This window comes from Shewanella chilikensis, from assembly GCF_037953065.1.
Classification (GTDB): Bacteria; Pseudomonadota; Gammaproteobacteria; order Enterobacterales; family Shewanellaceae; genus Shewanella; species Shewanella chilikensis.
On sequence record NZ_CP149966.1, the window covers coordinates 2,119,818 to 2,177,488 of the forward strand.

At 50.4% G+C, this 57,671-nt stretch carries 47 protein-coding genes, 4 tRNA genes and 1 pseudogene (1 of these 52 only partly in view); 28 read left to right on the plus strand and 24 right to left on the minus strand.

Annotated features, from left to right (window positions below; genetic code table 11):
• The 8 genes from kdsB to WKR14_RS09755 form a co-directional block, all read right to left on the minus strand.
• Positions 1 to 636: the 5' portion of an 8-amino-3,8-dideoxy-manno-octulosonate cytidylyltransferase KdsB gene (kdsB, locus tag WKR14_RS09720; protein WP_039035453.1), read on the minus strand. Its footprint begins 102 nt before the window's first position; 636 of the gene's 738 nt are visible here — the first part of the coding sequence; its start codon is at positions 634 to 636; the stop codon falls past the left edge of the window.
• A 68-nt stretch (positions 637 to 704) separates the two neighbouring features.
• Complete coding sequence (gene kdnB, locus WKR14_RS09725) at positions 705 to 1,775, minus strand: 3-deoxy-alpha-D-manno-octulosonate 8-oxidase KdnB (protein WP_101054334.1); 1,071 nt, start codon at positions 1,773 to 1,775, stop codon at positions 705 to 707.
• Positions 1,776 to 1,795: 20 nt separating this feature from the next.
• Positions 1,796 to 2,983, minus strand: a complete 1,188-nt coding sequence (gene kdnA, locus WKR14_RS09730) for an 8-amino-3,8-dideoxy-alpha-D-manno-octulosonate transaminase KdnA (protein WP_165565152.1) — start codon at positions 2,981 to 2,983, stop codon at positions 1,796 to 1,798.
• A 237-nt stretch (positions 2,984 to 3,220) separates the two neighbouring features.
• A complete protein-coding gene (gene can / locus WKR14_RS09735; protein ID WP_101054332.1) occupies positions 3,221 to 3,832 on the minus strand; it encodes a carbonate dehydratase in 612 nt (203 codons plus the stop codon).
• Between the two features lie 101 nt (positions 3,833 to 3,933).
• A complete protein-coding gene (locus tag WKR14_RS09740) occupies positions 3,934 to 4,767 on the minus strand; it encodes an alpha/beta fold hydrolase (RefSeq protein WP_101054329.1) in 834 nt (277 codons plus the stop codon).
• 127 nt (positions 4,768 to 4,894) lie between these two features.
• Positions 4,895 to 5,620, minus strand: coding sequence for a M15 family metallopeptidase (locus WKR14_RS09745; protein ID WP_101054327.1), 726 nt, complete (start codon positions 5,618 to 5,620; stop codon positions 4,895 to 4,897).
• 3 nt (positions 5,621 to 5,623) lie between these two features.
• Positions 5,624 to 6,757, minus strand: a complete 1,134-nt coding sequence (gene dapE / locus WKR14_RS09750; protein WP_101054324.1) for a succinyl-diaminopimelate desuccinylase — start codon at positions 6,755 to 6,757, stop codon at positions 5,624 to 5,626.
• Positions 6,754 to 7,128, minus strand: coding sequence for an arsenate reductase (locus WKR14_RS09755; RefSeq protein WP_286998374.1), 375 nt, complete (start codon positions 7,126 to 7,128; stop codon positions 6,754 to 6,756). The genes dapE and WKR14_RS09755 overlap by 4 nt, the downstream gene beginning before the upstream one ends.
• A gap of 49 nt (positions 7,129 to 7,177) precedes the next feature.
• Between WKR14_RS09755 and WKR14_RS09760 the strand changes: the two genes are divergently transcribed.
• The 9 genes from WKR14_RS09760 (at position 7,178) to WKR14_RS09800 (ending at position 15,368) form a co-directional block, all read left to right on the plus strand.
• A complete protein-coding gene (locus WKR14_RS09760; protein WP_339087681.1) occupies positions 7,178 to 7,696 on the plus strand; it encodes a recombinase family protein in 519 nt (172 codons plus the stop codon).
• A 76-nt stretch (positions 7,697 to 7,772) separates the two neighbouring features.
• Positions 7,773 to 8,045 (plus strand): hypothetical protein, encoded by a 273-nt coding sequence (locus tag WKR14_RS09765; protein ID WP_286998378.1) that lies wholly within the window; start codon positions 7,773 to 7,775, stop codon positions 8,043 to 8,045.
• Between the two features lie 5 nt (positions 8,046 to 8,050).
• Positions 8,051 to 8,878: an immunity 49 family protein gene (locus WKR14_RS09770; protein ID WP_226565789.1), complete on the plus strand. Its 828-nt coding sequence runs from the start codon at positions 8,051 to 8,053 to the stop codon at positions 8,876 to 8,878.
• Positions 8,879 to 9,341: 463 nt separating this feature from the next.
• Positions 9,342 to 9,986 (plus strand): hypothetical protein, encoded by a 645-nt coding sequence (locus WKR14_RS09775; protein WP_339087682.1) that lies wholly within the window; start codon positions 9,342 to 9,344, stop codon positions 9,984 to 9,986.
• 60 nt (positions 9,987 to 10,046) lie between these two features.
• Positions 10,047 to 10,964, plus strand: coding sequence for a tripartite tricarboxylate transporter substrate binding protein (locus WKR14_RS09780; RefSeq protein WP_224866342.1), 918 nt, complete (start codon positions 10,047 to 10,049; stop codon positions 10,962 to 10,964).
• A gap of 13 nt (positions 10,965 to 10,977) precedes the next feature.
• The gene (locus WKR14_RS09785) at positions 10,978 to 11,451 is read left to right on the plus strand and encodes a tripartite tricarboxylate transporter TctB family protein (RefSeq protein WP_101054314.1); all 474 of its coding nucleotides are present in this window, start codon (positions 10,978 to 10,980) and stop codon (positions 11,449 to 11,451) included.
• Between the two features lie 3 nt (positions 11,452 to 11,454).
• A complete protein-coding gene (locus tag WKR14_RS09790; protein WP_101054312.1) occupies positions 11,455 to 12,972 on the plus strand; it encodes a tripartite tricarboxylate transporter permease in 1,518 nt (505 codons plus the stop codon).
• Positions 12,973 to 12,982: 10 nt separating this feature from the next.
• Positions 12,983 to 14,668, plus strand: coding sequence for an ATP-binding protein (locus tag WKR14_RS09795; protein WP_224866326.1), 1,686 nt, complete (start codon positions 12,983 to 12,985; stop codon positions 14,666 to 14,668).
• A complete protein-coding gene (locus tag WKR14_RS09800; protein ID WP_101054309.1) occupies positions 14,643 to 15,368 on the plus strand; it encodes a response regulator in 726 nt (241 codons plus the stop codon). The genes WKR14_RS09795 and WKR14_RS09800 overlap by 26 nt, the downstream gene beginning before the upstream one ends.
• A gap of 140 nt (positions 15,369 to 15,508) precedes the next feature.
• Here WKR14_RS09800 and crr read toward each other — a convergent pair whose 3' ends face one another.
• The 5 genes from crr to WKR14_RS09825 all read right to left on the minus strand — a co-directional run bounded on the left by crr (position 15,509) and on the right by WKR14_RS09825 (position 20,580).
• On the minus strand, positions 15,509 to 16,018 hold the full coding sequence (gene crr, locus WKR14_RS09805; RefSeq protein ID WP_101054306.1) for a PTS glucose transporter subunit IIA: 510 nt from the start codon (positions 16,016 to 16,018) through the stop codon (positions 15,509 to 15,511).
• 103 nt (positions 16,019 to 16,121) lie between these two features.
• Positions 16,122 to 17,825: a phosphoenolpyruvate--protein phosphotransferase gene (ptsP, locus tag WKR14_RS09810; RefSeq protein WP_101054303.1), complete on the minus strand. Its 1,704-nt coding sequence runs from the start codon at positions 17,823 to 17,825 to the stop codon at positions 16,122 to 16,124.
• Positions 17,826 to 17,836: 11 nt separating this feature from the next.
• On the minus strand, positions 17,837 to 18,094 hold the full coding sequence (locus WKR14_RS09815; protein WP_028779985.1) for an HPr family phosphocarrier protein: 258 nt from the start codon (positions 18,092 to 18,094) through the stop codon (positions 17,837 to 17,839).
• A 79-nt stretch (positions 18,095 to 18,173) separates the two neighbouring features.
• Positions 18,174 to 18,563, minus strand: coding sequence for an ACT domain-containing protein (locus WKR14_RS09820; RefSeq protein WP_025010258.1), 390 nt, complete (start codon positions 18,561 to 18,563; stop codon positions 18,174 to 18,176).
• 382 nt (positions 18,564 to 18,945) lie between these two features.
• Positions 18,946 to 20,580, minus strand: coding sequence for a methyl-accepting chemotaxis protein (locus WKR14_RS09825; RefSeq protein ID WP_101055787.1), 1,635 nt, complete (start codon positions 20,578 to 20,580; stop codon positions 18,946 to 18,948).
• 315 nt (positions 20,581 to 20,895) lie between these two features.
• Here WKR14_RS09825 and WKR14_RS09830 point away from each other — a divergent pair, with 315 nt between their 5' ends.
• Positions 20,896 to 21,594, plus strand: a complete 699-nt coding sequence (locus WKR14_RS09830) for a DUF3334 family protein (protein WP_101055786.1) — start codon at positions 20,896 to 20,898, stop codon at positions 21,592 to 21,594.
• 205 nt (positions 21,595 to 21,799) lie between these two features.
• On the opposite strand, the gene WKR14_RS09835 is transcribed toward WKR14_RS09830, so the two are convergent.
• From WKR14_RS09835 to WKR14_RS09850, 4 genes are all read right to left on the minus strand, one after another.
• Positions 21,800 to 21,876 (minus strand) — tRNA-Met (locus WKR14_RS09835).
• Between the two features lie 48 nt (positions 21,877 to 21,924).
• Positions 21,925 to 22,001: transfer RNA gene (locus WKR14_RS09840), tRNA-Met, on the minus strand.
• Positions 22,002 to 22,049: 48 nt separating this feature from the next.
• Positions 22,050 to 22,126: transfer RNA gene (locus WKR14_RS09845), tRNA-Met, on the minus strand.
• Positions 22,127 to 22,174: 48 nt separating this feature from the next.
• Positions 22,175 to 22,251: transfer RNA gene (locus WKR14_RS09850), tRNA-Met, on the minus strand.
• Between the two features lie 370 nt (positions 22,252 to 22,621).
• Between WKR14_RS09850 and rlmKL the strand changes: the two genes are divergently transcribed.
• The 4 genes from rlmKL to WKR14_RS09870 are packed head-to-tail and all read left to right on the plus strand — an operon-like array spanning position 22,622 to position 28,759.
• Positions 22,622 to 24,751, plus strand: a complete 2,130-nt coding sequence (gene rlmKL, locus WKR14_RS09855) for a bifunctional 23S rRNA (guanine(2069)-N(7))-methyltransferase RlmK/23S rRNA (guanine(2445)-N(2))-methyltransferase RlmL (protein WP_101055785.1) — start codon at positions 22,622 to 22,624, stop codon at positions 24,749 to 24,751.
• Complete coding sequence (locus WKR14_RS09860; protein WP_045283761.1) at positions 24,744 to 24,974, plus strand: glutaredoxin family protein; 231 nt, start codon at positions 24,744 to 24,746, stop codon at positions 24,972 to 24,974. The genes rlmKL and WKR14_RS09860 overlap by 8 nt, the downstream gene beginning before the upstream one ends.
• Before the next feature lies 1 nt (position 24,975).
• Positions 24,976 to 26,889, plus strand: coding sequence for an ABC transporter ATP-binding protein (locus WKR14_RS09865; RefSeq protein ID WP_339087683.1), 1,914 nt, complete (start codon positions 24,976 to 24,978; stop codon positions 26,887 to 26,889).
• Positions 26,890 to 26,917: 28 nt separating this feature from the next.
• A complete protein-coding gene (locus WKR14_RS09870; RefSeq protein WP_101055783.1) occupies positions 26,918 to 28,759 on the plus strand; it encodes a DUF3466 family protein in 1,842 nt (613 codons plus the stop codon).
• Here WKR14_RS09870 and WKR14_RS09875 read toward each other — a convergent pair.
• Both WKR14_RS09875 and WKR14_RS09880 read right to left on the minus strand, forming a co-directional pair.
• Positions 28,715 to 28,917 (minus strand): annotated as a pseudogene (locus WKR14_RS09875) (hypothetical protein); the annotation flags it as partial. The gene WKR14_RS09870 and the pseudogene WKR14_RS09875 sit on opposite strands and share 45 nt — an antisense overlap.
• 181 nt (positions 28,918 to 29,098) lie before the next feature.
• On the minus strand, positions 29,099 to 31,690 hold the full coding sequence (locus tag WKR14_RS09880; RefSeq protein ID WP_339087684.1) for a cache domain-containing protein: 2,592 nt from the start codon (positions 31,688 to 31,690) through the stop codon (positions 29,099 to 29,101).
• A 695-nt stretch (positions 31,691 to 32,385) separates the two neighbouring features.
• On the opposite strand from WKR14_RS09880, the gene WKR14_RS09885 reads away from it, so the two are divergent.
• The 3 genes from WKR14_RS09885 to WKR14_RS09895 all read left to right on the plus strand — a co-directional run bounded on the left by WKR14_RS09885 (position 32,386) and on the right by WKR14_RS09895 (position 35,821).
• Entirely contained in the window at positions 32,386 to 33,477 is a 1,092-nt protein-coding gene (locus WKR14_RS09885; protein ID WP_101055781.1) for a PfkB family carbohydrate kinase, read from the plus strand.
• Positions 33,471 to 34,388 carry a pseudouridine-5'-phosphate glycosidase gene (locus WKR14_RS09890; RefSeq protein ID WP_101055780.1) on the plus strand — a complete coding sequence of 306 codons (918 nt, stop codon included), beginning with the start codon at positions 33,471 to 33,473 and terminating at the stop codon, positions 34,386 to 34,388. Before WKR14_RS09885 ends, WKR14_RS09890 begins: the two co-directional genes overlap by 7 nt.
• 218 nt (positions 34,389 to 34,606) lie before the next feature.
• Positions 34,607 to 35,821, plus strand: coding sequence for an RsmB/NOP family class I SAM-dependent RNA methyltransferase (locus WKR14_RS09895; RefSeq protein WP_101055779.1), 1,215 nt, complete (start codon positions 34,607 to 34,609; stop codon positions 35,819 to 35,821).
• Positions 35,822 to 35,937: 116 nt separating this feature from the next.
• Here the strand turns inward: WKR14_RS09895 and WKR14_RS09900 are convergent, their stop codons facing one another.
• Together WKR14_RS09900 and rsmF are read right to left on the minus strand one after the other, a co-directional pair.
• Positions 35,938 to 36,357: a secondary thiamine-phosphate synthase enzyme YjbQ gene (locus tag WKR14_RS09900; protein ID WP_101055778.1), complete on the minus strand. Its 420-nt coding sequence runs from the start codon at positions 36,355 to 36,357 to the stop codon at positions 35,938 to 35,940.
• A 496-nt stretch (positions 36,358 to 36,853) separates the two neighbouring features.
• Positions 36,854 to 38,257 (minus strand): 16S rRNA (cytosine(1407)-C(5))-methyltransferase RsmF, encoded by a 1,404-nt coding sequence (rsmF, locus tag WKR14_RS09905; RefSeq protein ID WP_339087685.1) that lies wholly within the window; start codon positions 38,255 to 38,257, stop codon positions 36,854 to 36,856.
• A gap of 71 nt (positions 38,258 to 38,328) precedes the next feature.
• Between rsmF and WKR14_RS09910 the strand changes: the two genes are divergently transcribed.
• Positions 38,329 to 39,555, plus strand: a complete 1,227-nt coding sequence (locus WKR14_RS09910; protein ID WP_339087686.1) for a nucleoside recognition domain-containing protein — start codon at positions 38,329 to 38,331, stop codon at positions 39,553 to 39,555.
• 62 nt (positions 39,556 to 39,617) lie between these two features.
• On the opposite strand, the gene WKR14_RS09915 is transcribed toward WKR14_RS09910, so the two are convergent.
• From WKR14_RS09915 to WKR14_RS09925, 3 genes are read right to left on the minus strand one after another with little or no spacing between them, the layout of a single operon-like run.
• Positions 39,618 to 42,239, minus strand: a complete 2,622-nt coding sequence (locus tag WKR14_RS09915) for a PqiB family protein (RefSeq protein WP_339087687.1) — start codon at positions 42,237 to 42,239, stop codon at positions 39,618 to 39,620.
• A complete protein-coding gene (locus tag WKR14_RS09920) occupies positions 42,217 to 42,855 on the minus strand; it encodes a paraquat-inducible protein A (RefSeq protein WP_165565141.1) in 639 nt (212 codons plus the stop codon). Before WKR14_RS09920 ends, WKR14_RS09915 begins: the two co-directional genes overlap by 23 nt.
• Complete coding sequence (locus WKR14_RS09925) at positions 42,845 to 43,492, minus strand: paraquat-inducible protein A (protein ID WP_224866318.1); 648 nt, start codon at positions 43,490 to 43,492, stop codon at positions 42,845 to 42,847. Before WKR14_RS09925 ends, WKR14_RS09920 begins: the two co-directional genes overlap by 11 nt.
• Before the next feature lie 196 nt (positions 43,493 to 43,688).
• Between WKR14_RS09925 and WKR14_RS09930 the strand changes: the two genes are divergently transcribed.
• The 10 genes from WKR14_RS09930 to WKR14_RS09975 all read left to right on the plus strand — a co-directional run bounded on the left by WKR14_RS09930 (position 43,689) and on the right by WKR14_RS09975 (position 57,603).
• A complete protein-coding gene (locus WKR14_RS09930) occupies positions 43,689 to 43,976 on the plus strand; it encodes a YebG family protein (RefSeq protein ID WP_165565139.1) in 288 nt (95 codons plus the stop codon).
• Between the two features lie 13 nt (positions 43,977 to 43,989).
• Complete coding sequence (locus WKR14_RS09935; protein WP_101055770.1) at positions 43,990 to 44,448, plus strand: GAF domain-containing protein; 459 nt, start codon at positions 43,990 to 43,992, stop codon at positions 44,446 to 44,448.
• 263 nt (positions 44,449 to 44,711) lie between these two features.
• The gene (gene proQ / locus WKR14_RS09940) at positions 44,712 to 45,371 is read left to right on the plus strand and encodes an RNA chaperone ProQ (RefSeq protein WP_101055769.1); all 660 of its coding nucleotides are present in this window, start codon (positions 44,712 to 44,714) and stop codon (positions 45,369 to 45,371) included.
• Positions 45,372 to 45,401: 30 nt separating this feature from the next.
• Positions 45,402 to 47,465 carry a carboxy terminal-processing peptidase gene (gene prc, locus WKR14_RS09945; RefSeq protein ID WP_224866317.1) on the plus strand — a complete coding sequence of 688 codons (2,064 nt, stop codon included), beginning with the start codon at positions 45,402 to 45,404 and terminating at the stop codon, positions 47,463 to 47,465.
• A gap of 125 nt (positions 47,466 to 47,590) precedes the next feature.
• Positions 47,591 to 50,176 (plus strand): aminopeptidase N, encoded by a 2,586-nt coding sequence (gene pepN, locus WKR14_RS09950; RefSeq protein ID WP_339087688.1) that lies wholly within the window; start codon positions 47,591 to 47,593, stop codon positions 50,174 to 50,176.
• Positions 50,177 to 50,184: 8 nt separating this feature from the next.
• Positions 50,185 to 50,400, plus strand: a complete 216-nt coding sequence (locus WKR14_RS09955) for a DUF2835 domain-containing protein (RefSeq protein WP_224866315.1) — start codon at positions 50,185 to 50,187, stop codon at positions 50,398 to 50,400.
• A 315-nt stretch (positions 50,401 to 50,715) separates the two neighbouring features.
• Positions 50,716 to 52,770 carry a DUF1302 domain-containing protein gene (locus tag WKR14_RS09960; protein WP_101055763.1) on the plus strand — a complete coding sequence of 685 codons (2,055 nt, stop codon included), beginning with the start codon at positions 50,716 to 50,718 and terminating at the stop codon, positions 52,768 to 52,770.
• Positions 52,771 to 52,783: 13 nt separating this feature from the next.
• On the plus strand, positions 52,784 to 54,151 hold the full coding sequence (locus WKR14_RS09965) for a DUF1329 domain-containing protein (protein ID WP_101055761.1): 1,368 nt from the start codon (positions 52,784 to 52,786) through the stop codon (positions 54,149 to 54,151).
• Between the two features lie 89 nt (positions 54,152 to 54,240).
• Positions 54,241 to 55,281, plus strand: coding sequence for a WD40/YVTN/BNR-like repeat-containing protein (locus tag WKR14_RS09970; RefSeq protein ID WP_101055759.1), 1,041 nt, complete (start codon positions 54,241 to 54,243; stop codon positions 55,279 to 55,281).
• A 12-nt stretch (positions 55,282 to 55,293) separates the two neighbouring features.
• Complete coding sequence (locus WKR14_RS09975; RefSeq protein WP_101055757.1) at positions 55,294 to 57,603, plus strand: efflux RND transporter permease subunit; 2,310 nt, start codon at positions 55,294 to 55,296, stop codon at positions 57,601 to 57,603.
• The last annotated feature ends 68 nt before the right edge of the window (positions 57,604 to 57,671 follow it).

Here is a 57,671-nt window from a genome sequence, read left to right on the forward strand (position 1 = left end):
TTCCAGGGCCCGCAGTTGCTCCAGTTTTTCCAGATCTTCCAGTCTGCCCAAAGGCAGCTTGGCAAAGGTTTCGACAAAACGGCGGGTGTAGGCATACACCCCAAGATGCTTATAGACGGGGTAGTCGTTGATATCACGCCCAAATGGGATCCGGGCGCGGGAGAAATAAAGCGCATAGAATTCGTTGTCAAAGACCATCTTCACATGCTTGGGATCGTCCAATTCATCCTCTTCGGTGATTTGGTAGCCGAGGGTGGCCATTTCAAACTCACCGGGATGACGCTGGAACAGACTGATGATCTGCTCTATGGAGATGGGATCGATCAGGGGTTGATCCCCTTGCAGGTTGACTACCAGATCGTCATCCGCCAACCCCAATTGGGTGATGGCATCGTTAATCCTGTCGGTGCCGGAGGCCGCTTCGGCGCCGGTCATCACAACATTGCCGCCAAAGGCCTCTACAGCGTCCTTGATGCGTACATCATCGGTTGCCACATAGATGTTATCCAACCCTTTGGCCAGTCCGGCGCGCTCATAAACGTGCTGGATCATAGGTTTACCGTTAATCGGTGCCAGAGGTTTGCCGGGAAAGCGGCTGGAACCATAGCGTGCAGGGATCAACAGGGTGACTTTCATTCAATTTTCCTAGTATTCAAGAAGAAAGGGCTCATAAAGAGCCCTAATCATAGCAGTCATTTACCGGCTTAGATACGACGGAACAGCTTGGTCAGCATCTCATCGGTGACTTTTTCCTGCCAGCTGTCACCATAGACGTTGGCCCACAAAGGACCCATGCTCTTGGTGACTTTAACCATGGCGGCAATGGTTTCGTCCGGCAAGTCTTTACAGATATTTTTAGGCAACTGGATGTTGTGCTTCTTCATCATGGCACGGAATTCTTCAACCCCTTCAGGGTAGAATTCTTCCAGTACATCGAAGGCGATACAGTTACCAATACCGTGGTGATAACCCAAGATATAAGACAGACCGTAAGAAACCGCATGGCAGGCACCTACCTGGCTATAGGCGATACTCATACCGCCCATGAAGGAGGCCATCATCAGCTTGTCGTCTTTCTCAGGGTGATCACCCAGGAAAACTTCACGGCACATATCCATGGACTTCTCGGCGTAGGCGCGGGAGAACTCGTTCAGGAAGGTACCTTGCAGAGATTCAACACAGTGGATATAGCAGTCCATACCTGTGTAGAACCATTGGTCAGTGGGTACGCCGGCAATCAGCTCGGAGTCCATGATGATCTGATCGAATACTGTGTAGTCAGAGTTCAGACCCAGTTTACGCTCAGGGCCGCACAGTACCGCGGTACGTGAGGCTTCGGCACCTGTACCGGAAATGGTAGGGATACCTATGTGGTGAATTGCAGGGTTCTTGATCAGATCCCAGCCTTGGTACTTGGCAGAACCACCCGGGTTGGTCAGCATCAAAGATACGGCTTTGGCCAGATCCATGGTGGCGCCGCCGCCCAGACCGACTACGCTCACAGGCAGTTTGCTGTTGAATGCCTGAACCTGCTCGGTAAGGCTGTCAACCTGCTCTGTGGTTGGTTCTTCATCGACATTGACCCATAGCACCAGATCTTGTTCTTTCTGTGGCAGACGACCTTCCAGCGGCTTGCCTTTGTGAACGTCATCCACGACGAAAACCACGAAGTCGTTGGCTTCTTTGCGCTCGGCGGCCAGCACTTCATCCAGTTGGACAAAAGAACCGCGACCAAAGATCATTTTGGGGACGACTTTAAAATTCTTGAAACTCATAGCAACCAGCTCCCTTTAGGTTATTGGGCAAATGCTTTCTTGATGTTGGCAATGCGCTCGGCAATCTGTTCTTCACTCCAGGACAGCTTGATCAGCATGGAAATGGTCCGGCTCATGATAGCGTCAGATTTGGGCACAGAAACTTTAGTATAATCCGGACGATCTTCGATTAATGTGATCGGCAGGGCAGCAGGGCTCTTGAGCTGCTGAATGTGGTGCCAGTTCTTCAGGTAGTGCCAGTTGTTGACATACCAGTAGAAGCAACCATCGACACCGTTGGCAGAGAGCGCCTTGCTGACTTCCTGAGTGCGCTGCTCGGTTGGCAGCATAAAGCTGAGGAAACCGGCGCTGTCGCCTTCAGGATCGGGAATTTCGCGGAAAGTAACTTCTTCAATATCGGCCATGGCGTCTTTGATAAGCTTTTTGTTGCGACGCTGGATCTCCACTATGGTGTCCAGTTTGCGCAGCTGAGCCAGACCCAGGGCGGCGTTCATTTCGCTGATACGGAAGTTGAGGCCCATAATAGGGTGAGACTCGGCGCCGCGGTCATTACCTATATGATCATGGCCGTGGTCAGAGAACATGTGGGCGTGGTTGTAGATGGTTTCATCATTGGTGATCACTGCGCCACCTTCACCACAGGTGATGGTTTTAACCGAGTCGAAAGAGAAACAACCCACAGCGCCTATGGTGCCCAGAGCCTGACCTTTGTAGCTGCCGCCGATGGCCTGACAGGCATCTTCCAGCAGTACCAGATTGTGTTTTTCACAGATGGCTTTGATTTCGTCCATCTTGGCCATGGAACCGCACATGTGTACCAGGTTTACCGCCTTGGTGCGTGGGGTAATGGCGGCTTCAATTCCTTCTGGTGACAGACACAGAGTCTCATCGATTTCGGCAAATACCGGAATGGCGCCGGCCATGAATACTGCTTCAACAGAAGCGACAAAGGTGAAAGGAGGAACAATCACTTCATCCCCGGCGCCGATACCGGCGGCGGCCAGCGCGGTTTGCAGGGCGGCAGTACCGCTGGAGAGCAGGTGAGCATGCTTGACATTCATCTTGTCACATAAGAGCTGCTCCATATCGCGGGTTTTCCAGCGATCATTACGCATGGCATCAAAGTTGTAACGGAAGGTGAATCCGTTCTCCATGACGTCTGCTACTTCCTGTTTTTCTTCAGGACCAAACAATTCAAAACCGGGCATGGAAGGTGTCTCCTTAGATAGTGTTGTGCTCTGGGAGGGTCACGCCAGAAAAGGCCTTATGCCATAAGGCTGTCACGCGAAATGCGCCGGGTGACCGGATGACTGAGCACCCGTGTTAACTGCAGAATTATAACGGGGTGGCCAACATACTGCGATGCTTTCTTTCGGAAAAAATCCAACTGCGTAAAATTTCACCGATAAAGCAAGGGGCGCTGCTGCGCCCCTTGTCTGTTTGGATTACTCCACCCTTTGATGTCCGCCATCCACTGTGACGTCAAGATCGGTCAAAAGCCCATTGTCTATTCCGTAGATCCAGCCGTGCACTGAGAGATTTTGTCCCTTGGCCCAGGCTTCCTGGACTATGTTGCTGCTGGTGACATTGGCGACCTGCTCAATCACATTGAGCTCACAAAGGCGATCAAACCGTTGTTTTTCATTGAGGGTTTCCAGCTCTTGGTGGTGCAGGCGGTAGATATCCCTGAGATGTCCCAGCCAGTTGTCGATAAGCCCGAGTCTGTCGGTACCCATGGCGGCCTTGACGCCGCCGCAGCCGTAGTGGCCCACCACCATGATATGCTTCACCTTGAGCACATCAACCGCGTATTGCAAAACTGACAAACAGTTGAGATCTGTGTGGATCACCATGTTGGCGATATTGCGATGTACAAATACTTCTCCCGGCATCAGATCTATGATCTGGTTGGAGGGAACCCGGCTGTCGGAACAACCTATCCAGAGATATTCGGGGTTTTGCTGTTTGGCCAACTGCTCAAAAAACTCTGGGTTTTCAGTGCTTATTCTGGCTGCCCAGCGGCGGTTGTTTTCAAAAAGCGGTTTCAGTATTTTCATTCAGGCTCACAAAATAGCTTATGGGAACACAGTGGTCCGATTTATTTTCGGCAGTGTATCAGAAAATAAAGCCGCGCTGGTCTATCCATCGCGGCCGGATTTCAGTGATGTTTTTCAAGAAACGTCAGCAGGGCTTGGTTGATAAAATCGCCCTGTTCCAACACAGAAATATGGCCGGCTGCCGGTATCTGCATCATCTCGGCGCCATCTATGGCATCGACCATCAAAAAGGATTCCAGCACAGTGCGTGCCGTGTCTTCTACTCCTGACATGATTAAACAGGGTAGAGTCAAGTTATCGGCATCTTCCATGGCGTCGCGGCGATTGAAAATCAGTTTGCCCATGGCGACGGTATCAGGGATACGCTCTGGTGAAATACTTTGCAGGGCGCTGGCGAAATCACTCAGCAGTTGTGGCCGTAAACTTGCAGTGGTTACGGCAAAAAACATAGGTGCTATCTGCTCTGCCATGGGCGCAGGAATTTGCCCCAATTGGCTGATGCCATCCAACATGGCCATATATTTGTTGCGGGTAACTTCGGGCTCAAAGCCGAGGAAGCTGCCCATCATCACCAACGCCTTGACTCTTGAAGGCGCCTTCAGAACCAGCTCGGCGCCCCACATGGCACCGACCGACAAGCCGATGACAGTGAATTCATCGACATTGAGTTTATCCATCAAGGTCAACATATCGGCGGCGATATCCGCCAGGCTCTCGGTATGCGCTGGAATCGCGCCTGACTGACCATGTCCCCAAAGATCCGGCACTATGCAGCGGTAGTGTTTCGCCAGTACAGGCAGTTGCTGTTGCCACATGGTGGCGTCCCAAAGGTAGCTGTGGCCGAGCAGCAGCACAGGGCCCTGGCCCAGATCCAGATAGCTGAGGGTTTCGCCCCTGAGTTCGATTTGCTGCCGATATTGATTGAAGTCAGTCATTGTTGAAAGGTATCCCGGATTTATTGTTTGGAGCAAAGGATACCTCAAGTTTGCCGACTTAGGATCCGGGTGCGAAATCGCATGATGTTTATTTAAACTCGCTCATTCAAACGTACTTCAAAGGTACTTATGTGAAGCTTTCCGGATAGGGGGCAACGCGCCTGACATAAGTCTCGACCAGTTCCGGCAAACGCCTAAGCAAACTTTGCTTGAGTGCTAAGTCACTGTGGTCGAGTATTTGCCGCAGACGATCGCTATCAAACTTTTCGAGAAACCCTTTGGCCTTTGGCAGGAAACTCAAGTGCCAGCGCTCCGGGCTGACGCCACTGAGGCCTGGCTGAAAAGGGCGATAGAAGCCAAAATCCAGGGCGCGCTCGTCCAGCCACAGGTTCAACTTATAGCAAGGGCCCTGGGGTTCATACTCGGCATTAACCAATTTGAGTTCATGCTTGCTGATTTGGCCGCTGTCGAATAGATCCATGTCGGTCCCCCAGTGGTGGCGAGAGGCGCCAGGCAGCGCCGACCAAAGCAAAATAAGCGCCACTAACTCATCATCACTGAGCGCGCCGACGTCACCTACCGGGAGTGAGTTTTTATCCAGTAGAGGGCGCTTCCCTGAGGCTTTGGCATTCCAAATCGCGAGTTGACGCTCAAAGCTGCGATAACCCGAACAGATGGCCAGGGCGATGCCATCTTGCTCGGCGGCGGCCTGCATCTTGAGAAAGGCCTTTGCCGTCTCGGCTTCCAGCCAAACTTCAGCGCCTGAGCCGCTTTCACTGCCGCTTAGATTAACCAGTGTCCTTCGCGGCGCTTCTTCGGTCTCCAGCCCATAGAGAAAATCGCTCTTTGCCATCACTTACTCCAACAAGAGTTTTTCCAGGATACGCTGATAACACTGGGCCAACAGCTCGAGATCCGCGACTTTCACGCACTCATTAACCTTGTGAATAGTGGCATTCACCGGACCCAGCTCTATTACCTGAGCACCGGTAGGCGCAATAAAGCGCCCATCTGAAGTGCCGCCCGAGGTTTGCGGGTCGGTCTCTGAGCCTGTTACCTCTTTAATCGCTTGGCGGGTCGCTTCAAGCAGCGGGCCATCGCCGGTCAAAAATGGCAGGCCGTTGAAGATCCAGCCAAGCTCATAATTCAGTCCATGGGCATCGAGGATATTCTCGACCCGCTTAATCAGCTCTTCGGCGGTGACTTCGGTGGAGTAACGGAAGTTGAACATTACCTTGAGCTCACCCGGGATCACGTTGGATGCCCCTGTGCCGCCGTTGATATTGGCTATCTGAAAACTGGTCGGCGGGAAAAACTCATTGCCTTTGTCCCACTGCATGGCGGCAAGTTCGGCCAACGCCGGCGCAGCCTTGTGCACTGGGTTATCCGCCAGGTGAGGGTAGGCCACATGTCCTTGAATACCCTTGACGACGAGATTGCCGGTGAGGCTGCCGCGGCGACCATTTTTGACTACATCGCCTAGTTTGAGAGTACTGGATGGCTCACCGACCAAGGCCCAGGTGATCTTTTCATTGCGCTCTTCCAGGGTGTCTATCACCCGGGTAGTGCCGTTGATAAAGGGGCCTTCTTCATCGCTTGTGATCAGAAAAGCGATAGAGCCTTGATGGTTCGGATGGGCGGTCACAAAACGCTCGGTGGCCACCACCATGGCCGCCAACGAGCCTTTCATATCCGCGGCGCCGCGGCCGTGAAGATAGTCGTCGATAACCACTGGCTCGAAGGGCGGAGTATGCCAATTGGTCAAGTCCCCCGGCGGTACCACATCTGTATGGCCGGCAAAACAAAATACCGGTCCTTCAGTACCGCGGCGAGACCAGAGATTGGTGGTATCTTCAAATACCATGGACTCGTTGGCAAAGCCCAGTTTGGCAAGGCGCTCGGCCATCAATGCCTGACAGCCTTCATCCAGAGGGGTAACAGATGCCCTGGAGATTAACTCCTTGGCAAGTTCAAGCACCTGCTGACTCATAGGCCGAACCACGCTTGGTAGTCGGCTTCTTTAAAACCGGTCATCACATCTTGGCCCCGGGTCAATACAGGGCGTTTGATAAGGGTTGGATTGGCCAGCATCAGGGATATCGCCTTGGCACTATCAATATCCTGCTTATCGGCGTCATCCAGCGCACGGAAACTGGTGGAGCGTTTGTTCAGCACCGCCTCCCAGCCGATGCGCTCGACCCAGGCCTTGAGAGTGTCTTGTGATAGTTCCTGCTCACGAAAATCCACAAAAGTCACTTGCTGGCCCTTGGCCTCCAACCATTTTCGTGCCTTCTTAACCGTGTCGCACTTTTGGGGAGAAATACCGTACATTATTGTTTGAGAGATCTGTTCGACTTCCATGCTGTTTTAATTGTTTGTTTGTGTTGGGGTAAACATACCACAGGAGAAAATGATGAGCACCACCAAGGCTTATTCTTATCTTAGGTTTAGTACAACAAGACAAGTACGGGGTGATAGTGCAAGACGTCAGCTTGAGTTGGCTCGTGATTATGCCAAGAGAAAGGGATTGGAACTGCAAGAGCTTGCTTTAGCAGATATGGGGGTAAGTGCATTTAAAGGTGCCAATAGAGACGCTGCACTAGGGGTCTTTCTCCGCTTGGTTCAGGACGGCAAAATCCCTAAAGGGGCATATCTGTTAGTAGAGTCTCATGACAGATTAAGCCGACAGAATGTGGAAGATGCACTCATGCAATTCATGGAGATTATACGAGCTGGCATTGTTGTCGTGACTTTAACCGATGAAGTTGAATATCGGCAAGGGCAACTGGATATGTCAAAGCTGATGCTCAGTTTGGTTTATATGAGTCGTGCCAATGAAGAGTCTGAGATGAAAAGCCGAAGGGCTAAAGCTGTATGGGAACAAAGTAGAAAGGCTGCAGCAGAAAGCGGAATTCAAAGGGTACAGTAGTGATAGTAAAACATTGGGAGTTAATAGTAAGGGGCAACCCCAAGGGTCAGAAAAGAAGAACCTACAACGAGCTCAGTTGATGAGAACAAAAAAGGCCAAGATAGGACAAGATTCGAATAGGATTGGTGGGGCTTATACTGCGGGTGAGGTCGATTTGTGGGGTCGGATAGAAGCCGTTGAAGGTAAGAAGATGCACCTTGCTGTATTTACCAATACTGAAACCGGACAAGCTCGTGCTTTTTGGCAAGATAGTGATGGTAATTTGGTTGGGAATCCTGTAGTAGACGAGTTTATCCCTCAATTTGAAGAAGCTAAGAGCTTGATTGGTAAAGCATTGAAAGGAAACTAAACAGAATGGTAAGTGATAGTAAGAAGCCCCCACTGTTGGCACCTAAGGATATAGTAGAACAAACCAACGACTTTCTTAACTCAATCGCTGAAGCCAAACAGCGAAAAGAAAGTGGTTTCTACGAAGCGGAAGGAATAACCTCTGACACTATCTATAATGGTTGGTCTACTAGATATGCGGCACTTGGCATGGCTTACGCCTTACAAGGAGCATATTCCGATTCTAAAAGCGCCTTCAAAACAGCAGCGGAACTGCAGTTTCTAACATTAAGAATGGCTTACGATCCAAGTTATGCAGAATACTTAGGGGATGAAGCCAGGGTTGGTAGGCAAGCTGCAGATGCTATGGATTGTTTTAGTTATGCAATGGCAGCAGGGATAATGGACGTTGCCCAATCCGTTTGTGCCATGTTTCCTTCTTCTGTTGATAGAAGACCCGCTTATCTAGCTAAACCCAATACTATCGATGAGTTTGTTTTTGCCCTCGACGCTTTTTTTAAAGGGGAATTGAGCAAAGCAGCTCATATTTGTGAGAACCGGATAGAGAAGTTCCTGGCCAAGCCCAGTAAGAAGGTCACCTTCAACAGCAATTACTACACCTTGCATTTGGCACTATGGGGAATATGTACGGGGGACCAGCAGTCCTTTGATGAAGGAATTCGAAAGCAACTGACTATTTGTCATCATGAAGCTCGTTACGGTGAGTGGAAGGGAATGGTTCCGGGCCATTACGCTGAATTTGCTGTTGCACTCACTAATCTTGCTATCCACGCGGGCCTTAAGCAGCAAGTGTTTGACCCCTTCATTCCTCAGGGGCTGGTCTGGAGGAATTAGCTTATTGATAGTTTCAAAGGTTGAGGGAGGGTAATCCTCCCCTTTTTAATCCCATAGATTCTATCTGTCATGACGAGTCCGTTTCTCTGTATTGCTTATAGTTCGTAATTGTCAGCGAGTATAACAAAGGCTAAACCGATGAAAAGGGCTATTTTGATGGGGGAATTTACAGTAACCGGCTCTCTGGGTTATCCAACTTCGACAGGCCCAGGTATGCCTTCAGTCAGATGCCTTGAACGCCAATTGTTGTGCAAGCCACTCTTTACATCAAGAGAGTGCCACGATGACTTAGTCGCACCTTCCTTAGTTTTGTTCATTTTGAGCATGCGCTTAATGGATAAAATTTCGTCAAAGGTTTTTATGGAAATTAATTTCGCAATCTTATATTAACCTTGATTTAACACTAGGCTGTCCTGTACGTCAGCAACCTTATTGAATGCGGACGCAGAATAGGAATTAGCCAATGAATAATACGGTTATTTTTATCAATGCCCTGAGTTGTCGGGGGGCAACCGGGACGATAACTAAGTCAGAATCCCATGCTCTTTCTTGTAAAGCGCAAACAGATATTTTGCCAATTAGCTTTGTTGGTGGATTAGGGGCCGTTACCCCGGTCGCCAGCTTACTCAGTTTAGCCATTCGACAGCTAAAACGTGATATAGAACGCAGGTTTCTCTTTTTAACGAGTTGGCGAGCGGAGCCTGGTTGCACACAAAGACATTTTAAACATTTTCCCGCCATCTATCAGGTGTTTGACTGTAATTCTTCTGAGCAGTTCAGATTGCAGAGCGCGTATCTATTCAAGGGATTTAGTTGCGATAAATGGCAAGGCTATAGGCAAAAGTCTCGTAAGTTCCCTGGCGGTGGTTGTTTATCTGAATATCGAATCACGAATGATTGCTTTCTTGTATGGGGGCAGAAAAATGTGTCAAAGGCACAACGACATAAAACCAAGGTGAGAACATTTTTCGTTCGGAAAACCTTATCAAGTCGATTAAGCAGTCCCGTTCAACATCCCTCAGATGGAATTAAAGATTACGCCCGGGAAATGGCGTTCATGGTTTCCCCTTGTGTCGGGTGCGACGCACCTGTGCCGAATCCAGGTTAAAGGAGAAGGACAATGATCAAGATAACTTATCGGTTGATCGCCTTAGTGGCATACGCCCTGATGCTTTGTAGTGTTCAAAGTCGCGCAGAAACGCACTTTCTTATTCCTGGAGGGCCAGGCGGGGGCTGGGATACGACAGCAAGAGCTGTAGGCGAAGCCATGGTGAAGTCAGGACTGGATGACAACACCTCATTCCAGAATATTTCTGGTGGTGGAGGTGGCCGCGCTATTGCTTATTTGATTGAGTCGGGAACGAAAAAAGGCGATATGTTGATGGTTAATTCTACGCCGATAGTGCTGCGAGCACTTTCGGGGCAGTTGCCTTACAGCTATCGCGATTTGACACCAGTTGCCAGCGTTATTGCCGACTACGGGGCGTTTGCAGTGCGTGCAGATTCTCCCTATCAAAGCTGGCACGATGTTATTGAAGCCTTACGCGGAGATCCAAAAACGATCAAAGTCGCCGGTGGCTCAGCCCGCGGGTCTATGGACCATTTAGTTGCCGCACAGGCAGTTCAAGCGGCAGGTATCGATGGCAGACTGCTCAGGTATATTCCTTATGATGCTGGTGGAAAAGCCAAGGCGGGCTTGTTGTCCGGCGAAGTAAATCTCTTATCGACGGGGTTAAGCGAAGCACTCGATATGATGCGTGCGGGACAGGTAAGGATCTTGGCGATCACTGCTGATGAACCTTTGGTGGAATATCCACAGCTCCCCACTATGAAAACACTGGGTTATGACATGGAATTTGTGAATTGGCGTGGCTTTTTTGCTGCTCCAGATGTCTCACAGGCAAAAGTGCAGGAATACAGTGACAGGTTTCAACGTTTAATGGCAACACCTGAATGGGAGAGCGTACGTCAACGTAATGGCTGGCGCACGTTATTTACCAGCCAGGATGCGTTTGTTGATGTACTTGAAGCACAAGAACAGCAGCTTCGTGATGCAATGGAAGCGTTGGGCTTTATCCATCGTTAAAGGAGAGATGACTATGATGAATCGAGAGCTCATAGGGTCAACATTATTTTTGCTGCTATTTGTTTGTTATGGCATTTACGCTTGGCAGATCCCATTGATGCCATTTGAAGAGTACGAAAGTGTTAATTCAGCAAGCTTACCAAAGTTGTACACGGTATTAGGGATGGTGATTTGTTTACTGGCAATGATAGCTGAAATAGTGAAAGCGCCAGTGAATAAAAAACGGGAAATTAAAACTACCATAAGCTGGAAAAGTATCCGTCAAACATTGTTGTTAATAGTACTTATGTTGCTTTATAGCGGACTTTTAGAACCGCTGGGTTTTGTATTGGCAACAACAGTTTTTTTACTTGTCGGTTTTTGGTTAATGGGTGAAAGACGTAAAAAAATACTACTGTTGGCATCAATCCCTGTAGTGATTATTTTTTGGATCATCATGACCCAGTTATTAGGTGTTTATCTTGCCCCTGGTGAATTTTGGAGTTAAATCATGCTAGATGGAATCTTAACAGGCTTATCAACCGCCTTTGCTTGGCAAAACTTGATGTACGTGATCATAGGTTGTTTTGTGGGGACCTTCATTGGCATGTTACCCGGTTTAGGCCCCATGACTGCGATCGCGCTGATGATCCCTATTACCTACAGCATAGGCGCTGACTCCGGCATGATTTTGATGGCTGGTGTTTATTATGGCGCTATATTTGGAGGCTCAACGTCATCTATTTTAATCAATGCGCCCGGGGTGGCCGGTACAGTGGCCTCGTCCTTTGATGGTTATCCTATGGCAAAGCAAGGACATGCAGGCAAAGCTTTGGCGATTGCGGCTTATGCGTCTTTCACTGGTGGAACCATTGGCGCGTTAATGTTGATGGTCGCCGCCCCCTTATTGGCAGAAGTGAGTTTAAGTTTTCATTCTGCGGATTATATGATGTTGATGTTCCTGGGGTTAACAGCGATTGCAGCCTTTTCTAATAAGGGTCAATTTTTAAAAGCCATGATGATGACAGTCTTTGGATTAATGTTAGCCACTATAGGTATAGATCCATCTTCAGGCACTGAACGTTTTACCTTTGGCCAAGCAGATTTGCTTGATGGTGTGAGCTTTCTATTAGTTGCCATGGCGACTTTCGCATTATCGGAAGCTTTGATTAATGTCATTCGCCCGGAACAAAAAAATCCCGGGGAACTGGACATGGGCACACCTAAAATCGGTTCAACCAAGCTGAGTAAAGCGGAAGTAAAGGAGCTTGCGCCTACTGTAGGGCGTTCATCCTTATTGGGTTTTCTAATCGGTGTATTACCGGGGGCTGGCGCAACTATTGCAAGTTTTATGGCGTACGCCTGTGAGCGTAATTTAGCCCCGAAAGCATTACAGGAACGCTTTGGACAAGGTTCAATGCGAGGTTTGGCTGCACCGGAATCTGCAAATAATGCAGCTTGTACCGGCTCCTTTGTCCCTCTATTGACACTTGGGATACCTGGTTCAGGAACCACAGCGATTATGCTTGGTGCGCTAATAGCTTATGGTATTCAGCCTGGTCCTACACTAATGCAAGAAAACCCTGCGGTGTTTTGGTCTGTTATTATCAGTATGTATTTTGGTAATATTGTTTTACTTATTTTGAACTTACCCTTGATTCCTTATTTTGCTAAAGCATTAACCTTACCGCGGGCAGTGTTAACGGTAATGATTTTATTTTTTAGCTTAATTGGAGTTTATTTAGTGACGTTCAACACCTTCGATTTATTTATGATGGTGGGTGTCGCTGCTATAGCTCTTATTCTACGGTTGTTGAGTTTTCCTATGGCGCCTTTATTACTCGGGTTTATTTTAGGGGATATGATTGAGCGAAATTATCGACGTGCCGTGATGATTTCTGATGGTTCAATAAGCTTTTTATGGGAACGACCTCTTACATTAGCTATAGGTGTTGTTGCGATATTAGTATTGCTTATTCCATTAAAAAGTTTCTTGAGTAACTATCTTCGTCAGGATGCCAAGTTATAGGGTGGATATCATGCGAAATTCAGAACAAGCGGCAATCTCTGCGTCCGCATTCAAAGTGATTCGCCGTCCAAAAAAATTGGAAACCCGATTAATTATTTTGGTTGTTGGCGTCTGTGTGTTTCAAGCATTGTTCTTTTTTGCATTGGTTTATAATGTGATCACGCAAAACTTTCATCAAGAAGTGGGGGGAAAGGCGTTAGCATTGGCTCTGTCAATAGCGTCTCGGCCGGATGTGATTATGGCTTTAAAAGCTGACAAGGAAGCGAATGAACACCCTGAGCTCAATGCTAAAATGGAACAATTGCGTCAGCAAGTAAATGCTGATTTTATTGTCATTGGCAATACTGAAGAAATTCGTTTGGTGCATCCTGAACCAACGCGAATAGGTCAACGTATGGTTGGGGAAGACTCAGAAGCTGGATTACGTGGCGAGTATTATGTTTCTGAGGCCATTGGGAGTTTAGGTGAATCTATTCGTGGCAAGGTACCGGTTTATGATGATAGTGGTGAGATCTTAGGTTTGGTATCTGTAGGTTTTTTGGCCGGCTCAGTTGAATTATTGATTTTAGAGCGTAGTAGTATATTGTTCTGGGGCTGCATTTCGTTATTGTTACTCAGTATTTTTGCTGCCGTATTTATTGGTCGATGGGTGCGAAACGCCATTTTTGGGTTGCAACCAGATGAAATAGCAAGGCTATTTGCTGAGCAGGAAGCCATCTTGAATACAGTGCGTTCCGGCATTATTGCACTCGATCCAAAGGGGAATGTTCGGAAAATAAATCAACGGGCTTGTGAAATCCTGGAACAACCGTTGCGTATCCAGCATCAAAGTCTTCATTTAACTGATTTATTGCCGGAACATGCAGAGTTTTTATTGCGAAATCCAAGTCGCCGTATTCTAGGTTTCGAGTTGTTTGCTGCCGATAAACGTTTGGTTTTATCACGTTTTTTACTTCAAGCCCACGGCTACAATGATGGTGTGCTATTGAGTATGCGACCTGCTGATGAGTTAGAGTATTTATCGCAACAATTGGCCAAGGTACAGGCATTTGCTGAGTTATTGCGGGTACAAACTCATGATTATTCAAATAAGTTAAACACTATTGGTGCTTTAATCCAAATGGGAGAGTTGGATAAGGCGATTGAGCTTATTGGTCAAGAGAGCCAAGGTTCACAGGCTCAGATTGAAAGTTTATTGACCCATATTCAAGAACCTGTTATCGCTGGATTATTACTAGGGAAGTACCACAAAGCCCGGGAGGTGAATGTCAGTGTGGAACTGAATAATGATAGCTTGTTATGCAGTATTGAACGCAAGGAACTCCTGGAACGCATGGTGTCTATTTTGGGCAATCTTATTGATAATGCGATTGAAGCGGTGCAACAGGTACAACACCTGCGGCTGCCTCGTGTGTTAGTTACCATTGATGAAACGGCGCAAAATATTATATTCGATGTTGAGGACAGCGGTATAGGACTAGGTGCTGATAAAGCTGCCATTTTTACACCGCAATACAGTTCAAAAACGGGTGCACAACATGGGGTAGGGTTGTATTTGGTGAAAACGCATTTGGAATCTTGTGGTGGTACATTGGAATTGGGAGAATCTGATTTAGGCGGTGCAAGGATTACCGTTTACATTCCGAAAAAACATGTTAAAGGAACTTCTCATGGCGTATTCAGTAATCATTGTTGAAGATGAAGTTGCCGTCTCACAATTGTTGGCTCAGTATTTACTGTTTCCTCAAACGCAAGACACCGTACGCCAGGGACAGTATCAAGTTGTGGGTTGTGCCGGTAGCATAAAAGTTGCGACCGGTTTGTTAAAAGCATTACAACCTGATCTGCTTTTATTGGATATTTATCTGCCGGATGGTTCTGGACTTGAGTTGTTACAACAGGTTCGTAAGCAAGGACTCAAAAGTGATGTGATGTTGATTACAGCAGCCAAGGAAGTCACCATTTTAGAACAAGCCATGCAATTGGGAGTATGTGATTTTCTTGTTAAACCTTTAATGTTAAAGCGTTTAGATCAAGCACTTGCTCGCTTTGAAGCTCGTCAACACTGTCTTTCGGTAGCGGAAGAAGTAACCCAATCCATCGCTGACACTCTATTTGGGGGGGATAATAAGCAATCGAGTAATCAAGTACCGGTTCGTCTACCCAAAGGTGTGGATGCCTTGACTCTAGATAAAATTCGTTCCGTGTTTATTGAACATCCGAAACAAAGTTATACCGCACAACAAATGGGGGCTCTTGTCGGCATGAGTCGTTCAACTGCACGGCGTTATTTGGAATATATGCTGGCGATTGATGAGTTGATTGTTGATCAAAATTACGGGGCTATCGGCCGTCCGGAACGAAGTTATCGCTTTATCGGCTTTAACAAAAGCTGATGCGATATTGGTAAGTGAGAGAATTATCTGTTCCAGGAACCGCGATTTTTTAATGAACCGCAACCAGAAGGTAGGGGACGTTGACCGGCACTCAAATGCACTATGTCAAATAATGCATTTGAGTATTATTGGGGTTTAGTTCAGACCTGAACCGTGAATATCACATCTTTGCCGGCGTTGACGCTACCCTGGCGCTTTTCCAGATACTTAACATCTTCCATATTAGCCAGCACAACAGGAGTGAGCAGACTGTTGACCTGGTCTTTGAGAAAGTCGAGGTCAAACTCCAGTATAGGTTCGCCGGCTTTAACATCCTGACCTTCCTGGGCCAGGCGTTTGAAGCCTTTTCCTCTAAGTTCTATAGTACCAACGCCGAAGTGAACAAACAGCTCCAACCCTTGGGGCGACTCTATGCTGAAGGCATGGTTAGTTTCAAAAATTTTGCCTATAGTGCCGTCAATCGGCGCCAGCATAAATTTACCTTTGGGTTCTATCGCAATGCCATCACCGACAATCTTTTCGGCGAAGACCACATCCGGGACTTTTTCAATGGCAACAATATCGCCACTGATAGGGGCATAAACTTTAATACCGCCTTCTATGTTGGGCTGCCCCGATACCATGCGGCGGATCCGGCTTAAAAATCCCATGGGTTGTTTTGTCCTTTTTGTTTTTGGTTTCTGGTTAAACAGTCCCTCGACAACGTTCAGGTTGGGGAAGGGGATTTTTGCTTAGCATACTGAATTAATAGCTTTAATGACAGAGGGAGATCAAGGATGTCAATTCGGACAATCGAGTGCAGACGAGTGCTTTTTTGGCCTGCTTTGCAAATTGACTGAAGTTACCCTCACACAGCGCCGCTTTGATTTCCAGCACAGATCCCAGGTTGACTGACAACTCGTCCAGCCCCATGCCCATCAGTATTGGCGCAATACGCGGATCGCCTGCCAGCTCTCCACACAAAGAGACCCTGATGCCGGCGGCTTTGGCGTCTGCTATTGTCATGGCAATCAGCCTGAGGATCGCCGGAGAAAATGAGGGATAATCCCGGGTCAATTCAGGGTTGGTTCTGTCGGCCGCCATGGCATACTGAGTCAAGTCATTGGTACCTATGCTGATAAAGTCCAGCTTAGGCAGTAGTGTTGGCAGGTTCATAACCGCGGCCGGGGTTTCCACCACTATGCCAAGGCTGATGTCGCCATAGCCTTTCTCGGCCTCGCTGAGCTGCTGTTTACAGTGCTCCAGCATATCCAGTACGGCGTCCAACTCTTCAACCTGATTAACCATGGGCAGCATCAACCGAACCGGACCATGATTGGCGGCGCGCAATACGGCCCGTAGTTGTGTCTGCAGAATTTCAGGATGTTTAAGGGTGTAGCGCACGCCGCGCATGCCAAGCGCAGGATTGTCTTCTATTGCCTGATCCAGGCAAGGCAGTTCCTTGTCAGCACCTATATCCAGTGTACGTATGGTGAAGGGCTGGCCGTTGAGCAGCTGCAGAGCATCGCAATAGAGGTTGTACTGAGCCTTTTCATCTGGAATACAACTGGCATCCATCAGCATGAATTCGGTACGAAAAAGGCCTATGCCTTCTGCGCCGACCAGGGGCAAACGGGAGATCTCATTGAGGTTACCCACGTTGGCCATTAGGCTTATGCGTTTTCCGTCCTGGGTCTGGGTCTGCCTGTCCCGGTATTGCTCCAGTGCGCTGCGTCTTGCCTGCTCGCGCTCAAATCTCTGCTTAAGCTCTGTGACTTCAGTTTGCTCCGGGCGAACAAATAAAGCACCTTGGTTGGCATCCAGAATGAGCTGATCGCCGGCATTGATATTGCCTGTTTGATAGTTGCAGGAAAGCAGGGCGGGGATGCCGGCGGCACGGGCCAAGATAGCCGTGTGGCTGGTGAGGCCACCGGTCTTCAGTATGATGCCTTTGATATGTTCAAGGGGCAGCAGGGCAAATTCCGCCGGTGTCAGATCCTGAGCCAACAAGATGGAGTCATGTTTGAGTTTATCCAGGCCATCGGCATCGGCGCCGTTGATACTACTGATAAGTCGTCTGCCGAGGCAACGTACGTCCTGGGCCCGGTTTGCAAGATAAGGGTCTTCCAGTGCTTCAAGTTCACTGGCCTGGTGGGCAAAGACCCGCTCTACCGCTGCTGTGGCTGAAAACTGCAGCCCACTGATGGACTCGCGAATTTGTTGAATAAGTTCAGTATCTTCCAGTAGTAGCAGATCGGCTTCCACCAATTGGAAGTTGTCTGAATCTTCGGTCAGTTTATCCAGGCTGGTTTGTAACTGCTGGCACAAGCGCTGCAGTGCCTGGGTGAGCTTATTCAGCTCTTGAGGGATTTTGGCAAGTGGCAGCAGGCGGTAATCCATGCTGTTGTCAAAGGGGTTGTAGACTACCGCTTCTCCGAAGGCGATACCCGATGAGACTGCAATTCCGGCGAGGCGCATCTGTGTTCCTCTCAACTTAAGGTGATCAACAGTTCCGACACCCGTTCAACGGCTTCGCGAGCCTGTTCACCTTCGGCAAATACTCTGACAGACACGCCTTGATAGAGCCCCAGTGTCTGCAACTTGAACAGACTCTTGGCACTGGCTTGTTTGCCCTGGCACTCAACCATCACATCACAATCGTACTGTTTCGCCTCTTTTACCAGCAGTGCGGCAGGGCGGGTATGGATCCCGTGTTTGGCGGTAATAGTGACGGTTTTTTCGTACATAGACTTCTTTGACTCATGTAATTAACTGAATAATATCCGGTAACGGCTGACGTTTTGCAATACTCCGGCGACCAAGCCGTCAATTGCCATATTCAATAACCTGATATTGCTGCTTTCTGAGGGCGCGAATGGCGGTATCCAACTTATCTTTCTTCAGCAGTATATAGTCGGTATCGAAGGTTGAAACTGTAAAAATACTCACATGGGCATCGGCGAGAGTTGCCGAGACTCTGGCCATGATACCCGTCATGGAAAAGCCAAGTGGCCCTAAAAGTTCAAGACAACGCCAGTCTTCTTCCTGCTCCAGGCTATCGAGCTCCAGTTTACAATCGACGACTACCGAAAGCTCCTCACGGGTTTTGGCAATAAAAAACAGCGGCTGGCTGAGTACTTCGGCCGGAACCTGGGTATCTGAGCTGAAACTGTGGATAGTGAATAGCTGCGGATAGACCGCCAATGTCATGCGCAAAGCCAATACCTCTATTTTCGCCCGGGGCCACCAATGGGCGCCGCTGCGGTATCGCCTGCCGGGTACGGCAAACTCCGGGAAGGTGCGAACAAGTCCCATGTGTGCTCTGCGTCGGCTTACAGGCCTGGATGCAAGGCGTGGTTCGCCGCAAATGGCCCTAGTCCTTTGCAAGAAGCACAACACAGCAGGCAGGTCTGTAAGCCACGCCCTTCGGGGTTTTCACAGCAACCGGCTCTCTGCGTTATCCGACTTCGACATGCCTTCAGTCAGATGCCTTGAACGCCAATTGCTGTGCAAACCAGAGTGCCACGAGGACTCATTCGCACCTTCCTTAGCTTATCACAATAAGAAAGGGGCAGAATACGTTCTGCCCCTCGAGATGTTAGATCTTGAATTGCCCCAGAGTGCGGCGCATGTTCTGGCTGATCTGCTCAAGCGACATTGCTGCGCTTTGGTTGCTGGCATTGGCTTGCACTGAAACTTGAGTCAGCTCGGAAATGGTGCTGACATTGCGATTGATCTCTTCGGTCACCAAAGATTGCTCTTCGGTAGCGCTGGCGAGTTGGGTATTCATATCGCTTATCTGTGCTACCAGGGAGAGGATTTGATCCATGGCAGAGCCTGCCGCTTCGGCCTGTTTTTGCAGCTCGGAGGATTGGCTCTGTGTTTGGCTGTTACTCTCCATAACGGCGCTGACACCGGATTGAATTTCACTGATCAGCTTGTGAATTTCGTTGGTGGAGTCCTGAGTGCGGTTGGCAAGGGCGCGCACTTCATCGGCCACTACAGCAAAGCCGCGGCCGTGAGTGCCGGCGCGGGCGGCTTCGATGGCGGCGTTGAGTGCCAAAAGGTTGGTTTGTTCGGCAATGGTGCGGATCACATCGAGAATGCCGCCAATTCTGCCTGAAGCCTGACCCAGGGTTTCGGTAAGGTTTTCTGCGGCTTGCAGTTCGCGCACCAGCTCCTGGCAGTTTGCCAGTGTCGCATCCATGGTCTCTTTACCGCTGAGGGCTTGTTGTTTGACGCTGGAAGCGGCATCGGCAGCCTGCTGGGTATTGTTGGCCATCTCCTGGGTGGTTGCCAGCATCTGATTCACGGCGGTGGCCACGCTGGCGGTTTCCCTGTGGATGTTATCGGCGCTGTGGTTGGACTCTTTGACTGCGACTGTCAGGTGCTCGGCGTCCTCGCCAAGTGATGCACCAAGTGGCTGCAATTCGCTGACGGTTCTACCTATCTTCTCTACAAAACTGTTAAAGGCACGGGCTAGTGCTGCTACTTCATCACGGCCTTGACCTTCGAGCCTTTTGCTGAGATCGCCTTCACCTTGGGCAATATCCTCCATTGCGGCGATGGCGGTCTTAAGCGGCGCGGTAATGGATTGATTGAGCACCAGAAAGAAGATGAAAATCGGCGCTGAAATCAACATCATAATGATCAGATAATCGATTGAGACTGACTTCATTGTGGCGTTGACATCGCTGATATATGTACCGGTCAGCAGGGTCCAGCCCCAATCTTTGTCATATCTGGATTCGGTGAGCTTTTCTTCGCTATTACCACTGGCTGGGTTGCGGATCTCATAGCTGAGTTTGCCTGTGCCATTGGCCTTGGCTTGTTGTTGTAGCTGGGCCAGCGGATTGCTGCCATCCTTGATATGATAATCGGCAATGGCTTGGCCCACCAGCGACGGCTCAGCGCCGTGGGCGATGATTTTTCCCTGATCTGAGAGCAGAATAAAGTAACCTTCACGGCCATATCGCATCTGGCCCACCAAGGCTGCTGACTCTTGTTGGGCTTTCTCAAGAGTTAGTGTTCCAGCACGAACTTGATCACGGTGTGCTGCAACTACAGACAGGGCAGTGTTCAGCTGGGCATCATTTTGCAGCCATTTTTGAGTTATCAGGTTATCGTACTGTTCTTTAATGGAGAAACTGGCGAAACACAGGGTGCCTATTGCGGCCAGAACCAACATAAGGATAAGGCGCTGAAGAATGGTGAGCTTCCTGAGTAGTGCCATTTCGTACTCCTTTGTTATCTATTTTTAGTTAGTTGGCAGCGACTATAACGCGATGGAAAAACCAAGTGAAACCTTTTTACCTGGCTTGACTTGCTTTGTTGATCAGGCTCATTGTTCAGCTTATATCAAGCCTAAAAAGAGCTCCTTGCTTAGCTGCTCTCAATGCTGCACAGAGGATATCGGCTCAAATATCAAAAGCTTAAGCCGTGCTCAGCCACTTAGGTTAACGTTCGAAGTCTAATTAATTGTTTTTATTTTGATTTTTTTGGCTGAAGGGCTCAATATTAACCTTATTTTTATTATTGGCCTCTTTTCATGAATACACCTCAAGTCATTAGTTCAGACGATATTTTACTGAAGCTTTGTCACTCTGTGACCCATGTCTTATCAGCCACTACAGCAAGTACTTTGTCCCATGCTGGAGTTGTACAGCGTATTACCCGTACTCGGCTTAAGCCGGATCTCGGTTGTTTCTCTATCTTTGATGGCGGCTTTTCCGGTCTGGTGGTGATTAATTTTTCCGCTGCGGCTGCATTGGAAATTTATCGTCGCTATATGCTGCATATGGGCATGCCTGAGGAAGAACTAGCTTTCTCCCATACCTCAGATGAGGTGGGTGATGTAATGGGTGAACTGATGAATCAGATGTTGGGGGATTTTATCGGCAAGGTATCCAAGGAGCTGCAAACATCTATTAGCCAAAGCCAGCCAAAGATGCTGACTATAAACAAGGAACTGACCATATCCATTGATGCCAACTTGGACGAGCCCATCGCTCGTAGAGTGTCCTTCAAAACAGAAAACAATCATATATTTTATCTTGAATTTGCCATGGACAAGACAGAGTTTATTCGTCTGGCAGAGTTTGAAACCGATGAAGAATTTGACCCTGATCTGCTTCTGGCTCGTCATGGCAGTCAACAGTCACAGACTAAAGTTTCTGAATCACCTTGGGTGAAAGCGGCAAATATCGATGATGACACTGATGATCTGTTCAAAGAGTTGGGAATTTGACCTCCTGAGATGACTGTTATTTTGTTCATTTCAGGTTGCCGGGGAATCAATTCCAAATAGCTTCCCTGGCCTCTATTAAGAGCTTTTTACTATCGAATGTTAGGTGGATTTTTCTATCTTGAATCGGGAGGACAGGTAGGGAATGTAATCTTCAATGTCATGTTTGCTATTGTGAAGGGCACTGGAGTCTGAAGGAATTAGAAATTGGTTGCGGGAGCCGGATTTGAACCGACGACCTTCGGGTTATGAGCCCGACGAGCTACCATGCTGCTCCATCCCGCGTCCGAATTGTGCTAATCAGTTTGAATTCATAATCAAGGAATTAGAAATTGGTTGCGGGAGCCGGATTTGAACCGACGACCTTCGGGTTATGAGCCCGACGAGCTACCATGCTGCTCCATCCCGCGTCCGAATTGTGCTAATCAGTTTGAATTCATAATCAAGGAATTAGAAATTGGTTGCGGGAGCCGGATTTGAACCGACGACCTTCGGGTTATGAGCCCGACGAGCTACCATGCTGCTCCATCCCGCGTCCGAATTGTGCTAATCAGTTTGAATTCATAATTAAGGAATTAGAAATTGGTTGCGGGAGCCGGATTTGAACCGACGACCTTCGGGTTATGAGCCCGACGAGCTACCATGCTGCTCCATCCCGCGTCCGAATTGTACTAATCAGTTTGAATTCATAATTAAGGAATTGCTTGCGGCACTGGATACAAACCGACAACCTTCGAGGTCTCTTAAGTAACTGAACCCGACTAGCTATCATGCTGCTCCATCCGGTGTCCGTCAAAGCGGGGTGGACTATAGCGACCAAGAAGCGGCAATGCAAGGACAAATCATCAAAATGCCATTGAGTGTTCAAATTTGATTCATCTGTGCGTGAAGATTAACCCCATTGATTACAACTCAAACAATTTCGCTATAGTAGATAGAAAAGCGGTACTGAAAACGGAAGTTTTTATCTTTTACCGGGAACAGTGGTTATAATGCGCCATTCATTTTTGCTTTGCTATCTGGTTAGTTCATGTTGAATTTTTTTGCGGCGGCCCCCAAGGGGTTTGAATATGCTTTGGCGCAGGAACTGCGCGAGTTCGGTGCGCTTGAGGTTAAGGAAAGTTTGGCCGGGGTCTATTTCTCCTGTCCACTGGAGCAGGCATACCGCATTACCCTTTGGACCAGACTGGCAAGCCGTATTCTACTTATATTGCATCGCGGTCCCTGTGATTCCGCCGAACAGCTCTATAATGCGGCCTTCTGTATCGATTGGCCGAGCCACTTTGATAACCGTTGTACCTTTAGTATCGACTTTCACGGTATGGGCGGGTTTATCAAGAACACCCAGTTCGGCGCCCTCAAGATTAAAGATGCTGTAGTGGATCGCTTCCGCGAAGATGATCTCAACCGCCCCAATGTGCAACGTGTCGATGCCGACTTCAAAATCGATGCCCATTATCGTAACGGTCAGGTAACCATAGCGCTGAACTTCTCCGGCCCGGCGCTGCATCAACGTGGCTATCGCAGCGGTACAGGTGAGGCGCCATTAAAAGAGAACCTTGCCGCCAACATGTTGGCCCGGGCCCAATGGGATAAACAAACGCCTTTGCTGGATCCATTTTGTGGCAGCGGCACAGTGTTGATTGAGGCGGCTATGATTGCTGCCGATATGGCCCCGGGGCTGCAACGCAGTCGCTTTGGTTTTGAGCACTGGCATCGCCATGACGCCAAACTTTGGCAAAACATAGTAGAGGAAGCCAAGGCGCGCGCCACCATAGGCAAGAACCGTTGTGAAGTGAAGTTCTTCGGCTCGGACATAGACTCGCGCATGGTGGCGCTGGCCAAACGTAATGCCAAGAGCGCCGGTGTCAGTGAACTGATTGAGTTCAGTGTTGCCAATGCTCTCAATATTACGCCACCGCTGGACAAAGGCTTACTGATCTCCAACCCGCCTTATGGCGAGCGTTTGGGCAATGTCTCCTCCTTGTTGCAGCTTTACTATCAGTTTGGCGACAAGCTCAAGCGTGAGTTCGGTGGCTGGCAAGTGGCCTTGCTATGCAGTGATATCGAATTGATCTCATCGCTTAAGCTCAAGGCCGACAAGCAGATGAAGATGTTCAACGGGGCACTGGAGTGCGCCTTTAACCTCTATACCCTGCATGCCAATTCCACCCGCAGGGCAGCTGTAGCAGCCGAGCAGTCAGGGGCTGAGGTCAGTGACATCGCCAGTGCCTTTGCCAACCGGGTGAAAAAGAATCTGAAACAGCTCGATAAGTGGGCCCGTAAAGAGGGGATCGACAGTTATCGCCTCTATGATGCAGATATTCCTGAATATAATGTCGCTATCGACAAGTATCTGGAATATGTGGTGATCCAAGAGTATGCAGCGCCTGCCAGCATACCTGAAGCCGTCAGTAAGCGACGTTTGACTGATGTGCTCCTGTCTTTGCCCGGCGCCATAGGTGTTGAGCCGGACAAGATCATCCTCAAGACCCGCGAGCGGCAGAAAGGCACAAATCAGTATCAACGGCTCGACAAAGAAAAGCTGGAGCTGGTGACTCAGGAGTATGGTGCCCGTTTCAAACTTAACCTAACCGACTATCTGGATACCGGCTTATTTCTCGATCACAGGCTTATTCGCAAACTGGTAGGCAGTAAAGCCAATGGCCGTGACGTACTCAACCTATTCGCTTATACGGGAACCGCATCGGTGCACGCCGGGCTTGGCGGTGCCAAGTCGGTCACGACTGTGGATATGTCCAATACCTATCTTAACTGGGCCAAGGATAACTTTGTGCTCAATGGTTTGATTGGCAAACAGTATCGTTTCGAGCAGGGCGACTGCCTGCAATGGATCCGCGATTGTGACCGCAAGTTCGATCTTATCTTTATCGATCCACCAACCTTCTCCAACTCCAAACGGATGGAAGACTCGTTCGATGTGCAGCGCGATCACGTCAAGTTGTTGTCTGATCTATTCAAACTGCTCAATCCGGGCGGAGAGATAATCTTTTCCAACAACAAACGTAAGTTCAAAATGGATAGCGAGGCCATGGCGGCTCAGGGCATGTCAGTCACCAATATGGATGCCCAGATGCTGCCAATGGATTACAAGCGCAATCCGCATATTCATAATACTTGGTTGATCACTCATGCCTGAGACGCCATTGACCCTATACCACACAGATGGTTGCCATCTGTGTGAGTTGGCCATGACCTTGCTTGATGGCCTTAATATTCGTTATCGCACTCAGGATATTTGCGAGCAAGAAACGCTTGCCGAGCGCTATGGCGTGCTTATTCCTGTGCTGGCCAACAGCTTGGGTGAGGAACTCTGTTGGCCCTTCGATGAACAGCAAGTAAAACGCTTTACAGGAGCATAATGTGAGTCTGGTTCGTATCAATAATGGCTCGCTTGCCTATGGTTATACCCCTCTGCTGCAGCAGGCAGATTTCAGTATTGAAGCTGGCGAGCGGGTCTGTATTGTCGGCCGTAATGGCGCCGGCAAGTCCAGCCTATTGAAGGTCTTGGCAGGAGAAGTCCTGCTCGATGATGGTGAGTTCAATATCGCCACCGATGTGAAAGTCAGTCGCCTGCAACAGGACCCTCCCAAAGCGGAACAGGGCACTGTCTATTCTTATATTGCCGCCGGTTTGGCCGATGTGGGCCAACTGCTCGAAGAATACCATCAACTGTCGCAGTCTATGGCCAAGGCCCAGGGTGAAGCGCTCGAGAAAATGCTGAAAAACCTCGAGCGGTTGCAATCCAAGTTGGATCACTTCGATGGTTGGCAGCTCGACAACCGTATTCAGCAAAACTGTCGGCTGCTGGGGTTGGACCCGGATAAACCTCTGTCTGAACTCTCCGGCGGCTGGCAACGTAAAGTTGCCCTGGCCAGAGCCTTGGTGAGTGAGCCGGATTTGTTACTGCTCGATGAGCCAACCAACCACCTGGATATCGACACCATAGAATGGTTGGAACAGTTTCTGTTGGGATATAAGGGCGCCATCGCCTTTATCAGTCACGACCGTGGCTTTATTCAGAAGATAGCTACCCGCATAGTCGATCTGGACCGCGGAGTGGTTACCTCCTGGCCAGGTGATTACCAGAGTTATCTCGATGGTAAGCAGGAGTGGCTCAGGGTTGAGGCCGAGCAAAATGCGCACTTTGACAAGAAACTCGCCGAGGAAGAGGTGTGGATCCGTCAGGGGATTAAGGCTCGCCGTACCCGTAATGAAGGCCGGGTCAGGGCTCTCAAGGCCTTGAGAATGGAGCGCCGGGCCCGCCTGGAGCGCCAGGGCAATGCCAGAATGCAGGTGTCTGAAGCCGATCGCAGCGGCAAGTTGGTGTTTGAGGTGCAGGATCTCAATTACAACCTGGCAGATAAGGACCTGGTGCGGGACTTTTCCACCAATGTGATGCGTGGCGATCGCATCGCGCTGATTGGCCCCAACGGTTGCGGTAAATCCACGCTTATCAAGTTGTTGATCGGTCAGTTGGCGCCGCAAAGTGGTGAAATCAAGACAGGCACCAAGCTGGAAGTCGCCTACTTTGACCAATACCGTGAAGCCTTGGATCCGGAAAAGACGGTGGAAGAAAATGTCGGTGAGGGTAAGAGCACTGTTACTGTCAACGGTAAAGACAGGCATATCCTCAGTTATCTGCAGGACTTTTTGTTTTCGCCTATGCGTGCACGCATACCGGTAAAGGCGCTCAGTGGTGGAGAGAAGAACCGTTTGCTGCTGGCCAGGTTGTTGCTTAGGCCGGCCAACCTTATCATTCTCGATGAACCGACAAATGATCTTGATATAGAGACACTGGAATTGCTAGAGTCTCTGCTCACTGAATATGAAGGCACTTTGCTGCTTGTCAGTCATGACCGGGCCTTTATTGATAATACAGTCACCAGTTCCTGGTGGTTCAGCGGCAATGGTCGTTGGAGTGAATATGTCGGCGGCTATCAGGATGCGGTTGCCCAAGGGGCACATTTCTATCGCGATGCTGAGGAACCTGAGGCGGTTAAGCCTGTCAAACAGGAGGTTGCGCCGCAAAAAACTGCAGAACCCAAGACAGCCAAAAAGCTTTCCTATAAGCTTCAGCGTGAGTTGGATGCTTTACCTGCCTTGATGGAAACACTGGAGCAGGAGCTGGAACAGCTGCAGGAGCGCGTCAATCAGCCGGACTTTTATTCGCAGGAACAAGCGATTGTGAGCAGCGAATTGCAACAGTTGGCAGAGAAAGAACAGCAACTGGAGGCTTACTTCGAGCGTTGGGAAGAACTCGAGTCAATGAAGTGAGCACAAAATTATAATGGGAATCAAATTAATGAAGTTGAATAGTGCGCTGTCATTGGTGGCCATGGGGGTTATCAGTGTATTACAGGTATCGCAGGCGGCTCCTGTCTATGAAGTCGTTAACCTAGATGAATATGACCTCAAAGGTAATCTGGCCGATACTCGCACCGGTTATGGTATGGGCGTTAATGCCAATAATGAAGCCATAGCTGTGGCCAAGGGCAAGAAAAAGCTCAGCACCTCGGATGTGGATAATGATGACGGCATTATCGACATTGAAGATGGTATCGCTCCCGAGGAAAAGATCACTTATTCCATTAATAAACCCATCATTGCCAATAATTTCACCTTCAACTCCCAGGAAAACGATCCTGTGAGTCCGTGGACGCCTAATTTTGAGAGTATCAACGGTAGCACACCGCCTGCGGATACCGACCCTGCCGATCCTACAAGCGTCAACTCGGTTGATAGTTTCCTCTATGACATCAATGATGCCGGTATTCGAGTCGGCGCCATGACGGGTAAAGAGAAGAAGGTTGACTATACCGGGGAAACCGAAGGGCAGGACTACTGGTATTACCGTGACTTTGAACAGCGCGGTTTTGTTAAAGATGGCAGTACTGAAGTGCCGCTGCTGCCGCCTTATACCACTTATATCAAAGACGACAAGACAGCGGAACTCGGTGGTTGGTCTATGGCTTCTGCGATCAACAGTAAAAACCAGATTGCCGGTTATGCCAGCACTGCCATCAGTAAATATGGGGCAGAGCGAGTTGCTGCCTGTCTGGGTAGTGATAACACGCTGCCGCTGGATGTGTGTTTGCAGCGGGAAAAATATCCAAATGCCAACAACACCCGCAATATCCAGTACCAGATGCGTGCCTATGTCTGGCAATACGAAAATGGCGCGGTTACCGGGACTGAGCTGCCACTTGGTCTGACTCCCGGTGATTCAGAGTATACCTTTACTGCTCAGGGATTGGGGCTGAACAACGCTGGAGTTGTCGCCGGACGCTCTCATGTTTACCGTAATGGTGATACAGATAACCTGAGAATGGATGCGGCCTATTGGAGTCAAGATGCCAATGGTGAATACAAGTACCACTGGATCCCGGTTGTTGATGATGATGTGCGCAATTCCATTGCCTATGATATCAATGACGCTGGGCTCTTGGTCGGTAGCTACAACAAGTATATCCAAGGTTATATCCGCGATAAGTTCTTCATCTACGATACCAATAACCCTGAGACCAAGCCGGTTACGCCCAACGATTTCTACAACACTATGTCTGATCTCTCCAGCAAGCCTAGAGATATCAACAACAAGGGACAGGTAGTAGGTTATATTGAGTCAACCCATGACAAAGATAAACCAAGGCCGAAAGTAGGCTTCCTGTTTGATAAAGAGTCCGGTGAGTTCAGTAATCTCAATAAGCTGTTGACCTGTGAATCCAAAGGCTATGAGAAAGATGCCGAAGGTAACTGGAAACGTCATGAAGTGAGTGTTGAGGACGGTTCAGGCAAAACTTTGACCTACAATACTGACATAGTCGTGGTGGAAGCCAACAGTATCAATGAGGACGGTACCATAGTAGGTACCGCCTTTATCCGTAAGCCTTCTTACCAGTTCGATGATAAAGGTAATTTGGTAGTAGGTGACAATGGCAAGCCGCTGTTTGAGCTTAATGGTAACGGTCAGCCAGTGACTTCTTATCTACCGCGTATGGTGGTACTTAAGCCTAATAGCAATGGTGAAGCCTGTACTCAGGTGGACGACGATGATATCAATAAGCCATTTGAGCGTTCTGGTGCCGCCAGTTTTGGTTGGTTAGCATTGCTGCCGCTGATCTGGTGGCGTAGACGTAAAATTTAAGATTAATAGCGGAACTCCGGGGAATGCCGCTCTGACTTTCACAAAGAAGTATTCGGTATCCCGTTAGCTTTAGCCCATTGCTTCAGCAGTTTGATTTTGTTGTTCATCCCTTCCATTCGGCAGGTGTGCAACGGATGAACTGCTGAAGCAACTATGCCATGCAGAGAGTTTTTAAGACACTGGTCAAATTAACTTGACCACCATAGGCGACTAAACAATAACTTTCCAACCGTTTTTATTTCCAGTCCACTCGATAATCTGCGATGAACTATTTATTAACTCAGGGTGCTTGGTTAAATACTCTGGGTTAATATAAACTCCTTAATATACTGTTTCTTTTTAACTTATTGACTCTAAAGGTAAAACTAGCCTGATATAGCAGTGTTTGTCATTATCGACACTTAGGGTCATCTCCCCACGTAACTTTAATCTAACGTAATCTTGTAAGCTGATAAGGGAATCTGTTGCACTGTGCTCTTTCGCTGCAGACTCAGGATCGGTTTCCCTTCTGTTGGTTAGCGTCGTCTCGAAATGATGTTCGTCCATTTTGGTGGCGTTGAGTGTGATGCATGAACCTTGAGGAGTATCATGTAATATTTGTCTCAGCAAAGGGTAGAAGAGCAATAATAATTGCCATGGCTTGGCACCAGGCAGAAGTTTTTGCTCAATAATTGCTCTGATTTCAACATTGGTTTCAGTAAATGCAGGTGCTAACAGAGCTTGCATATGGAAGAAAAACTCGTCGAAGTAGAGCGCTTTGACTTCTGTTTGAGGATGGTTAACCAAGGCCAAAAGATGTCGTAATCTGGCTGATTCAGTCAAGATAAGCTCTTTGGACTCTTTTTGTATTTCGCCGATGTCAGGCTCGAACAGTTGGGATCCCAAGTGATCAAAAGTGCTAGACAGCTCACAGATGAGCTGACCAAATAAATTGGGGAGTTGCAACTCCTGTTCCTGCATCAATGTTGTGCTGAGGCTGAGCAACTGGGACTTGCTTTGAGCTTGTTGCAACAGGGTTTCCAATTGCTCAAGCTGTTGCAGCTGTTGTTGGATGGTACGTTTGTTACGTTTATTGAGATCAACCTGCAATTCCAGGGCCTGTTCCAGTTGTTGCTCTTGTCGCTTGTGGCTGGAAAGGTCAAATGCTATGGCGCCTATGCCGCAAATATCTGCAAATTCATCTCGAATTGGGAAGCGGGTTACTTGAAATGTCACATCTCCCAGAGGGGTTGCTATGGGTTCTTCAGAGCAGAACGGACTGTGATTGTTTATCACTCTTTTATCATTGGCCTGGTATATTTGCGCCAAGCCAAGCGGAAATACCTGATTATCATTGGCGCCGATAAATTGATCGCGTTCATGGGCGGTTATTTCGCAGTACTTATCATTAACTAGTGTGTATTTCCCAGTCAAATCTTTGATATATATTATATTTTGTGAGTGATTCATTAAGGCGTTTAGCTGCTCAGTACGTATTTTTAGGATTTGTTGGGCTTTATATTGCACTTCCAGCTGTTGCTCCAATGCCAGGTTACTGGCGTCCAGGCTAGCCATAGTTGTTTCCAACTGCCGGGTACGGGAGATAAAGCTGTCGGCTAATATCCCCAGTTCATCTTCTCTATCTCTGGCATCCAACTCCAAACGGGCAGGGTTGTTTTCTCTTAGCGCTTCGGCCATACGGCTAATAGGTTTAATAAATAACCTATGCTGAACCAGAAACAGCAGTAATAGTGCCAACAGTTGAATTGCAACAAGATAGATACCCACTTTACCGGCTATTAAGGTTGCATCTTCCTTGAGCGAGGACAGTGGCGTAACTATCACTATTTTCCAATAGGTCTTTGGCATCAAAAATACCGAAACCAGTGCGGGTTCCTTGAGCAAAGGGTCTTGATTAAGTTCTTGAGTTAATAAAAGTTTGGCATTTGAGGGCCATTCTCTGGCTGAGTTATTGATTATCGTGTTGAGTAATGCAGCATCTGTTTCATCACGTTTCCCCAACAAGGATTTCAATTGTTGATTGCTAAAGGCTTTGTGTTGGTTTGCCTGTTGGATAAGTACTTGATCTGCATTGCGAAGCGCTTCACCAACAAATTGGAACTCTGGGAAAAGGCGTTCCAAACGGTGAAAACCATCTAAACTCAGTGGCTTTTCTTGAGTGTTGTCTTGAAACTCATCTTCCCAGGGTGACGCGAGTAAATGGTTGCGATAATCAAGGGCAAACACATAACCACTCAGATCTTTCAGGGCGCCTCTAAAGAAGCGGTTAAGGCCTCCCAGGCTAATGTCTACAGTGGCGGCACCGATAAATTCGTGATCTTGCCAAATAGGAACAGACGCCGTGACCATGGCTTCTGCAGTGTAAGGGTCACGATAGGCACTCGACCAGAAGGTTCTGTCTGCCGGGAAAAAGCGTGTCGGTTTATACCAATCTTCGTTATGGTAACCTTGTTGGGGTTGTTCATTATAACTGTTGAGTTGCTGCAATTCGCCATAGCCGTTTCGATACCAGAAGAGGCTGTCAAGAATTTTTCCCGGTTCAAAAGCTCTTGGTTCGGGCCAAATACCGCCGCCGGTAATCATTTCCTTTTGGGTATCTAATTCCAACACGGATTTGATACTGGCCTGAAGTGCAAATTCGTTGCCACGATACAGAGCCCCTAGGTTCGCCATAGTACTGACCAGGCTTTCTATTTGAGAGGTAACTTCCTGCAGTCTTGCGGTAACGACTTGCCCATAACTTTGGTTCAATGCTCTTTGTTGGCTAAGCAACTGGTTACGTTGGATGCTGAGCAGTACAAGTACAGTACTGATAACGATAAGAGCGCTGATAATTAACTGGCTGAGGGCAAATTTAACCGGCAGGCGTTTCAACCAGCCGGGAAGCCAAGGTAATGGGTTGGATTGTTGCTTCGCCTGGTTCCCTTGCATATATCCTCAGTAATAAGCTTTTAAAGCAGTTACTTAATATTATTCCTGATGGAAGTTTAGCCTTCCCGGAAACTTGTCCCCAGTTAAATTATATCGCTTAGTGTCTGAGGGTTATAACAAGACTATGGGCGTGTAATCAGACGACTGACGTGTTGCCGACACGAACTGCGAAAGGTGTATATATTCTTCATTTTCGTGACTGAATAAGCCCTGATATGGAAAGGTATAATATAACCTATTGAGAAAACCCGCCATTTTTCTATGTCTCATCAGAGCTCTATTACTTTGATGCGAAAAAGGGTCGCAGGCTTGGTTGTCTCCAAATGGCTATCAAGGTATCTGTGTCTTTGTTGGTGACGTTGCAATCATTGGTACAGACGTGGCCACTAGCAGGGTTGCTATTCAGCAACACTGAGTCCTGCTATTTACGACAATACAACAGATGTTGCGCTCAAACTTACCACAGTTAACTTCAGCCATTTTAATTGTTTTCCTCACAAGACGCATCTTGGTAAATGTGGACTATCTCTATGAATTTATAGTTTTTTTATAAAAACTTCGACTTGTTAAAAATTGCTGTGCAGATCACGAAGTTGTAATTATGGGTTAAATTCCGCTTGCCAGCCTCAGGCATAGTGTTTATTGTGCTAACAAAAGTTTGTCACGTAAACAAATGTTTGTGCAGGAGCGCACCAATGACAGAACGTGAACTCGAAATTCTGGCCCTGATTAAAGCTGACCCATTGATCCCACAGCAAAAACTAGCTGATCAATTGGGTATCACCCGCTCTGCCGTTGCCGGTCATATTATGAATCTGACCCATAAAGGCGTGATCCGCGGTAAGGGTTATATCCTGGCAGAGAACCCCTATGCGGTGGTGATAGGCGGCGCCAATATGGATATTCTTGGCCGACCGGCTTCCAAGCTAAGGGTAGGGGATTCCAATCCCGGCAGCGTCAGTTGCTCACCCGGTGGTGTTGGGCGCAACATTGCCGAAAACCTGGCGCGCCTGGGTTCAGATACCCGGTTGGTGACGGCGATAGGCAAAGATGCTTATGGTGAAATGATCACCGCTCAGTGTCGTCAGGCCGGAGTCGATATGGGTAACAGCTTGCAGTTCGAAGATGCGGTGACTTCCACCTATCTTTCGGTACTGGATGGCGACGCTGATATGCATGTAGCCATTAACGACATGGCCATTTTGGAAAGATTGGGCCCTGAAGTGCTCAAGGGGCTTGAAGATATGCTGCGCCGCGCCGAACTTCTGGTGTTGGACACCAACCTTTCCGAAGCCGCCTTATCTTATCTTTTGAGCAACTTCCCTCAAGTTCCGGTATTTATTGACACGGTTTCCTGTGTCAAGGCGATGAAAATCAAGCCTTACCTCAACGCCATCCACACCCTCAAACCCAACCTCAAAGAAGCCGAGCATCTCTCCGGCATCGAAATGCGCAGCAAAGAAGACTTAAACGCTATCGCTAACTGGTTCCATGAACAGGGCGTCAAGCGGATCTTCCTCAGTATGGGCAGTGAAGGGGTATTTGTCAGTGATGGTGGCGAGTCGCAGATGGTACCCACCAAGCAGGTGGAAATGGTCAACGCCAATGGCGCCGGAGATGCCTTCCTGGCCGGATTGGCTCACGGTTGGCTTAAGCAGTGGCCATTGCTGGAAACCACAGAATTTGCGATGGCAGCGGCCCGGTTGGCGCTGTCTCATATCGCAACTATCAACCCTAATATGTCTGAAATCTCTGTAAACCGTATTATCAAGGAGTCGTTATGCTGAAGCAGTATCTGGATATTCATCCTGAAGTTCAAGCCGCCCTGGAACAAGGCAAGCCGGTGGTCGCGCTGGAATCGACCATTATTTCCCATGGTATGCCGTATCCGCAGAACGTTGAGACAGCGCTCAAGGTGGAGCAGATCATCCGTGATAACGGCGCTGTACCCGCAACCATCGCCATTCTCAAGGGCCGCCTCAAAGTAGGCATGAGCCAGGAAGAGATTAATTATCTGGGTAAGGCCGGTGAGGCCGTTATCAAAACCAGTCGCCGTGACATTCCCTTTATTGTCGCCAAAGGTGCAGACGGTGCCACCACAGTAGCTTCTACCATGATCCTGGCGGCAATGGCCGGTATTAAGGTGTTTGCTACCGGTGGTATCGGCGGTGTACACCGCGGCGCTCAGCAAACTTTCGATATCTCTGCCGATTTGCAGGAACTGGCCAACACAGATGTGGCCGTGGTTTGCGCCGGTGCCAAGTCTATTTTGGATCTGGGCCTGACCCGTGAATATCTGGAAACGCAAGGCGTGCCTGTCGTTGGTTTCCAAACCGATAAACTGCCGGCTTTCTACACTCGCGAGAGTGACTTCAGTGTCGACTATCGCTTGGAACAACCGGTAGAAGTGGCTGCCGCCATGAAAGCCAAGTGGGACATGGGGCTCAAGGGGGGGATGGTGATTGCCAACCCAATTCCTCACGAGCATGCGTTGGATAAAGCACTGATCGATGGCGCAATCGCCCGCGCAGTAGCTGAAATGGATGAAAAAGGCATAGGCGGCAAGGCTTCAACGCCGTTCCTGTTGGCCAAAGTGGCCGAAATTACCGAAGGTCACAGCCTGACGGCCAACATTGAACTGGTATACAACAATGCCAAGTTGGCGGCTGAGATTGCCCGCGAGTACGTGGCCCGCTAATAAGCTGTCTTTGAACCATTAAGCTATTTCAAGAAACCCGGCGATTGTCGGGTTTCTTTTTGGATGACGTATCGCCTCTGAGCCAAAGCATGCCAAAGCTCAAATCGGGTAAATAGTGTCTTAAAAAAGGGATTAATCCCGTCAAAGCCACTCAAGCCCCTTGCAGAGCAGGGGGCGAACTCCTATGATCCAGCGGTTTTCCATCCCGAGGCCCAAATATGCTTAACTCCCCGCTTAGCGAACATGCCAGTGAGCTGGTCATTGCGATTCTCCATCAGGTACTGACTCAAGGTGCGCCGTTGGACCGCGCCTACTCAAAGCAGTTTGCACCTGAGCGCCTCAAGCCTTGGGAGCAAGCCAGAATCGCTCTGGTCACCGGTGATATTTTGCGCCGTTTAAGTTATTACAGCTTTCTGGCCGATGTTTCAGCGGAGCAAATTGAGCGTGAAGGCACCCGGCTCATCAACGCCTGGCATATGGCCAATGGCCTTGAGCTGCCGAAAATGCGTTACGCGCTGCAGATGGACAGTGAACTGCTTGAGCAGCGGATGGCTGAGGCCCAGGCTATGCCCGCGCTGCTCGATGGTTGCCCACAGTGGCTCGAAGCGCTTGGGAGTGAACAGCTGGGAGACAACTGGCCGGCTGAGCGCCACGCCTTGACTCAGGCCCCCAAACGTTATCTGCGCACCAATTTACTTAAGTGCAGCCGGGAAGAACTCAAGGCTCGTCTTGCCAAGGAAGGGGTGGAGACTTGTGAAGTCCCCGAGGTTGGCAGCGCTCTTGAAGTGATTTCTGATTCAGCGCTGTTTCGCACCGAATGCTTCAAGTCGGGCTGGTTCGAGCAGCAGGATGCCGGCTCGCAACATGTCGCCGAAGCTCTAGGGGTTGAACCGGGGATGCGGGTCATTGATGCTTGCGCCGGTGCCGGCGGCAAGACGCTGCACCTGGCTGCCAAAATGCAGGGTAAGGGACGACTGCTGGCGATGGATGTCGAGCAGTGGAAGCTGGATAATCTCAAGCAGCGGGCCCGCCGCGCCGGCGCCCACAATGTGGAAACCCGGCTTATTGCATCCAGTAAGACCATCAAGCGTTTGAAACTCAGCGCCGACAGGGTACTTTTGGATGTGCCTTGCTCAGGGCTTGGGGTGCTGAAACGCAACCCGGACACCAAATGGCGTGATACCCCGGAGCGCTTGCCGGTGCTGATGGAGCTACAGGAGCATATTCTCGGCAGTTACAGCCGCATGGTGAAGGTGGGCGGGATCCTGGTTTATGCCACTTGTTCGATTATGCCGCAGGAAAACGAGCAGCAGGTGGCGCGTTTTCTGAAGCAGCAAGGCCATTTCCGCTTACTCGATGAGGAAACCATCAGCCCGGCCAAAACCGGTTTCGATGGCTTCTATCTGGCAAGAATTGAGCGGATAGCCGAGTAACAATCAAGCCTGTTTGAGTCATATTGACTTAAACAGGCGGTTTCACACCCGCCTCAAAAAGCATCTCAACAAAAACGGTGCCGCTCACTCTTATCGGTTTGCCAAGTCTTGCCACTTTATTCCCCCTGCAGGGTTAACAGCAGGCGGCGCCGACCGCCATTGTCTCTGTGCTCGCCAAGATAGATCCCTTGCCAGGTGCCCAATGCCAGTTGTCCGGCGCTGACAGGCAGCAGCAAACTGGTACCCAGCAGGCTGGATTTAATATGGGCCGGCATATCATCGGCGCCCTCATAGGTGTGGCGAAAGTAAGGGGTATCTTCGGCTACGGCGCGATTAAACCAAGCCTCAAAATCCTGCCGCACTGTGGGATCGGCGTTTTCGTTGAGCGTCAGCGAGGCCGAGGTGTGCAGCAGTTGCAGGTGCAATAGGCCGCAACTGATGTAAGGCATATCATCGAGAGCCTTGGCAATATCATCGCTTATTAAATGAAAACCACGTTGTTTGGCGCTCAAGGTCAATTGTTGCTGATGCCACATAGGCACTCCTTAAAACGGTTAACATCAAAAGAAACAACCTTCCTTAGATGTAGGCGGGCACTCGACGACGCATTGTATCTCTTTCAATGTTGTCACTCCAAGAAGCTGAGGTGTCTGCTCTAACCGCAGAGCAGAATATTAATTGCCTGGGTGATAAGGTGTTGACCTGGTTTGTTGTAACCTTAGTGACAGTAAATAAGAGTGATGAGCTGTTATTGAGCTTGAAACTGGGCAAAAAAAGGCCCAAAACTATTCCAATTGTTTTGGGCCTAGGGGAATGGCTCATGGTTGAGCCGTGCGCTAATGTTGAGATCCGACAGGATTGGCTATCTCTGAATAAATATTAGCCGATAACCGCTGAAAGATGCATTTAGACAGCGGATTAGTTAGCACTAATTGTTATAAGGTATAACCAAAATTAGGGTGTTCAAAATGATTGACTGGGTAAATCACTCTTTTTAATGGAATACTAACTAAAGCAGCTTAGTGTTTGGGTTCAGGACAGACAAATTTTATCTTTGACCAGATCCCGCGGCAGATTGTTCTTCAGCCGGTTGCCCAGATGTTTACCCAGCCCCAGCACTTGCCCGCCCCAGGTCAATACCAGCTCACCACGGGCCTTTTCACTGCCATCCATTGCGATATCCCGGCCCATCAGATAAGCCTGAGCCTCAGGCTCTGTAACTTCATAACCCTTGTCGGCGGTTACTCCCAAGGCCATTAAGGCTTCATGGCGCAGTTTCAACCCATGCTTACTGTCATCGGCGAGCTTAAGACCGATACGCTGATAACGCATCTTGCCGATAAAGGGCTCAAAGCCGCGGGGAAACAGCCAGTACTCCTGATCCCTTATCCAGAGGCTGCCTTCGGGAAGCGTTTTGCCGAGTAACCGCTGCAGCTCGGCGGCGATGGCCTGTTGCTGTTTGGCACTGGCGGGACTGAAAGGAAACTGCTTTTGTTGTTTGGGTTCATCACTTTCGCGCGCCACTGACCTCAGTTTACGCACCTTGGCAACAAAGAAACCTTCGCTGTCATAGATTTGCGGCCAAATATGCAAGAAGCCCTCGGCAGTGCAGGCTTTTTCCGCCCCGACAAACAGTGACTCAAGTGACTCAAAGGCCACCGCAGCGCCATATTTCTGCTTGAGGTGTTGCAGTACGGCCTGGTTTTCCTGGCTGTTGAGGGTACAGGTGGAGTACACCATTACCCCGCCAGGCTTAAGCGCCAGAAAGGCGGAATCTATCAAATCCCTCTGGGTGGCGGCAATATCGGCTATCTCCTGTGGATCCCAGTGTTTGAGGGCATCCGGATCCTTACGTACCGTGCCTTCACCGCTACAGGGGGCGTCGAGCAACACGGCATCCATGGATTCATACTGGTATTGGCCGAACACCCTGGCATCGAAGTGGGTCAGGGCGGTATTGCTGACCCCCATTCTCTGTAGATTGGCATGTAGCACTTTTACGCGGCTGGAGGAGTATTCGTTGGCGATCAGCAAGCCACCATTGGCCATCATGGCCGCCATTTGTGTGGTCTTGGAGCCCGGCGCCGAGGCCATATCCAGCACCCGCTCCATTCCAGGCTCCAGCAGCGCCATGGGCGGCAGCATGGAGCTGGCCTCCTGAATGTAAAACAGCCCTTGCTGATGTTCGATACAGTTTCCGGGTTGGCTATCGCCCGCCTGGTACCAAAAACCCTCTGGGCACCAGGGAATGGTTTCGAACTGCCAGCCTTTGGCCCGCATTCTCGAGAGGAATTCATCGACGCTGATTTTGAGGGTGTTGACCCGCAAGGCGGCTCTCAGTGGTAAGCTGCAAAAGTGAATAAAATCCTCGAGCTTGAGATGTTCTGGCAGATCCTTGGCGATACTGTTGATAAAATTCTGATTTAATTGAACCATAAACAAAAAGGGTGACCCCGGGATGGCGGCAGTATAGCACACTCGGGCGCGGCGACTGTGGGGTGTTTTAGGTGTTGAACCGGGTTTGGAGTCTGTTCTTTATTATCGCGCTGGGAGCGATTTTGCTGCGTTTGATGAGTGGCGATGCGACCGTTCTCAATGAGTCTGTCACGGCGATGTTTGACAGCGCCAAATTGGCCGCGGAAATAGCCCTGGGATTGATTGGGGTGTTGACCCTGTGGATGGGGCTGATGCGTCTCGGGGAAAAAGCCGGAGTGGTTGCCGCCATCGCCTGGGTATTTGAGCCGCTGCTCAGCAAGTTGATGCCGGAAGTGCCAAGAGGTCACCCCGCCTATGGCAGCGTCACCATGAACCTGACCGCCAATATGCTGGGGTTGGACAATGCCGCCACACCATTGGGACTTAAGGCGATGGCGGATCTGCAAAGCCTGAACCCCGACAAGAAGACCGCCACCAATGCCCAGATCCTGTTTTTGGTGCTCAATACCTCTTCCGTGACTTTGGTACCCGTGACGGTTTTTCTGTATCGGGCGCAGCAAGGGGCGGCTGATCCTGCCGACATTTTCCTGCCGATTTTACTCTCTACCCTGGGCTCGACCCTGGCGGGTTTGAGTGTGGTGGCGCTGGTGCAAAGGATACGTTTGCTGGATTGGGTGGTGCTGGGTTATGGCGCAATACTGCTCGGCGGTCTCAGCGCCGGTGTGATGTACCTGTTGACCCTGGGAGCCGAGCGGATCGGCGAAGTCTCCGCCGTGTTGGGGAACGGTTTGCTGCTGGGGATCATCTTTGCCTTTGTGCTGGTGGCGCTGCTTAGGCGGGTGCCGGTTTACGATGAGTTTATCGAAGGCGCCAAGTCGGGGTTTGAACAGTCGGTGCGGCTGATTCCTTATCTGCTGGCTATGTTGTTGGCGATAGCCTTACTGCGCGCCTCCGGCGCGCTGGATTATCTGCTCGGTGTCATTGCCGCTTTGGTGAGTCATATGGGGATGGACGGCCGCTTTATCGATGCCTTGCCAACCGCGCTGATGAAACCTTTGAGCGGCTCAGGCGCCAGAGCCATGATGCTGGAAACCATGGCCCATTACGGCGTCGATTCTTTTGCCGGCAGGCTGGCGGCCATTTTTCAGGGCAGCACTGAAACCACTTTTTATGTGCTCGCTGTATATTTCGGCGCCGTGGGTATCCGCAATAGCCGCCACGCACTGGCCTGTGGCTTGTTTGCCGATCTGGCGGGTATCTGCACTGCTATTGCCGTGTGCTATTGGTTTTATGGCTGAGGCGATACATAGATAGGATTACAGAGTTAAAAAACGGGGCTCATCTGAGCCCCGTTTGGGTTTTATGGCTGGCTGAGTCTTGGGCGCCAGTTGAGCCAGTCGCGCTCGGGTTTGTCATGAAGTGGCATCAGACTCTGGTTTTCAAGCGGTTTGCTGCTTTGATTGTCGAGCTCAGTGACCACTCCTATGCCGCCGGCGAGTATGGTTTCCAATGAGCCGGTTTCGATTTGGGCTCCGGAAAACAGCCCCAAATCGACCCGAATACCGGACAAGTCGTAGAACCTGCTGCTCTGGTTGATAAGATGCCGATAAGGCGCGGCAATTTGGGTCTGGATCCAGACTTCATCGCCATTGGGTGCCAGCCGGTAACTGGTTACATCGCCAATTTGAATGCCGCGAAAGAAGATCCCTGTGCCTACGTTGACCGAGCCCAGGCTGGCCTTGCTCAGCACCAGTTGCAGCGCATCGGCCTCTGGGGCAACCGCCGTGTGTATTTGGCCATTGAACTGTTGGCTTACTTTGGCGGCTTGGCCCGGCAGGGCACTGATATAGGCGCCGGTCAGCAGGGTTTCCGGTGCCTTTATGCCCTTAAGGGATATTTCGGCATTGACCAGGCTGAAGCGACTGTCGCTTTTGAGAAACGGCTCGGCATAGCGGCCATAGAGAAAGGCACTGAGTTGCTGGCTGTTGAGATCGTCACTCAAGGTTACCCGGGTGACTTCACCTATCTGATGGCCCTGATAGCGGATAGCGGCACCTGGTTTGATAGTGGCACTGGCCGGGAAATTCAGCCCAATGGCAACGGCCTGATTGCGCGCCAGTGACTCGGAAGCATAAAGCTGCTTATTGTTGGGCTCGCCTTGCTCCAAAAAGCCCAGGCTGATGCTGCCCTTGATGGCACCGGCCAGCGGCGCGACATCCAGTTTGACTCCCGAAAGCCCGGCATCGATTGACACCGCCTGGTTGCGCCAAAACACGGCATTGGGTTTGAGCAGGGGCGCAAAAGTATGGTCTATGGCGAGCGCAATGGCAAATCTGTCATCCTGGCTCTGCCAGCTGACCTGTTTCACCTGTCCTATTTGCATCTTCTTGTAGTAGACAGGTGCGCCTGGGCTCAAGTTGGCGCCATCATCGCTGTAGAGCTGCCATTTGAGCTGCTCCATGCCTTGGTAATAGTGGCCGGCCTCGGCACTTGAGGCAAACAGCGGCAGCGGCTTGGAAAGATCGGCGCCCTTGCGGCTTTGGCCGCGTCTTAAGCTGACACTGCCCTTGGTGAGGGTCGTAAAATCGCCACTCTTGAGGCTGACGCCGTCCAGTGAGGCGTTGAAGTCCAGCGCGGCTTCGGCGATGAAGTCACTGCCTTGAGTCAGCAGCGGGGCAAACTCGGGCAACACCTCGGCCTGGTACTCTACCGAGTTAAAGTCCTGACTCAGGGCAACTGAAGTGACCTTGCCTATGGCGATCTTCTTGTACCTCAGCTCGGCCTCTGGGCTGATGCCGGGGTTTTCATCGGCTCTAAGCGTTATCTTTAACGCCTTGGCCTTGCTGAGATCCGGCGCCTGCTCGGCCAAGGCGTAACGGGTTTGGGCCTCGCCCGTACCCGGGAGAAAGGCGATGGCATCGCCGCTCAGCAATCGGCCCGGGTGTTTTATGCCGGACAGTGACAGCTCGGCGCCTTCACGCCAAAACTGCGCCGTGCCGGTCAAAAGACTCGAGTAGGGGGCGTCCAGGCGGGCATGCAGCGCTACGCCGTCATTGACCAGCGCTATCTCTTCGATTTCCCCTATGGGCAAACCGCGATAGAGAATAGGGCTGCCCTTGTCGAGGCCATCGGCGTTTTTTGCCGACAGAATAAAGCTGGCCCCGCCACTGGCTTCTGTTTCATTGTCATACAGGGTGAAACTATCGCCGTTCTTTGCATGCTTTGAGCTTTCGGGGGAATCAAAGTTGATGCCGCCGGCGAGTATCGCCGCCAGACTCTCGGCGCTGACTTTGACGCCGGAAAGCGAGGCGTTGATCTCTATGCCGGAGACATTCCAGAAGCGGGAGTCTTTCTTGACCAGATAGGCATATTGCTCCTGAATAAAAGCGCTTAGCAGCAGCTTGTCACTGTTGTCGAGTCGATAGCTGACCACACTGCCGACCGGCACCTGGCGGTAGAATACCGGAGAGCCCACATCCAGTGAGCCGAGGCGATCGGCGCTCAGTTCAATCACTAAGCCATCATTACTGGGCAGCACGGCCGGGGCAGAGCGCTCGGCTTCGTAGCGGTAACGTGAATCGCCATCCCCGGGTTGAATACCTATATAGTTCCCCGAGAACAAGGCATCTAAACCTTCGACACCTGTGATGGATGCCTTGGGGGTCACCAGCCAGAACTTGGTTTCATCCCTGAGGAAAGGCTCGGCGCGGTAGTCCATCAGGACATCGACGTTCACGCCCTGCAGCTCTTCATCGATGGAGATATCCACCACCTTGCCGACGGTCAATCCCTGATAGCGCACCAGTGTCTTGCCCACATCCATACCACTGGCGCTGGGGAAGTGGATCCGCACCTCAATGCCGGATTCCTTGATGCTCTTCAGCCCCAGCCAAGCGCCCAAGGCCAACGCCACTATAGGTAACAGCCAGATGGGGGAAAAAAGCTTCTTTTTGACTATTTTAGGCTTTTCGATTTGCGTCATCTTCTGTGTCCAGTTGATCCCAAAGTAAACGTGTGTCCAACACCTTGGCCGCAAGTTGGGTAAAGAGGATGACCAAGGCAAACGCGGTTGCCGCCGGCGCCGGTTTGGCGTCCAGCAATTGCCCCATATTAACCAGGGCAACGGTAATGGATATGACAAACAGATCCAGCATAGACCAGCGTCCAATCCATTCTATGATATGAAATCCGGCCATCAGTGGCCGTTTGGGGATAGGCAGGTTGAAACTGATCGCCGTCAGATAGAAAGCCAGGCCGATAATTTTCAGCCAGGGCACCAGAATACTGGCGGTAAAGACTATGATGGCGATGGGTAACATATCCGACTGTACCAGATGGGTGATGCCGGAAAAAATGGTGTCGTAGGTGACCTTGCCCTGTTTGGTGAGCATGGTAATGGGGTAGATGTTGGCCGGGATCAACAAGATGGCTGCGGTGATCAACAAGGCCCAGCTTTTTTGCAGACTGGTTTCATCCCTTAGCCTGAGTGGGTTTTGGCAGCGACTGCAATACTCATTCTCTATCTGATTGAGTTTTTTACAGGCGGGGCAACTGCATAGCCCCATGTCTTTGCCCTGGAGCAGCTTTCTAGCTTTCATCGAGAAAACTCCACATATGCTCCAGGTTATATTCGCGCTGCAGAAAGAGAGTCACTAAAAACAGCATGGTAAAACAAAAGGTTCCCATGCCAAAGTAAACGTCGGAGAAGTCGGACAACTGAAAGGCGGAAACCAGGAAACTGATCACATAAATTTCCAGCATGGTCATTTGTGACAGCAGGCCTTGCTTCTTGAGTAACCAAGTAAGAACACGGCGCCAGAAGTGATGCTGGGCCAAACCCGCCTTGATGATCAGCACTTGAATAAAAATCGACAGATTGAGTACCCCGGGGGCGATGACAGCCGCCACCAACACAGCAATCCCCACTATCCAATAACCTTGGTCCATCACTGCCAGGGCACCTTGGTATGCGGTTGTGGTTCTGACACTGCCGAGAAAGTGCATCTCCAGCACGGGTAGCAGCATGGCGGGCAGATAAAACAGCAGGGCACTGATACATAACGCCAGCATGCCATTGATCGAGCAGTAGGGGGCATCATAAAGCGCCGTATGGCATCTTGGACAAAGCGCTCTGACGCCGGAGGGCAGGGCGCGTTTGCTCACCGCCAAATCACAGGCGCGGCAAAGCACTATGCTACAGTCCGGTTTGTTGTCGCTTGGATTATAAGCTTTCAAATGCTGGATATGTCCTGTTCTGGCCATGGTGACCCAAGCTTAGTCATCAATCCGCTAACTGCGTTGCTTGTGGGTCCATTGGAGTGAGTCGACAAAACAAACTCGCAAATACTATCAGAAAGAGCGCGTCTCTTGCATCTATAGCGCATTTTATGTCAATCTATTTACTGTATATTTAAACAGTGTGAGGAAGGTCATGGCCGTTATAACTCAGTACGTTGTGGTCAGAGAAGGGGTTGAGAAGATGACATTTACATCTAAGAAGGAGGCTGATGCCTACGATAAGATGCTCGACATCGCGGATAACTTAATCCCCTTTATCCAAGGTAGTGAATTGGAATTGGATGATAATACAACGGAAAAACTTGCTTTTTATTTAGCTTCTCATAAAGATACATTGGCGAATCTGCTCAAAGGCGCCCCGGTAAAAGCACCGACCCCAGCCAAGAGCAGTAAGAAGAAGACAGAACCAGAAAAGGTATAACCCGGAACCCCAGATGAAAGCTCAGTTTTACGATACGCTCAACCGTCAGGTACAGGCACTGTTTGCCGGCGAAGACGATGTGATTTGCGCCATGGCCAACTTCTCTGCTTTGTTGAATGAACACCTTGAGGACATTAATTGGGTGGGCTTTTATCTGCTCAAAGACGAGCAACTGGTGCTTGGCCCGTTTCAAGGCAAACTGGCATGCACCCGGATCCCAATGGGTAAAGGTGTCTGTGGCACGGCGGCAGCCAAGGCCGAGACTCAGTTGGTTGAGGATGTACATCAGTTTGTCGGACATATCGCCTGTGATGCCGCCAGTAACTCGGAAATTGTGATCCCACTCTATCGTCATGGTGAGCTGATTGCCGTGCTGGATATCGACAGTCCCAGTCTGTCGCGTTTCGATAAAGAGGATCAAACCGGGCTGGAGAGTCTGGTGCAGAGTCTGGAAAAGTGCTTATTTGGTTAATTCCCGTACAATCTGCCACAATTGGTGGTCGCAATAAGGCGCACGCAGCTTATAATAGGCGGCTGCTCTGAGGGCCAAATGACTGTTTGTGGTGCTTGGCCCTATCAGGCTGAAATGTTAAGTTTTGTGTCATGCCTTTGGCTATGGCTGAATGCATGCTAATTTGTACGTTATCCCCCAAGGGGTTAACGAAGATGAACGACGCCGTGAGTACAGCAGACCTAACTGACCACTGACGTCCCCTGTTAACTGTGGAAGTAATGATGGAATCAACAGAAAAGTTGACCGACACCAACGCTATTCTGGCGTATTTGTATGAAACATTTCCTTTGTGCTTTATCGCCGAAGGAGAAACCAAACCGCTGAAGATAGGACTGTTTCAGGATTTGGCTGAAAGGTTGGCTGATGATTCCAAAGTCAGTAAGACCCAACTGAGGGTCGCCCTGAGACGCTATACCAACAGTTGGCGCTATCTTAAGTGCATCAAGGAAGGCGCTCAGCGGGTAGACCTCGATGGTAACCCTTGCGGCGAACTGGATCCCGAACATATTGAACATGCCAAGGCGACGCTGAAAGAGAGTCAGGAAAAAGCCAAGGCCCGCCGTGCGGCTGAACCGGCCAAAGAAGGTGAAGCCAAGAAAGCTAAACCTGCGCGTAAGCCACGTCCTCAAGGGGACAAGCCCCGCAACGATCGTCCTCGTAGCGATAAGAAAGCGGCCCGTAAGCCTAGCAAGCCTGCCGCTCCAGCCGTGGAGTTGGTACCAGCCGTATTGGAAGAGCTGAAACCTTCACAGCGAGTGAATGTCAAATTGGGTATGACACCGGTAGCCGGTGTGATCCTCGACATCAATAAAGAAGATGTTCACGTGCAACTGGATTCCGGCCTGTCAGTCAAGGTTCGTGTGGAACATATTCTGCTGTAAAATCATCAAATAGAAAGGAGTAACTTGCTGATGCGAAAATTTATTCTTGCTGCATCGATCGCCAGTGTCTTTATGGGTTCCCAGGCGCTGGCTATCTCACCGGCAGTCCCGGTCAGCGAGTTACCCCATCTACAACAGGAGCCACAACACAAGGTTGCCAGCAAACGGATTACCGGCCTGTTCAGTCGCTCCCATTATCACAGATTCGATCTGGATGATGCCTTCTCGCAGCAGATCTTCAAGCGTTATCTCGAACAGCTCGACTATCGCCGCAATGTATTATTGCAGAGCGATATCGACAGCTTTAAGGTCTATGCCAATCAGTTTGATGATATGGTGCGTAGCGGCGATCTGGAACCTGCTTACAAGATGTACGATCTGGTGCAGCAGCGCCGTTACGAACGTTTTGTTTATGCCTTGAGTCTGCTCGATAAAGAGATGGACTTTAATCAGGCTGGCGATGCTTATGTCTTTGATCGTAAAGATGCCGCCTGGCCCAAAGACGAGGCCGAGCTCAATGAGTTGTGGCGTCAACGGGTCAAGTACGATGCCCTTAACCTTAAGCTTACCGGTAAAGAGTGGCCGGAGATTGTTGATGTGTTGGGTAAACGCTACAACAACGCCATCAAACGCCTGAAGCAAACCAACAGCGAAGATGTGTTCCAGGGGCTGATGAATGCCTTTGCTCGCAGTGTTGAGCCGCACACCAGTTATCTGTCTCCCCGTAATGCCGAACGTTTCCAGATGGAGATGAACCTGAGCCTGGAAGGGATAGGTGCCGTGCTGCAGATGGAAGATGACTACACGGTTATCAAGAGTCTGGTGGCCGGTGGTCCGGCGGCGCTGAGTGAGAAATTGGCGCCGGAAGACAAAATTGTTGGCGTAGGTCAGGAAGGCAAGGAGATGGTCGATGTTATCGGCTGGCGTCTTGATGATGTGGTTGAGCTGATCAAGGGCCCTAAAGGCAGTAAAGTGACCTTGCAGGTGCTGCCCAAGAAAGGCGGCTCCAATGCCAAACCCATCAATGTGACTGTGGTGCGGGACAAAATCCGTCTCGAAGACAGAGCGGCGACTTCCAAGATAGTTGAGCCGGATACCGGTCCTTACGCCCAGCGTAAAATCGGTGTTATTCAGATCCCCGGCTTCTATATGGACTTATCCCGCGATGTGGCCAAGGAGTTGCAAACTCTCAACGAAGCCAAGGTTGAAGGTGTGATTGTCGACCTGCGTGGTAACGGTGGTGGCGCCTTGACTGAAGCGACCTTGCTCACAGGGCTGTTTATCGATCAGGGACCTGTGGTGCAAATTCGTGACGCCAATGGTCGCATCAGCGAAAATCGTGACAACGACGGCAAGAGCTATTACGACGGCCCACTCACAGTGATGGTTGACCGTTACTCTGCCTCGGCCTCGGAAATTTTTGCTGCTGCACTGCAGGATTATGGCCGTGCCTTGATTATCGGTGAGTCTACCTTCGGTAAAGGCACAGTGCAGCAGCACAAGAGTCTTGGCCGTATCTACGACTTGTATGAAAAGCCGGTTGGCCATGTGCAGTACACCATAGCCAAGTTCTACCGTATCAATGGTGGCAGCACTCAGTTGAAAGGTGTGACTCCGGATATCCCGTTCCCCAGTGCGTTGGAGCCGGGGGAATATGGTGAGGCAGAAGAAGACAATGCACTGCCATGGGATAAGGTGCCTGTAGCCAAGTACCAGCCTTTGGGTGAAATCGGCGCAGAGATGGTCAGCAATCTTGCGAAACGCCACCAGAGCCGGATTAAGCAGGACGTCGAGTTCGGTTATATACTGCAGGACATAGGCGAGTTCAAGAAACACCACAAAGAGAAGAGTGTTTCTCTGGTGGAAAGCGAGCGCCTGGCCGAACGGGATAAGGACGATCAAAAACAGTTGGCCCGCCTCAACGAACGTCGGGTTGACCATGGTCTCGAGCCCTTGAAGTCTCTGGATGACGATGAAAATGTCTCCGAAGATGAGAAAAAAATCGAGACTCCGGATGCCTTCCTCGATGAAGCCGTCTATATCACTCTGGATATGGTGGACTATCAGAGATTGGCAAAAAACAGCGCAAATTGATGCTGGCTCCAGGAAACATAAAAACGCGCTGATTGCGCGTTTTTTGTTTGCTCCCAGCGAGAACAGAGGCAAGATCAGTCAACGAACTCGGTGACTGCCAGTGCCCAACGAATTAAGGATGACCTATGTCTGAAGCACAAACCCTTTCCCCGGACCAACTGCAGGCCAAGCGCCTGGCCGATTATCGTCCACCTGCGTTTTTGATCCCCGAACTGTCCCTCTCATTTCAGCTAGAACCCAAGCAAACCCGGGTGACTGCGGTCAGCCAGGTTAAGCGCAACGGCAATCACAATGAACCTCTGCTGCTCGACGGTGACGAGCTGGAACTGGAGCAGCTGTTGGTTAACGGTGAACCGGCAGACTATCGCCTTGAGCCGGGTAAACTGCTGCTTGAAACCGAACTCAACGAATTTGAATTGACTCTGGTGACTCGGATCAGCCCGGTCGATAACTCGGCACTGGAAGGCCTGTATATGTCCGATGGGGCGTACTGCACCCAGTGTGAGGCGGAAGGTTTCAGGCGTATCACCTATTTTCTCGACCGTCCCGATGTGCTGGCCAAATACCAGGTACGTATCGAAGCCGACAAGGCGTTTCCTTTCCTGCTTTCCAACGGCAACTTGCTGGAGAAAGGGGAGATGGCCGATGGTCGTCATTTCGCTGTCTGGCAAGACCCTTTCCCTAAACCCGCTTACCTGTTTGCCCTGGTTGCCGGTGACTTTGACCTGTTGGAAGACAGTTTTACCACCCGCTCCGGCAGAGAAGTCAAACTGCAGGTGTTTGTCGACAAGGGCAACCTGCACAAGGCCGGACACGCCATGGCTTCACTGAAAAAGGCGATGGCCTGGGACGAGTCACGCTTTGACCTCGAGTACGATCTCGATATCTACATGGTGGTGGCCGTGGACTTCTTCAACATGGGCGCCATGGAAAACAAGGGCCTGAATGTTTTCAACACCAAGTATGTGTTGGCGGATAATGACACTGCAACTGATGATGACTTTCACGGTATAGAATCTGTGATTGGTCACGAATATTTCCACAACTGGACCGGCAACCGGGTAACTTGCCGCGATTGGTTCCAACTGAGCCTGAAAGAGGGCTTGACCGTATTTCGCGATCAGGAATTCAGCTCAGATCTCGGCTCCCGGGCTGTCAACCGTATTCATGCCATCAAGGTCATTAAGAATCAGCAGTTTGCCGAGGATTCGGGCCCGATGTCGCATCCCATTCGCCCCGAAAGCGTGATAGAGATGAATAATTTCTACACAGTCACTGTGTACAACAAGGGCGCCGAAGTGATCCGCATGATGCACACCCTGTTGGGTGAGAAGGCCTTCCAGGCGGGGATGAAGCTTTATTTTGAGCGCCACGACGGCCAGGCAGTTACCTGTGACGACTTTGTCGCTGCTATGGAAGATGCCTCAGGTAAAGACCTGACTCAATTCCGCCTTTGGTATAGCCAGGCGGGCACCCCTCAGGTGACTGTGACCGATGAGTATGATGCAAACACACAGACTTACCGCCTGCACCTCAAACAGTTCACCCCAGTGCGCGCCGGTGAAGCGGTCAAGGCACCATTGCATATTCCGTTCAGCCTGGAACTGCTGGGCAATGATGGCAACGCCTTGGTCAACCAAGTGATTGATTTTACCCTGGCCGAGCAGACTCTGGAGTTCAAGGATATCAGTGCCTGTCCGATCCCTTCGCTGTTGCAGGACTTTTCGGCGCCGGTGAAGCTCAAGTATGACTACAGTACAGTGCAGCTGCTCTGCTTACTGCGCCATGCCGGCAGTGAAGTGGCCCGCTGGGAGGCGGCTATGAGTCTCTTCAGCCGCGCCGTTTGGGCCAATGTGACTTTACTTGAACAAGGGCAGGGGATGCATCTGGATCCTCGTGTTGTCGACGGCTTCAGAGGCGTGATACTGGACGAATCCTTGGATAAGGGGCTTGCGGCCGAAATCCTCAAGCTGCTTTCAGTGTCTTCCTTGATTGAGCAGGTTGATAAGGTGGAATTGGATGCCCTGTTGCTGGCCCGCGACTTTGTGATTGAATCCATCGCCAGTGGCTGTGAAGATGAGCTGTTGGCCCGTTATCGTCAACTGCTGTCGCTGGATGATGCCGCCGCTCGCAGCTTGAAAAACACCCTGCTTTGGCTGCTGGCCAAAGTCTCTGATGAATATGAGTCCTTGATTGAACAGCAGTTTGTCTCGGCCTCTGGTATGACAGATGCGCTGGGCGCGCTGCTTGCAGCCAACGATGCCAATTGTGATTGCCGCGATGCCCTGATGCAAGCATTCGAGCAGCGCTGGAACCAGACCCCTCTGGTGATGGATAAGTGGTTCAGCCTGCAGGCGATGGCGACAGATGATGAGGTGATCGCCAGACTCGAGACCCTGTTGCAACATCCGGCCTTCAGTCTGAATAATCCCAACCGGGTTCGTTCCCTGGTGGGCAGTTTTGCCGCGGCCAATGTGCGTCAATTCCACCGCCAGGACGGCAAGGGATATGTTTTCCTTACCGCCATGCTCAAACAGCTCAATAGCCTCAACCCGCAAGTGGCAGCACGGATCATCACTCCGCTGATCCAGTTTGCCAAGTTTGATGCCGGACGCCAGGCCAAAATGAAGGCTTGTCTGCAGGAGTTGTTGGCTATGCCTGAGCTGTCACGGGATCTTTATGAGAAGGTCAGCCGAGCACTGGAAGACTGAGCCTAAAGATGGAATTTTACTTTCGCCTCAACCTGAGTTATCAGGACTTTTTGCCTTACTATCAAGGTATTGCCGAAAATGTTGAGGTCAGGGAGAAGGGTGGCAAGCTCCTCTGGATCAACGGCCGCCGTCTACGTCCTTTTCTGACCGCCGATGGCATTTACGGTGAATTCCATCTTAGATTGGACCGGGATGGAAAGTTCATTTCTCTGAAACAAGTTTAGAGTAATTACTTAAAACGGCCGACTTAATCAGTCGGCTGTTTTGTATCCAGGTAACAAAGGTTAATCCCTTGAAATCAATTGGGTTATATTTGTTAACTCCATCTATCCTCTCCACACTCGATAAAAATTTAAATTTCCACGCCTTTCCTGAACGACGGATCCGTCTTAAGTCCCCAAATCTGCACAATAAATTTCTCGGTCTCTGCCTTGCTCATCAGCATTAATTGCTGTAACAATGGTGTTGCCTGTGAGCTAACAAGATGTTGGTTGAGACTCCTATAACAAATAATCCAGCAGGTTACGGAGAAGCGATAAATGAAAACAGTGATAAACCGTTTTAACAAGTCGGCGCTCGCTTTGGGGGTGGCGTCGGCACTGAGTTTAGGGATGATCCCCAGTGTCGAAGCGGTGTCTTTCAAGTGGGGCGAAGTGGATGGCTCCTTTGATTCGACCTGGACCTTGGGCGCCAGTTGGCGCGTGGAAGGACGCGACTGGGATGGTCAGATAGGTAAAGTCAACCATCCAAGATTCGATTGGAGTGGCTATTCGGCTTTCACCGATACCAAGTACACGGCAGCCGAGATCTGGGCGCAGCCTGGTTCCTATTCCAGTAACAATGACTTGAGTAACCTGCTGTATTCTAAGGGTGATACCACCTCGGAAATCTTCAAGGGACTGCACGAGCTGTCGCTCAAGTATGAAAATTTCGGTATTTTCGCCCGTGGCATGTATTTTTACGATCGTAAATTGAACGACAGAATTTACGATTTTAATGACCCTCTTACCGGCAACCGCTACGACCCTTGCGCCGACAAGCGCGCTAAAGAAGTGCAGTGTAAGGATATCCGTCTGCTGGATGCCTTTGCCTATGCCAACTTTGATTTCAACGATGGCGCCAATCCGCTGACTATCCGTGTGGGTAATCAGGTGGTGTCATGGGGGGAAAGTACGCTGATTTCCCATGGTATTGCGGTGATTAACCCGGTGGATTTGAACATACTCAACGCTCCGGGCGCCGAACTGAAGGAAGCCTTTAGGCCGCAGGGTATGGTGTGGGCTTCTTTTGGTGTGACCGAAAACCTGTCGTTGGAAGCTTTCTATCAGTACGACTGGGAGCCTATCTGGGTTCCGACTCCCGGGTCGATTTTCGGCACCAACGACTTTGTCGGTTACGGTGGCTACAATCAAAACGCTCAGCTTGGTTTTAACGCCAATCCGGATATTAACCTCGATTTCTTGACCCTGGAATACAACCGCTTGTCCAACATGATAGCTTCAGGGCAGAGTATTCCGACCGAGCAGTTAGTGCAGATGGCGCTGGCTTACCCCACCAAGGTGACATTGGTGGAAGATGAAGCTGCTCCCAGCGATTCCGGTCAGTACGGTATTAAAATCGGGTACTACGCCCCGGAGCTGGGTGAAACCGAGTTTGGTTTTTATTACATGAATTACCATAGCCGCCGTCCGCTCATCAGTGGTACCACGGCGGATTTCAGTACTGGCGCACTGCTGTCTGATATGGCGGTTCTTGGGCAAAACGCCGGCAATATCAATCGCGACGTACTGTTGAGTCTGGATAGCTTCTCCAAGGCTCAGGTGGTTTATCCGGAAGATATTAAGCTTTACGGTTTTAGTTTCAATACCTTGATAGGTGATACCTCAGTGGCCGGTGAAATAGCGCACCGCCAGGATGAGCCACTGCAGATTGATGATGTGGAACTCTTGTTTGCCGCTATGCCACAACAGCTGGCCAACGCAGGGCTAAGGCCGGATCTTGATGGTTTGTCTCAGTACACTTCCCATGTCAAGGATGTTGGTCCGGGCGAGTACGCCGAGGGTTATATTCGTCTCGATACCACTCAGGCGCAGATGACTTTTACTCACTTGTTTGGCCCGACACTGGGTACCGATAATCTGGTGATGCTTGCCGAAGTCGGCGGGGTATGGATCCATGATATGCCGGGTTTCGATGAACTCAGACTCAATGGTCCAGGCACAGGGCGCAGCGGCGGCAATCCGAATATGCCAGGTATCATAGAGGCGTTGCACAATGGCCCTGAAACCAATCCGTTCCCGACAGATTTCGCTTGGGGTTACCGGATTGTCGCCAAGGCCGACTTCAACAATGTGTTCTCCGGCATCAATATGTCACCTCGAGTGATTTTCTCCCATGACGTTGACGGTATCACCCCAGATCCTATGTTCCTGTTTACCGAAGGTCGCAAGTCTGTGGCACTGGGACTCAGCTTTGACTACCAGAGCCGCTGGGGCGCGGATCTTTCCTATAACAGTTTCTTTGGTGGGGTAGGCACAACTAATGCGATGGCCGATCGCGATTATGTGTCTTTCAACGTTAAGTTTTCGATCTGATAAGGACAATAAAATGAGAACGATAGCTATATTGTCTGCCGCTGTAATCTTGGCTTTGGGGGCCACCACAGCTGTAGAAGCCAAGGTTTCCGAGGCCGATGTGGCCAAACTGGGGACCAGCCTGACACCACTCGGTGCTGAAAAGGGCCCTAATGCCGATGGCAGTATTCCTGCTTGGGACGGCGGTATTACCACGCCTCCTGCCAGTTATAAAAAAGGCATGCATCACCCAGATCCTTTCCCGGATGACAAGCCGCTGGTGACTGTCACCGCGGCCAACAAGGAGCAATACAAGGAGTTTCTGACGCCTGGGCAACTAAAGATGTTCGAAACCTATCCAGATAGTTTTAAAATGAACATCTATCAGACCCGGCGTACCGCTTCTGTGCCGCAGTTTATTTATGATGCCACCAAGGCCAATGCACCGAGAGCAACTCTTGTCTCTGAGGGCAATGGTGTCGATGGCGCGTCTATAGGTATTCCTTTCCCCATCCCTGCCAATGGATTGGAAGCAATCTGGAACCATATTCTCAGATTCCGCGGTGTCGATATTGAAACCGAACGTAATCAGGCGGCGCCTACTGCCAGTGGTGACTACACATTGGTGGAAATGGCCGAAGAGATACGTTTCGAATACTCTCGCCCTGAAGCGAACTTGGAAGAACTGAAAAAGAATAACATTCTGTTTGAGTTCAAACAGGTAGTTACCCAGCCAGCGCGTTTGGCCGGTACTGCGCTGTTGGTGAAAGAAACCATGGATCAGGAGAAGGAACCCCGCCAGGCCTGGACCTACAACACAGGGCAGCGCCGGGTGAGAAAGGCACCCAACGTGGCCTTCGATACGCCAGGTACGGTTTCTGATGGTCTGCGTACCACAGATGATTTCGATATGTTCAACGGCTCGCCTTCCCGTTACAACTGGGAGTTGCTGGGCAAGAAAGAGATATTCATTCCTTACAACGACTACCGTTTGCACTCGGATAAGGTCAAGTACAGTGATCTGCTCAAGGCGGGTCACTTGAACCCTGATTATATCCGCTATGAAAAGCATAGAGTCTGGGTGGTCAAGGCCAGCTTGAAAGAGGGCATGCGCCATATCTACAAGACCCGGGTCTTCTATTTGGATGAGGACTCCTGGCAGGTCTCAATCGCCGATCTGTACGACAATCGTGACGAACTGTATCGGGTTGCCATGGCGCATGGTTTGAACTATTACGAGGTGCCGACTCATTGGAGTACTCTTGAGGTGTATTACGATCTGCAGTCCCGTCGTTATATCGCCATAGGTTTGGATAATGAAGGCCGCATGTATGACTTTGATGCCAAGTTGTCCGAGGCCAACTTTACCCCGGCCGCGCTGCGCCGCGAAGGAATACGTTAAGCGCTCGTCATCAGTAATGGGTGGCTGAGGTCACCCAGTAGGCAATTCCAGGGGCGCGTGCGCCCCTTTCAACCCTAAGGAAGTCTGTAATGTCGTATCGCATGCTTCAAGCAGCGGCTCTGGGCCTTGGCATACTCACATTCCAGGGCGCAATTTCGCCCCTTCACGCCGAAACGCAATCTGCAACCTGGGCTCTGACCGGCCAACTGCAGCCTTTGGCGGTTCACTCTTTGATGTTGGATATTACTCAGGCCGGCAGCACTATGGTCGCGGTCGGTGAGCGGGGTCATATCTTAAGGCTCAGCGCCGATGCCAATCAATGGCAACAGGTGGCGACACCGAGTCAGGCGCAGTTGACCAAGGTATTTTTTCTCGATGCCAACCATGGCTGGGCCGTGGGCCATGATGCCACCATTCTTGCTACCCAAGATGGCGGACTCTCCTGGCAGCAACAGTTCAGTTCGCCAGAGCTTGCCCGGCCCTTACTGGATGTCTGGTTTGCCGACTCGCAAAACGGCATAGCCGTTGGCGCCTATGGTCTATTTCTGCGCACCACAGATGGTGGCCAAAGCTGGCAGAAAGAATTTCATCCCGAGCTCTTGAGCCAAGATGATGCCGACTATCTGGCGGATCTCAAACAGCAGGATGAAGAGGCCTATCAGGCCGAATCCGACTCAATTTTGCCCCATTTCAATCGGGTCATCGCCCTTGAAGACAAGCGCTTGCTTATGGTCGGGGAGCTGGGGATGGTAGCCATTTCCGAAGATGGCGGCCGTTTATGGCAGCGTCTGGAGTTTATTTATGACGGCTCTTTGTTCAATGCCATAGAAAGGGATAAACAGCTCTATGTGTTTGGTCTGCGAGGGCATGCCTTCAGCGCACCGGAAGATATGAGTCAGTGGCAGGAGATAAAGATGCCGCTTGAGTCGACCCTCAATGCGGCAGCGCCGGTCAAAGGGGGCCTGCTGCTGGTCGGCAATGGCGGCGCCGTAATTCGTTTGGATAACAATTTACACGCTGAGCTGGTGACCCAGCGCAGAGGGGAAAATTTATCGGCAGTTGCCGTTGACCCCAAGGGCCGGTTATGGATAGCCGGGACCAAAGGGCTTTTCGAACTAAAACAACAATAAAGGGCCATTATTATGTTAGACAGACTGGTCAATGGGATTGAGAGTTTTCTCTTTCGCAATCGTATCGGAGTGATACTGCTGTTTGCGCTGACCACGGTATTTCTGGGCTTTCAGGCCAGTCAGCTGAAAATGGATGCGGCATTTGTTAAAAACATTCCACTGCATCACCCCTATATGCAGACCTACCTCAAACACCAGAAGCAGTTTGGCGGCGCCAACTCCATCATGGTGGCGGTAGAAGACAGCAGCGGTAATATTTTCAATCCGGCGTTTTTCGACACCCTGAAGAATGTGCATGATCAACTGTTCTTTATTCCCGGGGTAGAGCGCTCTCAGGTGAAATCCTTGTTTTCTCCGTCGACACGTTTTACCGAAGTGGTGGAAGACGGGTTTGCCGGTGGGCCGGTGATCCCGGCGGATTTCAGCACGACAGAAGCCGGGCTTGAGCGGGTCAGAGGTAATATCGAAAAGGCCGGCATAGTCGGCCGTCTGGTGGCAGAGGACTACAGCGCCGCCATGGTGACGGCGCAGCTGATGGACTTTGATCCGCAAACCGGCGAGCCTCTGGACACTTTGGCGTTTGCCGCCCAACTGGAAGAACAGCTCAGAGGCCAGTTTGAAAAAGATGGCATCAAGATTCATATCATAGGCTTTGCCAAGATGGCCGGCGATGTGGCAGACGGAGCCAAAGGGGTACTGCTGTTTTTCCTGATAGCCATTTTGGTCACCGCCCTGATGGTGTATCTCTTCTCCCGCTCCATGGTGTTAACCTTGCTGCCCTTGATGTGCAGCTTGATTGCCGTGGTCTGGCAGCTTGGTCTCTTGACCGTGGTGGGCTTTGGCTTGGATCCCATGTCGATTCTGGTGCCATTCTTGGTGTTTGCTATAGGTGTCAGCCACGGGGTACAGATGATCAACGCCATCCGCAAACGGGTTGCCGATGGCCTGAGTACCAAGGTGGCGGCGGCTTCGGCGTTTCGTAGTCTCTTGGTGCCGGGCGGGGTCGCCTTGCTGTCGGATACCATAGGGTTTATGACCTTGCTGGCAATCGATATCGGCATCATTCGCGAGCTGGCGATTTCGGCATCGCTTGGTGTGGCGGTGATCATCCTGACCAACCTGGTGCTCTTGCCTCTGGTGATCTCCTTCTTCCAGATAAAGGCCGCGAAAGCGGATGCTGGCACCGAGGCCAAGACAGCGGCCTTTTGGCACAAGCTCACCTGTTTTGCCACCCCAAAATATGCTGTGGTGGTGGTAGCTGCCACTGCACTGCTTTATCTGGGCGGGTTGCAGCAAGCCGGCAAGATGCAAATCGGCGATCTTCAGGGCGGAGCACCGGCGCTGCATCAGGACTCCCGCTATAACCAGGACACCTTCTTTATTACCGATCATTTCTCTATCACCACAGACGTGATGAGTGTGATAGTGGAAGCCTATCCCGAGGCCTGTACCTATCACTCGGCGCTGGAGAAGATTGACAGGTTCGAATGGTTGGCGCGCAACACCCCTGGGGTTGAGTTTACCGCCAGTATCGCCTCGGTAGCACGCCAGGTGAATGCCGGTTTCAACGAGGGGAGCCCCAAGTGGCAGGTATTGCCCAGGAGCCCGGCCAGCCTGGCACAGTTGGTGTCACAAATTCCTACCAGCACAGGTCTGCTGAACGGCGATTGCTCTGTGATGCCTGTTTATCTGTTCCTGAAAGATCACAAGGCGGAAACCATAGAGCAGGTGGTGAGCAAGGTGCAGCTGCTGGCCGCCGAAATGGACGACGACAAGCTGAGTTTTAAACTCGCCTCCGGTCCGGTGGGGGTGATGGCGGCAACCAACGAGGCGGTGGCCGAAGCGCAATTGCCTATGATGCTGTATGTCTATGGCGCGGTGTTTATCCTCTGCCTGATAAGCTTCCGCTCACTGAAAGCCACGGTTGCAGTGATTCTGCCTCTGTATGTGGTATCGACACTGGCACAGGCACTGATGACCTGGTTGGATATAGGCCTGACGGTGAGCACCTTGCCGGTTATTGCCCTCGGGGTGGGTATCGGGGTGGACTATGGCATCTATATCCTGTCGACCATGGCCGTGAAACTGCGTGATGGTATGGCAGTACAGCAGGCCTATTTCGAAGCCTTGGTGGAGCGGGGCAGTGCGGTCATCTTCACCGGCCTGACCCTGGCTATCGGGGTGAGCACTTGGTTCTTCTCCGCACTTAAGTTCCAGATGGATATGGGAATTTTGCTTACCTTCATGTTTGTGGTCAACATGCTGGGGGCCATAATTATCCTGCCTGCACTGACGGCACTTTTCTGGCGCAAACATAGCTAGTGAAAGGGGCAGGGGAAGAAGTTTCTCCTGCCCCTGCTGAATAGTTAGTCTGTTATTCCGATTACTTC

Bases quoted from the DNA above. Each gene is read 5' to 3' on its own strand.
- WKR14_RS09825 (WP_101055787.1), bottom strand. From the start codon at position 20,580: ATGGCACTACTCAGGAAGCTCACCATTCTTCAGCGCCTTATCCTTATG.
- WKR14_RS09800 (WP_101054309.1), top strand. From the start codon at position 14,643: ATGGCGTATTCAGTAATCATTGTTGAAGATGAAGTTGCCGTCTCACAA.
- can (WP_101054332.1), bottom strand. From the start codon at position 3,832: ATGAAAATACTGAAACCGCTTTTTGAAAACAACCGCCGCTGGGCAGCC.
- WKR14_RS09785 (WP_101054314.1), top strand. From the start codon at position 10,978: ATGATGAATCGAGAGCTCATAGGGTCAACATTATTTTTGCTGCTATTT.
- WKR14_RS09870 (WP_101055783.1), top strand. From the start codon at position 26,918: ATGAAGTTGAATAGTGCGCTGTCATTGGTGGCCATGGGGGTTATCAGT.
- WKR14_RS09955 (WP_224866315.1), top strand. From the start codon at position 50,185: ATGGAATTTTACTTTCGCCTCAACCTGAGTTATCAGGACTTTTTGCCT.
- kdnB (WP_101054334.1), bottom strand. From the start codon at position 1,775: ATGAGTTTCAAGAATTTTAAAGTCGTCCCCAAAATGATCTTTGGTCGC.
- WKR14_RS09775 (WP_339087682.1), top strand. From the start codon at position 9,342: ATGAATAATACGGTTATTTTTATCAATGCCCTGAGTTGTCGGGGGGCA.
- WKR14_RS09960 (WP_101055763.1), top strand. From the start codon at position 50,716: ATGAAAACAGTGATAAACCGTTTTAACAAGTCGGCGCTCGCTTTGGGG.
- WKR14_RS09920 (WP_165565141.1), bottom strand. From the start codon at position 42,855: ATGAAAGCTAGAAAGCTGCTCCAGGGCAAAGACATGGGGCTATGCAGT.
- WKR14_RS09860 (WP_045283761.1), top strand. From the start codon at position 24,744: ATGCCTGAGACGCCATTGACCCTATACCACACAGATGGTTGCCATCTG.
- WKR14_RS09965 (WP_101055761.1), top strand. From the start codon at position 52,784: ATGAGAACGATAGCTATATTGTCTGCCGCTGTAATCTTGGCTTTGGGG.
- rlmKL (WP_101055785.1), top strand. From the start codon at position 22,622: ATGTTGAATTTTTTTGCGGCGGCCCCCAAGGGGTTTGAATATGCTTTG.
- WKR14_RS09755 (WP_286998374.1), bottom strand. From the start codon at position 7,128: ATGGAAGTCGAACAGATCTCTCAAACAATAATGTACGGTATTTCTCCC.
- WKR14_RS09880 (WP_339087684.1), bottom strand. From the start codon at position 31,690: ATGCAAGGGAACCAGGCGAAGCAACAATCCAACCCATTACCTTGGCTT.
- WKR14_RS09935 (WP_101055770.1), top strand. From the start codon at position 43,990: ATGAAAGCTCAGTTTTACGATACGCTCAACCGTCAGGTACAGGCACTG.
- WKR14_RS09915 (WP_339087687.1), bottom strand. From the start codon at position 42,239: ATGACGCAAATCGAAAAGCCTAAAATAGTCAAAAAGAAGCTTTTTTCC.
- WKR14_RS09930 (WP_165565139.1), top strand. From the start codon at position 43,689: ATGGCCGTTATAACTCAGTACGTTGTGGTCAGAGAAGGGGTTGAGAAG.
- WKR14_RS09815 (WP_028779985.1), bottom strand. From the start codon at position 18,094: ATGTACGAAAAAACCGTCACTATTACCGCCAAACACGGGATCCATACC.
- WKR14_RS09795 (WP_224866326.1), top strand. From the start codon at position 12,983: ATGCGAAATTCAGAACAAGCGGCAATCTCTGCGTCCGCATTCAAAGTG.
- WKR14_RS09885 (WP_101055781.1), top strand. From the start codon at position 32,386: ATGACAGAACGTGAACTCGAAATTCTGGCCCTGATTAAAGCTGACCCA.
- WKR14_RS09900 (WP_101055778.1), bottom strand. From the start codon at position 36,357: ATGTGGCATCAGCAACAATTGACCTTGAGCGCCAAACAACGTGGTTTT.
- WKR14_RS09770 (WP_226565789.1), top strand. From the start codon at position 8,051: ATGGTAAGTGATAGTAAGAAGCCCCCACTGTTGGCACCTAAGGATATA.
- WKR14_RS09890 (WP_101055780.1), top strand. From the start codon at position 33,471: ATGCTGAAGCAGTATCTGGATATTCATCCTGAAGTTCAAGCCGCCCTG.
- WKR14_RS09895 (WP_101055779.1), top strand. From the start codon at position 34,607: ATGCTTAACTCCCCGCTTAGCGAACATGCCAGTGAGCTGGTCATTGCG.
- WKR14_RS09790 (WP_101054312.1), top strand. From the start codon at position 11,455: ATGCTAGATGGAATCTTAACAGGCTTATCAACCGCCTTTGCTTGGCAA.
- WKR14_RS09780 (WP_224866342.1), top strand. From the start codon at position 10,047: ATGCTTTGTAGTGTTCAAAGTCGCGCAGAAACGCACTTTCTTATTCCT.
- crr (WP_101054306.1), bottom strand. From the start codon at position 16,018: ATGGGATTTTTAAGCCGGATCCGCCGCATGGTATCGGGGCAGCCCAAC.
- WKR14_RS09830 (WP_101055786.1), top strand. From the start codon at position 20,896: ATGAATACACCTCAAGTCATTAGTTCAGACGATATTTTACTGAAGCTT.
- ptsP (WP_101054303.1), bottom strand. From the start codon at position 17,825: ATGCGCCTCGCCGGAATTGCAGTCTCATCGGGTATCGCCTTCGGAGAA.
- WKR14_RS09970 (WP_101055759.1), top strand. From the start codon at position 54,241: ATGTCGTATCGCATGCTTCAAGCAGCGGCTCTGGGCCTTGGCATACTC.
- rsmF (WP_339087685.1), bottom strand. From the start codon at position 38,257: ATGGTTCAATTAAATCAGAATTTTATCAACAGTATCGCCAAGGATCTG.
- dapE (WP_101054324.1), bottom strand. From the start codon at position 6,757: ATGAGTCAGCAGGTGCTTGAACTTGCCAAGGAGTTAATCTCCAGGGCA.
- pepN (WP_339087688.1), top strand. From the start codon at position 47,591: ATGTCTGAAGCACAAACCCTTTCCCCGGACCAACTGCAGGCCAAGCGC.
- prc (WP_224866317.1), top strand. From the start codon at position 45,402: ATGCGAAAATTTATTCTTGCTGCATCGATCGCCAGTGTCTTTATGGGT.
- WKR14_RS09745 (WP_101054327.1), bottom strand. From the start codon at position 5,620: ATGGCAAAGAGCGATTTTCTCTATGGGCTGGAGACCGAAGAAGCGCCG.
- proQ (WP_101055769.1), top strand. From the start codon at position 44,712: ATGGAATCAACAGAAAAGTTGACCGACACCAACGCTATTCTGGCGTAT.
- WKR14_RS09740 (WP_101054329.1), bottom strand. From the start codon at position 4,767: ATGACTGACTTCAATCAATATCGGCAGCAAATCGAACTCAGGGGCGAA.
- WKR14_RS09760 (WP_339087681.1), top strand. From the start codon at position 7,178: ATGATGAGCACCACCAAGGCTTATTCTTATCTTAGGTTTAGTACAACA.
- kdnA (WP_165565152.1), bottom strand. From the start codon at position 2,983: ATGCCCGGTTTTGAATTGTTTGGTCCTGAAGAAAAACAGGAAGTAGCA.
- WKR14_RS09975 (WP_101055757.1), top strand. From the start codon at position 55,294: ATGTTAGACAGACTGGTCAATGGGATTGAGAGTTTTCTCTTTCGCAAT.